A 57,671-nucleotide genomic window follows, 5' to 3' on the forward strand; every position below is an offset into this window, starting at 1 on the left:
TTTAAAGATAGCTTGTTTTTTGTGTATGCTTGGCAAGATGGTTTCTTGTCATCACAAATAGCAAAGGCTACTTCAAAGCGTATTAGAGCAATGTCAAAGACAAGTATAGTCTCTATTAATAATAAAATAACTTGGTAAATGGAGCCGTTATTAATTCGCAATTATGTCAAAATATTAAAGATGTATGCAATGCACACGGAATAGAAATGCCATGCTTACTAAATGCTTTGTGAGCTTGCCCCTAAGTAGTTTACCGGAAGATTATTCTAACCCCAATATTAATATGAAAATTAAAAAGTATAAGGGGTGGATTCGTTATCTGATGAGTTCGTTGATTTTTTCATAAACCAAGTGAGTTTCCCATCCTCTATATAAAAGATAATCAGCCAGTTTCTTTTTACGTTTTAGAAAGTTTGTTTCTTTTATTTGAAGGTTGCGCTTTTCTGCTAATTCATGAAAGGAGCTTAAATACTCATGCTCAGGAATTTCTTTTAAAGCTACTTTTATTAGAAAGGGTGATATGTCACGTTGTTTTAATTCTAGAGTAATACGTTTTTTACCCCATTTTTTGTATCTAAATTTTCCCCTTGCGAAGCTTTTGGCAAAACGTTCTTCATTGAGGAATTTATCTTCAATTAAGGCTCCTATAATATGGTCAATTGCCTCGGGTATCATATACATGCCCTTTAGTTTCTCATGAACTTCTTTATGACATCTATCTTGATAAGCACAGTAGCGTTGCATTTTTGTCAAAGCTTCAGTAACAGTATAGGTTTTCTTAGGATCCATAATTGCATAATTACTAAAACTAATTAGGATTTCACTTAATAATGCATACAAAATTAAACGCCCTTAAATCTAAGGGCGTTTATATGCTAGTTTTATGCTCTTTAATTATTTGTTGGAGGTACCGATGCAGCTAGGAATATTAAGTTTTTCCTCATCGGCCATTTTCTCCCATGTTCTATGTTTTTAGAATCTGTTCTACAAATTAGAATACAATATTTAAAAAAAATCCGTGAATTTTAAAGCTCACGGATTCTGATTGTTATTTAGATAACTCTGTAAAATATTTATAGAAGTAAGGAATAGTTTCGATTCCTTTTAAATAATTCCAAATACCAAAATGCTCGTTAGGAGAGTGGATGGCATCAGAATCTAATCCGAATCCCATTAAAATTGTTTTGCTTTCTAATTCTTTTTCGAATAGAGCAACGATAGGAATACTACCTCCACTACGTTGAGGTATTGGAGTTTTACTAAACGTTTTTTCATAGGCCTTTGACGCAGCTTGGTATCCAATACTTTCAATTGGAGTAACATAGGCCTGCCCTCCATGATGAGGAGTTACTTTTACTGTTACGGCTTCTGGAGCAAGACTTTCGAAGTGTTTCTTAAATAAAGTTGTTATTTCTTTCCAATCTTGATCAGGAACCAAACGCATTGATATTTTTGCATGTGCTTTGCTGGCAATAACGGTTTTAGCACCTTCCCCTATATATCCTCCCCAAATTCCGTTTACATCAAGGGTGGGTCTAATCGAGTTTCTTTCGTTTGTACTATATCCTTTCTCACCGTATACATCTTTAATATTTAAGGCATTTTTATATGCGTCTAAAGAGAACGGAGCTTCTGCCATAGCCGCTCTTTCCTCTATGGATAATTCTTCTACTTTGTCATAAAAACCTGGTATAGTAATATGATTGTTTTCATCATGTAATGAAGCAATCATTTTAGTAAGAATATTAATAGGGTTAGCTACAGCACCACCATACAATCCACTATGTAAATCTCTGTTAGGTCCGGTTACTTCAACTTCTACATAACTTAAACCTCTTAGTCCTGTAGTAATAGAAGGAGTGTCATTAGCAATCATTCCAGTATCAGAAATAAGTATTACATCATTTTTTAGTTTGTCGTGATTTCTTTCTACAAACCATCCTAAATTAGCACTACCTACTTCTTCTTCACCTTCAATCATGAATTTTACATTACACGGTAAACAGTTGTTTTTTATCATAAACTCAACTGCTTTCACGTGCATGTACATTTGTCCTTTATCATCACAAGCACCTCTTGCAAAGATGGCGCCTTCAGGGTGTAATTCGGTTTTTTTAATGATGGGTTCAAACGGATCAGAAGTCCATAAGCTTACAGGGTCTGGTGGTTGTACATCGTAATGTCCATAAACTAAAACAGTTGGTAATTCAGGGTCAATTATTTTTTCGGCATACACAACAGGGTACCCTGGTGTTTCGCAAATTTCAACTAAATCGCATCCTGCTTCTTGAAGCTTTACTTCTATAGCTTTAGCAGTGTTCCAAACATCCTGTGAGTAGGCAGAATCGGCACTAACAGATGGTATTTTTAATAAGTCAATTAATTCATCAATAAATCTTGATTTGTGTTCCTTAATGTAGGAAGCTATGTTTTCCATTATGTATATTTTATTATATAAATTCAAAGTTACAAAAAAAGAGAAGTTTTTTGGGTTACTTGTTTGTATATTCAAAAAATGGCTTATATTTGCACCCACAATTACCAAAGCACGCGGGTGTGGTGAAATTGGTAGACACGCCAGACTTAGGATCTGGTGCCGAAAGGTGTGAAGGTTCGAGTCCTTTCACCCGCACAATAAAAAAGGGATGTTCATTTGAACATCCCTTTTTTATTTCTTGATTTTGTCTCGTTCTTAAAAGGGGTAAATAAGAGGAATAATAAAAGTTGAGATGGCCCAGAATAAGATGTTTAGAAGAGTCCCTACCTTAAGGAAATCTGTAAATTTATATTGCCCGGCACTATATACCATTGTATTTGTTTGGTATCCTATAGGAGTCATAAAACTAGCTGAAGCGGCAAATGTAATAGCCATTAAAAATGGGGCATAGTTTAAGCCAAGGGTTTGCGCAGTTGCAATAGCTATTGGGGCAAGTAGTGCTGCTGCTGCGTTGTTAGACATGATTTCTGTTAATATAGAGGTGGTTAAATATAGACCCGATATAACGGCGATAGGCCCCCATTTACCTAGGTGATTAGCAAGTAGGTCTGCAATATTTTTGTCGAGTCCTGTATTTTGCATTGCGGTGCCTAAACTAAGTGCTCCTGCCAAAAGAAAGACTACCTTCCAGTTGATAGATTCGTAGGCTTCTTTCATGTTTATGATGCCTAGTAATACCATGCAAATAACTCCGCCTATAGCTCCTACCATAATGTCTAAAATATTAAGAGTAGCTAATAGTATGATGGTAGACACTATGCTCACAACTGCATAGAACTTTTTACGATTGAAATCGGTCATTGCATCTTCAGATAAAACAACAAAAGGAGTGTCTTGTTCGCTTTCTTGTCTTTTTAATTCTTTTATGAAGTGGTTTTTAACTTCCACAAGCATTACATCACCAGCTTTTAGTTTGGCGCTATAGAGGTTGTCATGTTTTACCTCTTCTCGGTGCTTTATGGCAAGAGGGATTGCTCTAAACCTTCTTCTGAAGTCGATTTCTTTTAAAGTTTTACCGTCAAATTCAGAGTTGGAGGTAATCACCATTTCTACAAGTGTTGAATTTTTTCCTTGTAGATTGTCGTCGCCAATTTTAAAGCTTGAGTTAACCAGAACTTTAGCTCTGTCTTTTAATGATTTTATCTTTTGCATGTTGCACCTTACCTTCAAGATGTCGTGCTTGTGCAAAACAAAGTCTCCTGGAGGGAGGGTGAATTTGTTTCCGTTTCTTCGAATCTCTATAATATCCATTTCAAGTTCCTTTACCAAGGAAGATTCCATGATGGTTTTGTTTATAGCTTCAGGATTTTCGGTTAGCTCTATTTCTGTAATATAGTCTCTAATGCCAAACTTGTCTTGTAGGTTCTCATCATCTTTTCTGTCTGGTAGTATTTTGGTTCCAATGAATACCATGTATAAAATCCCTATAATGACAAAAACAAATCCCATGGGGGTCATTTGAAACATAGAGATAGCTTCTAAACCTTGTTTTTCAGCAATTCCGCTTACAAGAATGTTAGTGGATGTGCCTATTAGGGTACATGTTCCTCCGAATATGGATGCGAATGATAAAGGGATTAACATTTTTGAAGGGCTTTGCCCAGAGGAGTGCGCAATTTGTATAATAACAGGGATGAAAACAGCAACCACAGGGGTGTTGTTTATAAAAGCTGATATGGTAGCAATTAAAATCATCATTAGGATGATTCCTAGTTTAAAGTTGTATCTAAAAATATTAGATAATTTGTGTGCTACATATTGCATGGCTCCGGTTTTGAGAATTGCGGCGCTCAATACAAACATAAACGTTACAGTTATAGTAGCTTTATTGCTAAAACCATCTGCGCCTTGTTGAGGAGTTATAACGCCTGTTACTATAAGGGAGGTCATTATAATTAAAGCAACAAGGTCTATAGATACTACTTCGGTGACAAATAGTATAAGTGCCATAATGATAACGCAAATGGTTATAATAGCAGGTAGCGTCATAGGGTTCTTTTGTGTTTAAACTGTGGTTAAGTATTGACTAAAGCTATGAGTATAGTATATTAGTGAACCAAATGTATGGAAATGTTTTTTTTTGTGGAAATAATATTTATTGTCGAAAGAGTTATGTGTGTGTTTTTATGGTGTTTAAAATGGTTTAATTCAAGGATTATAGATTTGCTTAACTATTAAATAATGTTTTGAATATGTATAAATTAATAAATCATATTTAAAAATGTTAGATTTGTAAAAAAAAAGCGAAATTGGTAATAGAGGTTGAAATTTTCGACTTTTCAAGGTTTAATAGTTGGAAATACAATTTTTTTATCGGTATATTTGAACAAAATAAATATAGAGTTATAGCAAAATACTGTTTGGTTAAGAGCTTTCGGAGATTAGAAAAAATGAGTGTTGATGTTCTTCTTTATTTGTTTTTGTTGAAATAGCTTTCTTCTCTTATTTGGTGTGGTAAATGTCGAGATTGATTAAGAGTGTTTTAAAAATTGACAACTAGCATTTGATATATAAATAAATGTTTATGGAGCATATTATTCCGCATGATTATATAGTTACCAGAAAAGATAGGAATGGACGAAATGATCATTCTTCATTTGTGCTATGGTTTACAGGTTTATCAGGAAGTGGTAAGTCAACTATTGCGAATTTAGTAGAGAAGGAGTTGTTTTTTAAAGGTATTCAGGTCTTTTCTTTGGATGGAGATAATATTAGAGCGGGTATTAATAAAGGATTGACCTTTAGTGAGGGAGATCGTTATGAAAATTTGAGACGTATTGCCGAGATAGCAAAACTTTTTGTGGATTCGGGAGTAGTTGTTATAGCTGCATTTGTTTCTCCTTTGAAAAAAGATAGAGAGATGATTGAAGCAATTGTGGGTTCAGATGATTTTGTTGAGGTTTTTGTAGATACTTCTTTAGAAGAGTGTGAGCGTAGAGATGTAAAAGGTTTATATAAGAAAGCTAGGGCTGGAGAAATTAAAAATTTTACCGGTATATCTGCACCATACGAAGCGCCCGAAAATCCATTTTTAGAAATAAAAACAGAGGAAATGTCTGTCGAAGAGGCAGTTGAAAAAGTATTGGTTGATATTAATCAAAAATTAGCATTGAAGTAAAATGAGTAAGTATTATTTAAATTATTTAGATGAGTTAGAGTCTGAGGCTATTTACGTTCTTAGAGAGGTTTGGGCTCAGTTTCAAAATCCTGTAATTTTATTTTCAGGGGGTAAAGATTCTATCGTGGTAACACATTTGGCGAGAAAGGCTTTTTATCCTTCCAAAATTCCTTTTTCTTTAATGCATGTTGATACAGGACATAACTTTCCTGAAACTATTAAGTTTAGAGACGACTTAGTGAAAGAGCTTGGTGCTAATTTGTTGGTTGGTTCTGTTCAGGAGTCTATAGACCAGGGGAGAGTAGCGGAAGAGAAAGGGAAGAATGCTACCCGAAATGCGCTGCAGATTACAACGCTGTTAGATGCAATAGAGTCTCATAAAGTGGATTGTGCTATTGGTGGGGGAAGAAGAGATGAGGAAAAGGCAAGAGCTAAAGAGCGTTTCTTTTCACATAGAGATGAGTTTGGACAATGGGATCCAAAAAATCAACGTCCAGAATTATGGAATATATTTAATGGTAAATATTTTCAAGGAGAGCATTTTAGAGCATTTCCTATTAGTAACTGGACAGAGATGGATGTTTGGAATTATATAAGGAGAGAAAATATAGCTATACCTTCTCTGTATGTAGCACATGAGAGAGAGGTTGTTTGGAGAAGTGGAGCTTGGATACCAAATTCTGAGTTTTTGGTTCTTGAGCCTCATGAAGAAGTTGTTACTAAAAAAATTAGATTTAGGACTTTAGGAGATATTACAATTACTGGTGGTATTGAGTCTGATGCTGATACGTTGGATAAGATTGTTGATGAGGTTTCTACAATGCGTCAAACAGAACGTGGAAACAGAAGTGATGATAAGCGTTCAGAGTCAGCAATGGAAGATAGAAAGCGTCAAGGGTACTTCTAAACTAACAACTAATTAATAATTTAAAACTAGAGTTCATAAGCTATGATAGATAATAATCAATTACTTCGTTTTACAACTGCAGGTAGTGTTGATGATGGTAAAAGTACATTAATAGGAAGGTTGCTTTATGATTCAAAATCAATTTTTGAAGATCAATTAGAGTCAATTGAAAATACAAGTAAGCAAAAAGGACATGAAGGTGTAGATCTTGCTTTGTTTACAGATGGGTTGAGAGATGAGAGAGAGCAGGGGATAACCATAGATGTTGCGTATAGGTATTTTACAACGCCTAAGCGTAAATTTATTATTGCTGATACTCCTGGGCATATTCAGTATACTAGAAATATGGTTACAGGAGCTTCTACTGCTAATGCAGCTATTATTTTAGTGGATGCAAGACATGGGGTTATAGAGCAAACACGTCGCCATGCGTTTATTGCTTCATTACTTCAAATTCCTCATATTATTGTATGTATTAATAAAATGGATTTGGTTGACTTTAGTGAAGAAGCATATCAGAATGTGATTTCTCAGTTTGAGGATTTTTCTGCTAAATTGTTAGTGAAAGATGTTCGTTTTATTCCAATTAGTGCGTTATTAGGAGATAATGTTGTGAACAGGTCAGAAAATATGGCTTGGTATCAAGGAGCTCCTTTGCTTCATACATTGGAAACTATGCATATTAGTAGTGACTTAAATAAGGTTGATGCGCGTTTTCCTGTGCAAACAGTTTTAAGGCCTCAGAGAGAAGGGTATATTGATTATAGAGGATATGCAGGGCGTGTTGCTAGTGGTGTTTTTAGAGCAGGTGATGAAATAACTGTTTTACCTTCAGGATTTACTTCTAAAATTGCTTTCATAGATACTTATGGTGGAAAGGTTGAAGAGGCGTTTGCACCAATGTCGGTATCTATTACCTTAGAAGATGATATAGATATTAGTCGAGGAGATATGTTGGTGAGGTCTAATAATAAGACAGAGGTTTCTCAAGATGTAGAGGTGATGTTGTGTTGGTTAAATAATCAGCCGGCAAAAGATCGTGCTAAGTATACAATACGTCATACTTCAAATGATCAGAAAGCGATGATTAAAGAAGTTATTTATAAAATTGATATAAATACATTAGAGCGTAATAAAGATGACAAGCAGTTAGCTATGAATGATATCTGTAAAGTTAAATTACGTACTACAAAGCCGTTATGTGTAGATTCTTATAGAGATAACCGAGTAACAGGAAGTCTTATATTAGTTGATGATGCTACCAATGAAACGGTTGCGGCTGGTATGATTGTTTAATTTTTAAGTGTTAAGAATGCTAACATCGTTATTATTACAGGCTATTAAGGCAAGTATTGTTGCGGGAGAAAAAATTATGTATATCTATGATAATGAAGATTTTGAAGTAGATTTTAAATCAGATGATTCTCCTTTGACGAAAGCTGATATAGCATCGCATAAAGAAATTGTGAAAATTTTAGAGAATACTAATATTCCTGTTTTGTCAGAAGAGGGTAAAAGTATTCCTTATGAAGATAGAAAGGGTTGGGATCAATTATGGATTGTAGACCCGATTGATGGTACAAAAGAGTTTATAAAGAGAAATGGTGAGTTTACTGTTAATATTGCTTTGATAGAAAAGCAGAAGCCTGTTCTTGGTGTTATTTATGTGCCTGCGCTTAAAGAGTTGTACTTTTCTACTGTAGAAATGGGAGCTTATAAGTGCTATGATGTAGAATCTTTTGATAAAGAAGAGCTTACAGAATGGGTGGAGTCAAGTGTTAAACTTCCTGTTAACTCTGGTAGAACTGTATATACGGTAGTAGCTAGCAGATCTCATTTGTCTTTTGAAACAGAAGAATTTATTGATGGATTGAAAAAGCAATACGGTTCGATTCAATCAATATCTAAAGGGAGTTCATTAAAACTATGTATGGTGGCTGAAGGTCAAGCGGACTGTTATCCTAGGTTTGCGCCAACAATGGAGTGGGATACAGCTGCAGGACAGGCAATTTGTGAGCATGCAGGGTTTAAAGTAATGGACTATAAGACTAAAGAGCCAATGTTATACAATAGGGAAAATTTATTGAATAACTGGTTTTTAGTTAACTAATAATGATTAATCTTAATTTAATAAGATGGTAAATAAAATCTGTTGTATAGGAGCAGGCTATGTAGGGGGGCCTACAATGGCTGTTATTGCGCAAAAATGTCCCGATATAAAAGTTACCGTTGTAGATATAAATGAACAGCGTATTGCTGCATGGAATGATGAAGATGTAACTAAGATACCAGTATATGAACCAGGGCTTGATGCTGTAGTTGCAGAGGCTAGGGGAAGAAATTTGTTTTTTTCTACAGAAGTTGATAAAGCTATAGATGAGGCAGATATGATTTTTATATCTGTAAATACACCAACCAAAACGTATGGTGTAGGTAAGGGTATGGCTGCTGATTTGAAGTATATAGAATTATGTGCCCGTCAAATAGCAAGAGTGGCTACGTCTGATAAAATAGTAGTAGAAAAATCTACGTTACCTGTAAGAACTGCTAGTGCTTTAAAAGATATCTTAGATAATACAGGAAACGGAGTGAAGTTTGATATTCTATCGAATCCTGAGTTTTTGGCTGAGGGTACAGCAGTAGAAGATTTACATAGCCCAGATAGGGTTTTAATAGGAGGTGATGAGTCTACAGAAGAAGGGGCGGCAGCTCTTAAGGCTTTGGTAGATGTTTATGCACATTGGGTGCCTAGAGAATGTATTTTAACTACTAATGTATGGTCTTCTGAATTGTCAAAGTTAACAGCAAATGCAGTGTTGGCTCAGCGTGTTTCTTCTATTAATTCGTTATCTGAATTATGTGAGGTTACTGAGGCAGATGTGAATGAGGTTGCTAGAGCTATTGGAATGGACTCAAGAATTGGGTCAAAATTTTTAAAAGCGTCAGTTGGTTTTGGAGGGTCTTGTTTTCAAAAAGATATCCTGAACTTGGTTTATATAGCCAAATCTTATGGTTTAAATGAAGTTGCTGATTATTGGGAGCAGGTGATTATTATGAATGATCATCAGAAAGGAAGATTTGCAAGAAATATCATTTCTACATTATATAATACCGTTTCAGGTAAAAAGATTGCCTTTTTAGGTTGGGCATTTAAGAAAGATACTAATGATACGAGAGAATCTGCAGCAATATATGTGGCGGATATTTTGTTGTCTGAACAGGCTAAAGTTTCTGTATATGATCCTAAAGTAGAAGAATATCAAGTGTATTCTGATGTGGATTATTTAGGAACAAGAAGTTCAGAGGAGAATACAGAGAATTTAACTGTGTTTAATGATCCGTATGAAGCTTGTAAAGGTGCGCATGCTATAGCAGTTTTGACAGAGTGGGATGAATTTAAGAGCTATGATTGGCAAAAGATTTATGATGGGATGTTAAAACCTGCTTTTGTTTTTGACGGAAGAAGATTATTAGATGAAAAACAATTGAAATCTATAGGGTTTCAATATCAGACAATTGGAAGGTAATTTTAAGCTTTAAGAGAGGCCTCTGTAGGCTACTTGCTTTATAGGCGGAAAGATTGGAAGTTATTATTCAGTTAGAGATTTGTGTCTATGCTACAAGGTATTATCGTTTTGAAGTAAATTACTTTTGAAATATTTTTTAGAAAGTTGATAAAATTTAAAAAATGAAAATTTTAGTTACCGGAGCTGCTGGATTTATTGGGTTTCATTTGTCAAAAAAGCTTCTTGAAAAAGGGCATGATGTAATTGGTTTAGATAATATAAACGATTATTATGATGTTAATCTAAAGTATGCGAGATTAAATGAGCTTGGCGTTTCAAAAGAAGATGCAGAGAAATGGAGTGTTAAAGCTGAATCAGAGGTCTATCAGTCTAAATTTTATTTTGTTAGAATGAATTTAGAGGATAGGGAAAACCTGCCTCAGTTATTCAAAGATGAAGAGTTTGATGTAGTTTGCAATCTAGGTGCTCAAGCAGGAGTTAGGTATAGTATAGAAAATCCGGAAACATATATAGATAGCAATGTTGTTGGTTTTTTGAATATCCTTGAAGGATGTAGACATAATAAAGTAAAACACTTGTTATATGCAAGTAGTTCTAGTGTGTATGGAGAAAGTAAAGAAGAGATTTTTTCTGTTACAGATACTGTAGATCATCCTATTAGTTTATATGCTGCAACCAAAAAGAGTAACGAATTAATGGCGTTTACGTATAGTCATTTATACGGATTTGCTACCACAGGACTTCGATTTTTTACCGTTTATGGTCCGTGGGGAAGGCCAGATATGGCATTGTTTTTATTTACTAAAGCAATTACAGAGAATAGGTCTATAAAGGTGTTTAATAATGGAGATATGAGTAGAGATTTTACTTATATTGATGATATTATTAACGGGATAGAAATAGTACTTGATAACCCTCCTGTAGGTAATGTACCTTATCGTTTAACAAATATTGGAAACGGAGAACCAGAATCTTTATTAGATTTTATTAATGCTATAGAGGGTTCTTTGAGAATGGAAGGAAAGAAGGAGTTTTTACCTATGCAACCTGGAGACGTACCTAGAACATCTGCAGATACTAGTGAACTTGAAAAGTTAGGCTATAAAAGTAGTACAGGTATAAAAACGGGAGTTAAGCATTTTATAGATTGGTATAAAGAATTTTATAAAGTTTAAGTATATAAACAGCTAACTAATTAATTGAAATCAAATGAAAGGTATTGTATTAGCCGGAGGTTCTGGAACTCGACTTTATCCTATAACAAAAGGTACATCTAAACAACTATTAGCGATATATGATAAGCCAATGGTTTATTACCCGATATCGGTATTAATGCTGTCTGGTATTAAAGAGATTTTAGTGATTTCTACTCCTCATGATTTACCTAATTTTAAGAAATTATTAGGCGACGGTTCTGATATAGGTTTGGAAATTTCATATGCTGAACAACCTAGTCCTGATGGTTTAGCACAGGCCTTTATTATTGGAGAAGAATTTATTGGTGATGATGATGTATGCTTAGTCTTGGGAGATAACATTTTTTATGGGCATGGCTTAACAGAATTATTAAATAACTCTGTTAGAAATGTTGAAGAAGAAGGGAAAGCAACTATTTTTGGTTATTATGTTAACGATCCGGAAAGATATGGGGTTGCCGAGTTTGATGATGAAGGTAACGTGTTAACGTTAGAAGAAAAGCCAAAAGAGCCTAAAAGTAATTATGCTGTTGTAGGACTTTATTTTTATCCAAATTCTGTTATCGAAGTAGCCAAGTTAATTAAACCTAGTGATAGAGGAGAGCTTGAAATTACTTCTGTAAATCAGGTTTATTTAGATCAATCAAATGTAAAAGTTGAATTAATGGGAAGAGGATATGCGTGGTTAGATACTGGCACGCATGAATCTATGATGGAAGCTTCTAATTACATTCATACAATAGAAAAAAGACAAGGATTGAAAGTGGCATGTTTAGAAGAAATAGCATTTGATAATGGCTACATTAGTAAAGAAGAGCTATTAAAACTTGCAGAGCCACTTAAAAAGAATGAATACGGAAAATACCTGATAAATAAAGCAAACAGAACCAAAAAAATATGAAATTTACAAGAACATCAATTCCTGATGTAGTTATTTGTGAACCTAAAGTCTTTGGGGATCACAGAGGATATTTTTCAGAAACCTTTAGGGAAGATTTACTTTTTGATTTTTTAGGATTTAAAATCAAATTTTGTCAAGATAATGAATCGATGTCATCAAAAGGGGTGCTTAGAGGATTACATTATCAGTTAGCGCCATTTGCGCAAACTAAATTAGTTAGAGCAATGCAAGGGGCTGTTTTAGATGTAGCTGTAGATATACGTAAAGGTTCTCCAACATTTGGTAAGCATGTAGCTGTTGAGTTGTCTGCAGAAAATAAGAGACAATTATTGGTGCCTAGAGGTTTTGCTCATGGTTTTGTAGTTTTAAGTGATACGGCCATTTTTGCTTACAAAGTAGATAACTATTATAGCCCAGAGAATGACAGGGGGCTTTTATTTAATGACCCTACTTTAGGTATTGACTGGATGCTAGAAAAAGATATTTTTCAACTTTCAGATAAAGATACAAAACAACCTCTATTAGAGAACGCAGATTTATTTGATTATAACCAATCACTTTATGAGTAATACTATTTTAGTAACTGGAGGAGCCGGGCAATTGGGTTCTGAAATACGGGTGTTAAGTAAAGAGTTGTCAGATACTTTTTATTTCACAGATAGAAATGAATTAGATATTACTGATAGAGATGCCGTATTTAATTTTTTTAAAGACAATGCTATAGATGTTGTTCTTAATTGCGCAGCGTATACAGCTGTAGATAAAGCAGAAACCGAAAAAGAAAATGCTGATGCTGTAAATCATATAGCTGTTAAAATTTTGGCAGAGGCTGCCAAAATGTACAATGCGAAGTTGTTACATGTTTCTACAGATTATGTTTTTAACGGAGAGGGATTTAAGCCATACGGGAGTAATGATAAAGTATCACCTGTTAATGAATATGGATCTACTAAATTAAGAGGTGAAGAAGCTATTAAAGAAGTAAGTCCTAAGAATTCGGTGATTATTAGAACATCATGGGTGTATTCATCTTTTGGTAATAATTTTGTTAAAACAATGTTGCGTCTTGGGGCAGAAAAAGATTCGCTAAATGTGATAAGTGATCAGGTAGGGAGTCCAACATATGCGAGAGATTTAGCTGAAGCGATGTTAAAAATATATCCTTTGTTAACTAACGAGGAAGTTATGGTGTATCAGTATACAAATGAAGGAGTTTGTAGTTGGTATGATTTTGCAGATGCTATTATGGAAATAGAAAATTTAGATTGTGAGGTTCATCCAATTCCAACTGAACAGTATCCTACTCCTGCCAAGAGACCTCATTATTCTGTTATGAATAAAACGGAGATCAAGAATGATTTTAATATAAGTATTCCGCATTGGAGAAATTCATTAAAATCTTGTTTATCAATTTTAACTCATTAATAATATATTATTTTGAAAGCAATACTAGTAACTGGATGTGCCGGATTTATAGGTTCAAATTTTGTGCCTTATTTTATAGAGAAATATTCTGATTATACAATTGTAAATTTAGATTTATTGACCTATGCAGGAGATTTAGCTAATCTTACAGAGGTAGAAGATAATAGTCGCTACCATTTTGTAAAAGGAGATATTCGTGACCGAGCACTAGTGGAAAAATTATTTAATGAGTTTGATTTTAAAGGTGTTATACATTTTGCTGCAGAATCACATGTTGATAACTCAATCAAAAATCCAGGTGTTTTTGTAGAAACAAATGTAAACGGAACTTTTGTTTTGTTAGATGTAGCGTTTAAACATTGGATGGAAAAACCAAATGTTTATAAAGAAGGATATTCGGATTGCAGATTCCACCATATATCAACAGATGAAGTTTATGGAACTTTAGGAGAAACAGGACTTTTTATGGAGACAACACCATATGCCCCTAATTCACCTTACAGTGCTAGTAAAGCATCTTCAGATATGTTGGTAAGAAGTTATCATCATACATATGGTATGAATACAGTTATTACTAACTGTTCAAATAATTATGGTCCAAAACAGCACGATGAAAAGTTAATACCAACAGTAATACGTAAGGCACTTAATGGAGAAGAAATTCCTATTTATGGAGATGGAAAAAATATAAGAGATTGGTTATATGTTTTAGACCATTGTACAGGAATTGATTTAGTGTATCATACAGGACGTTTTGGTGAGGTTTATAATGTAGGAGGAAGAAATGAGCGTAATAACAATTATATAGCAAGGACTATATGTGAGTTGTTGGATGAAATGAAACCAAAGGTAGAGGGATCGTATAAAGATCAGATAACTTATGTTGAAGATCGTGCAGGGCATGATCGTAGATATGCTATTGATGCTACAAAATTAGAAACAGAACTTGGATGGAAAGCTGCCGAAAATTTTGAAAGTGGTATTAAGAAAACGATCCAATGGTATTTAAATAAATATTAAGTTTATTCTTTATTAATGAAATTAATTAATAATATATACTCTAAACTATCACTTTCAACTAATAAGAAGAAAGTTGTAAAAAATATTTATTGGGCTGTTTTAGGTAAAGTTGTCAATATTGTTAGTGGTCTTTTAGTTGGTATTTTTATAGCAAGGTATCTTGGACCCGATCAATATGGTATTATGAATTATGTAGTCAGTTTTGTGACATTATTTAATGTATTGGCTACGTTTGGTTTTGATAATATAGAAATTAGAGAATTATCAAGGAAAGAATTTTCTGTTGAAAAGATTTTAGGTACAGCAATAGTCTTAAGGCTTTTTTTTGCAACAACTACTTTTTTATTGGTGGTAATAACTGCCAGTATATTTGAGACTGATAGTTTTACTTTTTGGATGATAATAATATATGCGTTATCACTTATATTCCAAACATTAAATATAATTAGAAATTATTTCACTTCTATTGTATTAAATGAATATGTTGTTAAGTCAGAGATAGCTAGAACTGTTTTTGGAGGTGTGATTAAGGTGATATTATTACTGCTTCATGCTCCTTTAAAGTATTTTATTATAGCACTTACGTTTGACTTTTTTATAATTTGTTTGGGGTATATTATATCTTACAAGAAGAAAAAAGGGAGTTTTCATGAATGGTCATTTGATAAAAAATTAGCTTTTTATCAAATTAAGGAGTCGTTTCCTTTATTGTTTTCAGGAGCAGCCATAATCATATATCAAAAGATTGATCAAGTTATGATTAAAAACATGATTGACGAGTCATCAGTAGGACAATATGCTGTGGGAGCAAAACTAGCAGAGTTTCTAATGTTCATTCCTATGGTTATTTCTCAGACCATTTCACCTTTGTTAGTAAGGGCAAGAGAGAGGAGTCAGGAGGAGTATGAGAAAAAGCGTCAGAGTTTTTTGGATATAATTTTCTGGTCAACTTTTGTTTTTAGCTTAATACTTTCTTTGTTAGCAAAACCAGTAATTCTAATGTTGTATGGAAGTGCTTATGCAGATGCAATACCTGTTTTACAAATAATGTCATGGAAAGCCGTTTTTTCAGCTATGTTTTCAAGCTCAGGGCAGATAATTATTATTCAGAGAATTCAAAAACTTGCTGTTTTTCGTAATTTAATTGGATGTGCTTTCAGTGTACTAATGAATCTTTTTTTAATTCCAATTTATGGAATATTAGGTTCTGCTGCTATTTCAATAATAACTTTATTTTTGACAGGATTCCTATCGCATTTAATTATTAAACCCTATAGAGAAATATTTTTTGTTCAATCTAATTCTATTTTTTCTGGTTTTTTTAGAATTAAAAATTTAATGTTTCAAACCCTTAAAAAGTTAAAATAAAATGCTTGAGAAAGTTTTACAAAACAACATGTGTGCAGGTTGTGGTTTATGTGAAAGTGCTTTTGGTTCTGACAAGTTAAAAGTAGAAATGAACGAAGAAGGCTTTTTTAGACCAAACTTGACTCAAAATTTAACTACAGAAGAGACAGAAGCATTTTTAAAGTTTTGTCCGGGAACTACAGTGAAGAAAGAAATTTTACCTACGCCAAATTATGATGGTATATGGGGAGAAATTTATTCTTCATATATAGGAGCCTCTTCAGATGAAAAAATTAGGAGTGAAGCTTCATCAGGAGGAGGGATCTCAACTATATTAGTGTACCTTTTAGAGAAAAAAATTGTAGATGCAGTAATACATGTAGGAGCAAGTTCTGAAGACCCTTTTATGAATATTGTTAAGCTAAGTACAACAAAAGAGCAAGTTGTTAGTAATGCTAATTCACGATATTCTCCATCGGCACCACTAAAAAATATAAATGAAATAGTAGAAAATTTAGATTTCAATTCTTATGCTTTCGTTGGTAAACCATGTGATGTAGCTGCACTTAGACAGTATTCAGAAATTAACCCCGTAGTTAAAGAGAAAGTTAAATACATGATTTCCTTCTTTTGTGCAGGCGTACCTAGTATCAAGGCTACTAAGGATACAGTAGAAGCACTAGCTGTAGATCCTAATGAGGTTAAAAAGGTAGATTATAGAAAAGAGGGATGGCCTGGGTTTTTTAGAGTAATAGATAAAAAAGACAGGAAATATAAGTTGACGTATGCATTAACTTGGATGCGTTTACTAGGTCCAAGAGTACAGTTCAGATGTAAAGTATGTCCAGATGGTATTGGTCATTTTTCCGATATTGTTTGTGCAGATGGATGGGATAATTTTGATAATAAAGGATTTCCAACATTTAAAAATTCCCCAGGAAAGAGTCTTATCATAAGTAGAACGCTTAAAGGAGAAGAGTTACTTCAAGATGCCATTAGTGATGATTATCTTTTAAAGTTAAATGAAATTAAAGATATCAGGTTGATTGATAAAATGCAGCCAGGTCAAATGTATAAGAAACAGTATCACCTTGTTAGAAGGGTAGCTTTGTTTTTAAAAACACGTCATATTTTAAAAACAAACAAAGAGTTTTATCTTACGGCAACTTTTACTAAAGGGCCTATGGCTCAGCTGAAGAATTTTATTGGAACTTTTAAAAGGATCAAGAAAGCTTAATATATTTTTATCGAAATACTTGTTAGTGCAAGTTTTAATACAAAACCATAATGAAGAAAACTATTTTTATTTCAGGACTATCCTTGATAACGAATAACAGAGGTACCCAAGCATTAGGGTATGGGTCACTTTCCTTTTTAAAGGAAAAACATGGTATTGGAGAGGATGTTCAGATAATTACTCCAGATGTTTATAAAAATCCGCTAAAGCAATGGAAAAATAGAATTAGAAAAGAGACCATAGAGTTAAATGGAGATGTCTTTAATATCTTATATAGAAAATATTGGCTTTATGATATTAAGTTTACAAATTTTATTTATAGATATTTAGGTATAATTATTGGTTTTACTCCATTTTCTAAAGCCGTTAAAAGAATGTTGTTTACTGCTGCCATTTGCGGTGGAGATGGGTTTGCAGATATATATTCAGATAAAACAATGAGATATCATGTTAGATGGATTTTAGAGGCTAAGAAGTATAATAAAAATTATATTTTTCTCCCTCAAACCTTGGGGCCATTTAATAAAAAATATAATTATGAGTATGCCGCTAAATTACTTTCCGAAGCAAAACAAGTGTATGTTAGAGATACTGCTTTTGTAGAAGATCTTAATAAGATTGGAGTAAAGTATGAAATATGTGATGATTTATCATATTATATGCATGCAATGCCTTGGGATATTAATGTAGAGCCAAATGCTGTCGGAATTAATATTAGCGGTTTGTGTTATTACAATGCATTCGAAAATTTAGCTGGTAGATTTGAAAACTATAAATTATTTCTACATGAAATAGTTAAATATTATCAAAGTATTTCTACTCCCGTGTATTTGGTAGCTCATTCATTTAATTATTACTCACCTGAAGTTAATGCAGATGATTTACAGGCTTCAAGAGATTTTTATAATGAGCTAGTTAATAAGGAGAACGTGATTTTAATAGATAAAGATTTAAAGTCACCTGAGATTAAATATATAATTTCTAAGACTTCTTTTTTTATAGGGTCTCGTATGCATTCATGTTTTGCTTCTATTTATACAAAGACTCCAGTATTTGGTTTAGGTTATAGTTATAAGTATGAGCATAATTTTAAAAGATATGGATTAGAGGATAGTTATATTTCTGTTGTAGATTTGAAAAAAGAAGATATTCCTTCTGTGATAGAAAAAATTAAAGATATCCAAGCTAAAAAGTTGGTTGGGCATATAAAGAAGTAAAAGATAACTTTATTTTAAAGAAGAAATTTTAGTTTATGTTAGGGAGTATATTTTCAGTTTATTTATCAATCACAGCTTTGTTGTGTTTTGTGAAAATACGATGGGGTATTGCGATGTTTCTACTCTACGTTATACTTGTGCCTTACATAAGCTTTTTTTCTTTTGGACAAAACTTATTTTCATTAATCGTTTTTGTTTCAGTATTTTTCAAATATAACATTAAGAGTATCATAATAAAGCCGCTTTATCCATTTATTCTCTTGTATGTTGTTCAACTTTTTATGATTCCATTTCATGACAAGGTTCCTTATGGCTTCCAGTTTAATATTTGGAGGTCACAGTTTATGACAATTTTGTTATTGCCTTTTGCTGCTATAAATGTTTTAGATAAAGATCCTAAGGCATTACGTTTATTTACTAGGGTCCTTATAATAGCAATTGCCGTGGCTATTGGATATTCATTTTTTTTGACGAAAATGAGAGGGTTTAATCCGTACATTATGGCAATTTTTTCAATGAGTGGACGAGAATTTGACCAAGAGTACTTTATGGCAGAAGGAGGAGGAAGAGTTTTTGGTCGTATTAGTGGTGTTTTTGATCATCCTATGACCAATGGGTTATTCTTATCGTTTTCTTTACTATTTTTAATGACCAAAGTTAACTTTAATAAGTTGTTCAAAAATAAGCTTTTGATCTTTTTTATACTTGTAAATTTTATTTGTATAGTGATAATCGGGGTTAGATCAGCAATTGTTGGTTTGGGATTTGGATTAGTCATGTTCTTATTAAAAGAACGAAAATTTAATGTGATGTTTGCAGGATTATTTGGGTTAGTTTTAGTATTAATTATATTATCGCAGATACCAGGTATGGAAGATTTTACAAAATCTATTGTAGATCCAGAATCTTCAAATGTAAAAGGATCATCACTTGATATGAGAACAGTCCAGTTTGAAGGATGCATTGATGAAATCCAAAATAATTTTTTATTTGGTAACGGTTTTGCGTGGACTAGTTATTATAGGCTAAATTTTGGCACGCACCCCACAATGCTTGCTTTTGAAAGTTTAATTATAATGGTGCTGTGTAATAGTGGATTTATCGGTTTAGTTTTGTGGGGCGTTATGATTTTTAAGTATTTAAAACTTGTTAATAGAAAGATTCGTTTGGCTTCTCATAAAAGTGTTTTATATGCATTTATGGCTAGTTATATTGGATATTCAACTATAACCGGTGAATACGGATATTTAAAGTATTTTTTAATTTTCTATTCACTTATATACATGCAAAATATTAAAAATATTAGTAAGATATAAAAAAAGTAAACTATGAGTACAAAAGCTAGGGTAATAGCATTTTATCTTCCTCAATTTCATCCCATTCCTGAAAATGATAAGTTTTGGGGAAAAGGATTTACAGAGTGGACTAATGTTGGTAAAGCTAAACCTTTATTTAAAGGGCATTACCAGCCTCGTGTACCGGCAGATTTAGGGTATTATGATTTGAGAATGCCCGAAGCTAGAGAGGCACAAGCAGAAATGGCTAAGGAAGCAGGTGTTGAAGGTTTTATGTATTGGCATTATTGGTTTGGTAATGGTAAGCGCTTGTTAGAAAAACCATTTAATGAGGTTTTGGCTTCAGGGAAGCCAGATTTTCCTTTTTGTTTAGGTTGGGCTAATCATTCGTGGTCTACACATTCTTGGAATAGCGAAACACAATGGCAGAAAGATCAAAATATTGTTGAACAACTGTATCCTGGTAAGGAAGATTATATTAATCATTTTAATACAGTATTACCGGCGTTTAAAGATAAGCGATATATAACTGTAGATGATAAGCCTTTGTTTTTAATCTATGCGGCTAAAGATATACCTGATCCAAAAGAATTTATTGATTTATGGAGAGAGTTAGCTTTAAAAAATGGATTGAAAGGAATTCATTTTGTAGCCATGCATGGAGGTTGGATGAATGATATTCAGGAATATTATGATTGGGGTTTTGATGCTGTTAACTCTAGAGCTTTATGGCACGCAGAAGCAAAAGCCAAAGGTAAATACCAAAAACTTGTAGAGCATAAGTTGCGTAAGAAATTTGGAGGGGTAACATTAGATAAATATGATTATGAAAAGGTGATGAAACATTATTTTACAGAATTTGATAAAAAAGATAATGTTTATCCTACAGTAATTCCTCAATGGGATAGATCTGCTAGATCTGGAAGGCGAGCTGTTATTTATCATGGGAGTACTCCAGAGTTATTTAAAAAACATTTGGAAGAAGGGCTTGAAATAATTAAAGATAAGCCTGAAGAAAATAAAATATTATTTCTTAAATCTTGGAATGAATGGGCAGAAGGAAATTATATGGAACCTGATCTAAAGTTTGGGCATGGTTATCTAGATGCTTTAAAATCATGTGTTAAATAGAGTTAGTGATCTATGAAAATACTTTTTTTATCAGATAGTTTAAAGGGTGGAGGTAAAGAACGCCGCATGATTGAACTTATAAAAGGCTTAGATAAGTCTAAAGATTATGAAATTAGTCTGTTAGCACTTGATGATGATGTGTTTTATAAAGATATTTTTGAGACAAATTGTGAATTGAAGACACTTAAAAGAAGTAAAGGGTATGAATTAAAAATACAGAAGCTGGTTTTAGGTTATATAAAAGAGATTAAGCCTGATGTAATTCATTTTTGGGGTGAATTATGTATGATATATTTAACACCGCTATTTATTACAAATAGAAAGATAGTTTTTTTTAGTAGTATTATTGCGGATACATCTCCTAAGAAAGGCTTTGTACGAAATATGATTAGGAGATATAGTTTTAAAAAATCAACTTTGATTTTATCGAACACATTTGCTGGGCTTAGAGCTTATGGTGCTTCTGAGAATAAGAGTAAGGTTATATATAACGGATTTGATTTCAACCGAATTTCTGATTTAAAGGATAAAGTTAATATTAGAACCAAGTATCAAATTAAGTCTGATTTTGTATTAATGATGGTTGGAGTGTATAACGATAGAAAAGATTATCCAACGTTTTTAAAAGCAACTGAATTACTTCTTCAGAAAGGATATAAAATATCTGTAATAACTGCGGGAGATGGAGATTATTCTGAGTATAAGAATATGATTCGTTCTGAAAATTTAGATTTCTATCATTTCTTAAATTTTCAAAATGACATAGAGTCTATTATGAATATTGCAAGTATAGGTGTATTGTGTTCAAATAGTACAAAACATGGCGAAGGCATTTCTAATGCTTTGCTTGAATTTATGGCTCTTGGTAAGCCTGTTATTGGTACCAATGATGGTGGAAATGTAGAGTTAATAGAAGACGGGATATCTGGATACCTTACTAATATTAATGACCACGTGGATTTATGTTCAAAGCTGATGAGTATACTTGATAATGAAAAATTAAATAAGGATATGGGAGATAGGTCATTAGAAATAGTTAAGAATAAGTTTTCATACTCTAATATGATAGCTCAATTTCTGTCAGAATATGATAAAATAAATCGAAATTTGATAAAATAAATATATATGTCCTTTTTAACGCAAGATTTCGAATTTAACAAAAATAATACAAAAGGGAAAATTATAGCTTTTGGTTTTCGATTGGCTAATTTGAGTTGTAAAAGTAAATTTTATAAGATAATTTTAACTCCATATCGTATTTTTTATAAGTTTTGTTTTGATTGGATTCTTGGTTTTGAGGTGCCATACAATACAGTTATAAAGAAAGGGTTTAAAGTATATCATCATCAATCTATAGTTATTAATAAGAGAACTAAAATTGGTGAGAATTTTATCTTAAGACAAAGTGTAACAATAGGTAACACTAAAAGTGGTTCTAACTGTCCAGTTATTGGAAATAATGTTGAATTAGGAGCTAATGTAATTATTATTGGAGATATTAACATAGGTAATAATGTTGTTATAGGGGCAGGCTCTGTTGTAGTTAAAGATATACCTGATAACAGTGTAGTGGTAGGTAATCCTGCTAGAGTAATAAAATCTTTATAAATTAATTAAATAAAAGTAAATAATGATTTTTATAATAGGAGCTCCAAGATCAGGAACTAAATTATTAAGACAAATATTAAATAATCATAGTCAGATTTATATACCTGAAGCAGAAACAATGTTTCTTTACAAGCTTTATTTGTCTTGGGATCAGTTCAAAGATTTATCAGATAGGAATAATTTTGACGAATTGGTTCAGTATATTCTCGAAACACCCTTTTATTCCTATTTGAAGGAGGAGCACTCAGAAAAAATCATAGATTTTGATAAATGGTATAGCAGTTGTTCTGAGTGGAGTTATAGTCATGTAATGATGAAGTTTTTTGAAATTTGTGCATTTCATTATGGTAAATCGATGTTTGGAGATAAAACGCCTTCTTATTTGTATCCTATAGATTTTATTAGAAATCAATTTAAAGAGGTGAGAATAATCCATATTGTTAGAGATCCACGAGATTATGTGTTGTCAGTGAATAAAGCATGGGGGAAAAATATTTTTAGATCAGCACAAAGATGGAATGATTGGTTAAATCTAGTTAATAAGGATTTAGGATTAAAGGAAGATAATATACTAGTTACTTATGAGAATTTGCTTTCTAATTCTGAAAAAGAGACGGAAAGGATTCTATCTTTTTTAAAAATAAGTTATGAACCTAATTTATTTGTTTTTAATGGTCAAATTGAACCTGTTGGAGATGCTAAAAATGAAGGGAAAATTAAGAAGGATAATTTTGGGAAGTGGAAACGAGAATTAAGTTCTAATAAGCTAAGAATAATAGAAGAATTATGTTATCAAAACCTGAAGGATTTAGGATATAAAATTGAATTAGGTAAGAAACAAAAGAAACTTAGTAATATAAAGTTTATATATTATAAGGGTTTGGATTCATTGAGTTTATTAATTTATGCCTATAAACGAAAAGGGTATCTAGGTTTAAAAAGACAATTAAAACTAATGATTTTTTCTAAATAAAGTTGAAAATGATACAAATTAATAAAAGTATTACTTCAAAAGTTCTAACTATTGGTCTTCAGTATAAGAATCATAGAGGAGGTATAGGAGGTGTTATAGATACGTATTCTAAATATTTTGAAAGTTTTAATTTTATATGTACTTATGGTATAACTTCTAGTAAGATTAAGATATTATTTAACTATATAAAATCATTGTTTAACACTTTTTTCTTTTTATTATTAAATAGAGAAGTAAAGATTGTACATATACATGGCGCTGCTAAAGGTAGTGTTTTTAGAAAGTACATTGTTTTCAATATTAGTAAACGTATTTTTAGAAAAAAAGTAATATTTCATAGTCATGCTTCAGAAATGGAGAACTTCTATCATAAGGGCAATTACCTAGTAAAAAAGGTCTGTACAGATTTTTTTAATAGTGTGGATTTAATTATTTGTCTGTCATTGTCATGGGATAAATTCTATAACTCTAATTTCAACCCTAAGTCTACAATAGTACTAGAAAATATTGTTGATCAACAAACAGATATAGAGGCTAAACAATACAATAATAGTTGTCCAATTAGTTTTTTATTTTTGGGGGCAATAGGAGATAGAAAAGGAATATTTGATTTGCTTGAAGTAATTAGTTTGAATAAAGATTATTATAAGGGTAAAATAAAATTAATTGTTGGTGGTAATGGGGAAGTAGATAAGTTAAGAAAAACTATATTAGATAACTCATTAGAAGAAATAGTTATATTTAAAGGATGGGTGTCAGGAGAAGAAAAAAGAAACTTGCTTGAGACAACAGATGTATATATTTTACCTTCTTATAATGAGGGGTTGCCTTTATCTATTCTAGAGGCAATGAGTTATGGCATGCCTATAATTTCAACAAATGTAGGTGGGATTTCTGAAATAATTCATAACAATATAAATGGATGTTTAATTGAACCAGGAGATTTTAATGGAATACAGACTTCACTTAATTCATTTGTTGAGAGTCCAATTTTATTGAGAAGTTATGGGTTAAAATCATTAGATTTAGTTAAACCTTATTACTCAGAGAGTGTAATTCCTAAATTGAATAAAATATATCTAAAGTTACTCGAATAGATTATATAAAATAAAACAATAATTATGAACATAAGTATTTTCGGACTTGGTTATGTAGGGTGTGTTAGTCTTGGCTGCCTTGCTAAAAACGGACATAATGTAATAGGGGTTGATGTAAATCAAAATAAAATTGATTTAATAAATAGTGGTAAACCCACCATAATTGAAGCAGAGATAGATACTATTATAAAAGAGGAACACGAAGCAGGCAGAGTTTCGGCGACTACAGATGCTTTAAAAGCGGTTCTAGAATCGGAAGTTAGTATTATAGCAGTAGGTACACCAAGTTCTGAAAAAGGACATTTGAATCTAAAGTATATCTTTACTGTTGCAGAGAATATTGGTAGAGCAATTAAAGAAAAGGATAGTTTTCATGTTATAGCATTACGTTCTACTGTGATGCCTGGAACTTGTGATAAGATTGCAGATATAATTGAGAAGAGCTCTGGTAAAAAGCGTAATGAAGCATTTGCAGTAGTAGATAACCCTGAGTTTTTGAGAGAGGGTACGGCTGTTAAAGATTATTACAATCCACCTTTAACATTAATTGGTTCTGATAATAAAGAAGCGGCAGAAAAACTCTCTTTGTTGTACAAAGATCTTCCTGGAGAAATTATTATTTCAGATCTTAAGGTTGCCGAAATCATGAAGTATGTTAATAATACTTATCATGCTCTAAAAATTTCTTTTGCAAATGAAGTTGGTAATGTTTGTAGTGAAATGGGAATAGATTCTCATGAAGTAATGAATATTTTCTGTAAAGATAAACAGTTGAATATTTCTCCGTATTATTTTAAACCAGGCTTTGCTTATGGAGGGTCTTGTTTACCTAAAGATTTGAAAGGTTTGCAAACCTTGGCTCATGATTTATATGTGGATGCCCCGGTAATTGATAGTATTGATAAAACAAATGAAAATCAAATAGCTAGAGCAACCAAAATGATTTACAAGTATTGGAACAAGAAGCTTGGTTTTTTAGGACTTAGTTTCAAGGAAGGTACAGACGATTTAAGAAATAGCCCTGCTGTAAGAGTTATAGAGTCATTATTGGGAAAAGGAGCAGATGTTACTATTTACGATAGAAATGTGAATACAACTATGTTGACTGGTACTAATAAGGATTATGTAGACGCAAGAATACCTCATTTATCAAAACTTTTAACCGCAAATTTGGATGAAGTTATTTCAAACTCAGATGTGTTAATTGTAAATACCAAAGAAAAAGAGTTTGTAGAAAAACTTAAGGGTATTGAAGGTAAAATTATTATCGATTTCGTGAGATTAGGCGATGAGTTTTTAGGTAAGAAAAATTACACAGGAATAAACTGGGGGACTAATTTGGATACCGGAGCCTACATTTCAGGTGAAGATACTGTAATATAAAATTCGTATAATGAGTTTAGAGGGAAAACATATATTAATAATAGTAGAAAATTTACCAGTTCCTTTTGATAGAAGGGTTTGGCAAGAGGCAACAACACTTAAAGCTCATGGAGCAGAAGTTTCTATTATTTGTCCGCAGATGAAAGGATATACAGAGCCTTTTGAAATTCTCGATGGGATCGACATTTACCGACATCCATTACCATTAGAAGCTAGAGGCGCTTTGGGGTATCTTGTAGAATACGGAAGTGCTATTTATTGGGAAATTAAACTGGCTAAAAAAATATATAAGAGGAAACCTTTTCATGTAATTCATGGCTGTAACCCACCAGATCTTATATATCTTACAGCAAAAAGATTTAAGAGTAAAGGGGTTAAATATGTGTTTGATCATCACGACATAAATCCAGAATTATACATTGCTAAATATGATAAGAAAGACTTTTTTTATAAGTTAATGTTGTATTTTGAAAAGCAAACGTTTAAACATGCAGTAGCTTCAATTTCTACCAATGAGTCCTATAAAGAAATTGCAGTTAGAAGGGGAGGAATGAGCCCTGATAAAGTACAAATTGTAAGGAGCGGACCAAAGTTAGATCGCCTGAAATTACAGGAGCCTAAAAATGAATTTAAGAAAGGAAGAAAGTACTTAATAGGTTATTTAGGGGTTATAGGAGAGCAAGAAGGCATCGACTTATTGTTGGAGAGTATCAAACAAATTGTAGCTAAAAGAGACGATGTTCAGGTGGCAATTGTTGGAGGAGGATCTGATTTGGATATTCTTAAAAAACTTTCTGCAGATATGGGATTAGCAGATTATGTTGATTTTCATGGTAGAGTATCAGATCAATTGTTAGTTGATATACTAAACACTGCAGACGTGTGTGTTAATCCAGATAAACCTACCGAGATGAACAATCTTTCAACAATGAATAAGATTATGGAGTATATGGCCTTAAAAAAGCCTATTGTTCAGTTTGATTTAAAAGAGGGTAAGTTTTCTGCGCAAAAGGCTTCTTTATATGCAACAGATATTACAGATTTTGCAAGTAAGATAGAGTATCTTCTAGATAACGATGAAGTACGTGTTGAAATGGGAGAATACGGCTATAATCGTGTAGTTAATGAACTTTCATGGGAGCATGAATCGGGAAAATTAATAGATTTTTACACAAAGATTTTGCAATAAAAATACAAAGCTAATTACTATAGCTTATATAAGAATTAAATATTTATATTTGTTTTCAATAATAAAAACGCATGAAAAAATTATCTTACGGTTTAATCTTAATTTCCCTTTTTTTAGGCTCTTGTGCTTCTAAAAAGGATGTGCTTTACTTTCAGAACGCAAAAGTTAACGTGCCAAAAGATGTTGAAATTCCTCAAATTAAAATTCAGGTTAATGATATTCTAAGTGTTAAAATTGGAGCGGAGAATCCTGAGGTTGCTGCGCCATATAATCTGAACTTAAGTTCAGGATCTGTTAATAACAATATTGAAGTTTTAAAACTTCAAGGATATTTAGTTAGCAATGAAGGAACTATTTTTTTGCCTGTCATTGGTTCTGTAGATGTGCTTGGTAAAACCATACCTGAAGCGAAGGATTATATTGCTGGAATTTTGAAAGAACAAGGACGTTTAGATAATCCAGATGTGAATATAAGAATTATAAACTCTAAAGTATCGGTAATGGGGGAAGTAAAAGCTCCGGGAACCTATACCTATGCAGAGCAACAGATTACTTTGTTACAAGCTCTAGGATATGCTGGAGATTTAACGATTAACGGAAATAGAGATGATGTAATGTTGATTAGAGAAGAAGGAGGTGAAAGAACTATAGTACATATAGATTTAACCAAAACTGATTGGTTTGATTCACCTTATTTTTTTATGAAACAAAACGATGTTATTTATGTAGGTCCTAACAATGCCAAAGTAAAAAGTTCGGGTGTTATTGGTAATGCAAGCACATTGCTTACTGCGGCATCTGTTATTTTGAGTGCTATAGTATTGATAACTAAGTAATTAAGGATATGGGAAATTTGGATAAAAATAGTAAGCAAAGGTTCGAGGATGATAATAATGGGGTTGATCTGGTAGAACTTTTTTTGAAATATTTACAATATTGGTCTTGGTTTGCACTTTGCGGTTTTTTGAGTTTAGTTGTTGCGTTTTTCTATATTAAATCGGCTAACAAAATTTATCAAACTACTGCGAAGATTGAGATAATTGATGAGTCTCAGGAATTAGGAATGACACTTGACTTTGAGTCTTTGTTAAGTGGAGGAACTAAAATTAATCTAGATAATGAGATTGCTGTATTAACATCGTATAGGTTGTTAGGGCAGGTGGTAGATACCTTAGGCTTGGATGTTGACTGTACATGGGAGTCAAGTTTCATGGAAAATGAAGTAAAAGGTGTGCCATTTGTGGTGGGAAAAGATATACCTGAAGAGGAAATCAGTGAAACATTGGTGTATTTAATAACCTTAAAAGAAACATATTATAATATTGTGGATCCTGATGGGGACGTAACTAAGTTGCCATTAACGGATAGTAGCGCCAATAAACTGCCTTTTAATATTAAATTAGTGGATGCTATTGAGAATTTGAAAGAGTATCTTGGAGTTGAATATGAAGTTAGAATAGCGTCTAAGAAGTCGGCAGTAATGTCATTGCAAAAAAGATTGGTAGTTGAGCCAACAAGTACTGAAAGTGAAATACTTTTTCTTTCTTTAGAAGGTTTAAGACCTAAAATAACAGAGGTTGTTTTAAATACTATAATTGATAAATTCAATCAGGATGGTATTGCCGATAGACAATTGGTAAGTGAAAGAACTGTAAAATTTATTGATGAGAGATTTTCTTTTCTAACTAAGGATTTAGATTCAATCGAATTAAAAAAGGAAAAGTTTAAGAAGGATAATGGATTGGCTAATATTCAAGCTGATGCTAGTGCGACCTTGTCTAAAAAAGAGTTCACCGAGGGAGAAGTTTTTAATATTGAAACTCAGATTTCGTTGGTTGGATTTTTAAAGGAGGAATTAACTAAGGAATCTAAAGATAACCTACTTCCTTCTAATATAGGTATAGAAAGCGGTGCTATTAATGGTTTAGTAGATGAATATAACAAGGCTGTGTTAAAGAGAAATGAACTTTTAACTACTGGTGCTGGAGAGAACAATTCGGCAATTAAAGTTTTGGATTCTCAAATAGAAAATGGTCATCGTAACATTTTGTCTAGTGTAAAAGTATATCAAGAGCAATTAGAGAATAATCAAAAACAGTTAAGAGCTCTTGAGAATAAGGTAAGTGGTATATATGGGTTGTTTCCAGAGAAGGAACGTATGTTAAGGGAGATTGAAAGACAGCAGACTTTAAAAGAATCCTTGTATCTTCTGTTATTACAGAAGCGAGAAGAAGCAGCTATTAATTATGCTGTAACTGCACCATCTATTAAGGTTGTTGATTATGCTATAACAAATGATGTTCCGGTAGCACCTAAGAAAATAATTATTGTTATGTTGGCACTGATTGTTGGCATGGCAATTCCATTTGTTATAATTTACGTTATTTTCTTTTTAGATACCAAAATACATGATAGAACGGATGTTGAAAAGCTTAACCCTGAGATTCCTGTACTTGCTGAAATTCCGTTTGTAGAAGGAGATAAAATGTTTAATACAGTGGATGACCGTTCTGTATTAGCAGAGTCATTTAGAATACTTTCTACTAACGTAGATTATATGTTGGGTCTTAAAAAGAAAGATGATGTTGGTAAAGTTGTTTTTGTTACTTCTACTATAAAAGGAGAAGGAAAGACATTTGTGGCTATAAATACGGCATTAGCCTTTGCGAGTGTTAATAAGAAAGTTTTATTGGTAGGTGCCGATTTAAGGAATCCTCAACTTCATAAGTACTTTAAAGTAAATAAAGACTTAAATAAAGGACTTAGTGCATTTTTACATGATGATAGTATGAAGTTAGAGGATTGTTTGTCTAAACAATTGGGAATAAGCGATTATTTAGATGTTTGTTTTAGTGGAGTAGTTCCTCCTAATGCACCTCAATTACTTACTGGCGAACGATTTAATGAATTTGTAAATGTGGCAAAATCTAAGTATGATTATATCATTTTTGACTTGGCTCCAACATTATTGGTTACAGATACGTTAATTGTGTCTCGTTATGCTGATGAAACGGTATATTTAGTAAGAGCTGGTCATACAGACAAAAACTTACTAAGTTTCTCTAAAGATCTCAATGCTAAAGGGAAACTACAAAATTTAGCCTATATTGTTAATAATGTAGGAGAGAAGCATTCATATAGATATGGTTACGGATATAGTTATAATTATAGTTATAGTTACAATTACGGCTATGGCTATGGCTATGGTAGCGATGCTGGTAAATCTAAAAAGCCTTGGTATAAAAAAATCTTTGGTAAAAGATAAAATTAAATTCTAATAAAAATTAGTATATTTAAGTTCTATGGCATAAATTATCGAAACTTAGGTTTTGATAATTTATGTTTGTTTGTCGCTTATTACTTAACTATAACAATTTTAAAAATGAGAGTATTAGTTACCGGAGGAGTTGGTTTTATTGGATCGCACTTATGTGAAAGACTTTTGAATCAGGGGCATGAGGTTTTGTGTCTAGATAATTATTTTACGGGGTCTAAACGTAATGTAGTACATTTGTTAGATCATCCGTATTTTGAGTTGATTAGACATGATGTTACTACGCCGTATTATGCGGAGGTAGATCAAATTTACAATCTGGCATGTCCTGCTAGTCCAATACATTATCAACATAATGCGATTAAAACGGTTAAGACCTCCGTTATTGGAGCTATTAATATGTTAGGGTTGGCCAAGCGTGTTGGGGCAAGAATTTTGCAGGCAAGTACGAGTGAGGTGTATGGAGATCCTTTAATTAATCCACAGGTTGAAACGTATTGGGGAAATGTTAATCCTATAGGTTCTAGATCTTGCTATGACGAGGGTAAACGTTGTGCAGAAACTTTGTTTATGAATTACTATGAGCAAAATAATGTGGATGTTAGAATCATTAGAATTTTTAATACTTATGGGCCTAAAATGAGTGTTAATGATGGTAGAGTGGTATCTAATTTTATTATTCAGGCATTACGAAACGAACCTATAACTATTTTTGGAGAAGGTACACAGACCAGATCTTTTCAGTACGTAGACGATTTGCTAGACGGAACCATGGCTATGATGAATAATGATGGTTTTATTGGCCCTGTAAATCTTGGTAATCCGGGTGAGTTTACCATGTTGGAATTGGCTCAAGAAGTGATAGATTTAATAGGCTCGTCATCAAAATTAACTTTCTTGCCTTTACCTCAGGATGATCCAAAACAGCGTAAGCCAGATATTACTTTGGCTAAGGAAAAACTAAATTGGGAGCCCAAGGTTAAGCTTAAAGATGGATTGGTTAAGACCATCTCGTATTTTGAAGATATATTGTCTGAGGGATAGAAATCTACTGTACATGACTTTGGTTCTTTTATGGGCTTGAACTTATTTTTTTAAGTATAAATATATGTTGTTTTTTAAAAAGAAGCCGATTTTAAAGGAATTGGTATCGTCTGGTTATGTAGATATTCACTCTCATGTGTTACCTGGTATAGACGATGGTTCTAAGGATGTAGAAACGTCTGAGGTACTGTTAAATGAAATGGGGAATATTGGTTTTTCTAAAGTGATTACTACACCACATACTTTACCTGGGGTTTGGGATAATAGTAGGGGTGATATTGAAAACGCCTTTACCGAATTGAACTCTGTAAAAGGAGCACTTTGTTCAAAGTATGAATTACGTGTAGCTTCAGAATATTTTTTAGACAATGTTTTTCTGACTAAAATTTTAGATAAAGGGAATTTATTAACTCTTAAGGATAATTATTTACTTGTAGAGCTTTCGTATTTAAATCCGCCTATTGGGTTAAAGGATATTATTTTTGCTGTACAGATGGGAGGGTATCAGCCTGTTTTAGCGCATCCTGAGAGGTATTTGTACTATCATAGAGATAAAGGAATGTACGATGAGTTAAAGGCGGCTGGATGTATGTTTCAGTTGAATTTACTGTCTAGTGTTGGGTATTATGGAAAAGGAGTGTCTGAAATTGCTGATTATCTTTTGGAGTCTGATATGATTGATTATACAGGTTCAGATATTCACCATATAAGACATGTGAAATCTTTTGGCTCTAAAGTTGTAATTAAATCTATTAAACCACTTCAGGAAGCTATGGAGCGAAACAGTTTTTTTGGTAGTTAATAAAAGATATAAATAAAAATGGATACAAAAAAAGTGCTTATCATTGATAAGCACTTTTTTGTATTATAATAATCTATTAGATTACATCATACCTGGCATGCCACCACCCATAGGAGGTGCTGCTGGTGTGTCTTCTTTAATGTCTGTTAAAGAACATTCGGTAGTTAAAATCATACCTGAAACTGATGCTGCATTTTCTAAAGCAACGCGAGTTACTTTTTTAGGGTCTATAATACCTGCTGCAAGCATGCTTACATATTCACTTGATTTTGCATCGTATCCAAAGTCTTTTGTGCCTTCAAGTACTTTTGAAATAACAACGGAGCCTTCTCCACCTGCATTTTCAACAATGGTTCTTAATGGAGACTCAATAGCCTTGTTTACAATTTGAATACCTGTTGTTTCGTCGGCATTAGCGCCTGCTACAGTTTCTAATACAGCTTTAGCTCTAACTAGAGCAACACCACCACCGGCAACAATGCCTTCTTCTACAGCAGCTCTTGTTGCGTGTAAAGCATCGTCTACACGATCTTTTTTCTCTTTCATTTCAACTTCAGATGGAGCACCTACGTAAAGTACTGCTACACCACCGGCTAATTTTGCTAAACGCTCTTGAAGTTTTTCTTTATCATACTCAGAAGTTGTGGTTTCTATCTGAGATTTAATTTGGTTTACGCGTGCTTTGATATTCTCGGCATCACCGCTACCATTAACAATCGTAGTGTTATCTTTGTCTATAGTAACTGTTTCAGCAGTGCCAAGCATATCTAAAGATGCATTCTCTAATGAGAAGCCTCTTTCTTCTGCAATAACAGTACCTCCTGTAAGAATAGCGATGTCTTCTAACATAGCTTTTCTTCTGTCTCCAAATCCTGGAGCTTTAACAGCAGCAATTTTTAAACCACCTCTAAGTTTGTTTACTACAAGGGTAGCTAATGCTTGCCCGTCTACATCTTCTGCAATGATTAATAGAGGTCTTCCAGACTGCGCAACTGGTTCTAAAATTGGAAGAATTTCCTGTAGATTAGATATTTTTTTGTCAAATAATAAAATATAAGGATTTTCGAGCTCAGCAATCATCTTGTCCGTATCAGTTACAAAGTACGGAGAAAGGTATCCTCTATCAAATTGCATACCTTCAACAACATCTACATAAGTGTCTGTTCCTTTAGCTTCTTCAACAGTAATAACTCCTTCTTTACCTACTTTACCAAAAGCAGTTGCAATTAATTTACCAATAGTTTCGTCGTTATTAGCAGATATTGCAGCTACTTGTTTTATTTTTTCAGAGCTATCTCCAACTTCTTCAGCTTGCTTTTGTAAGTCGCTAACAATAGCTTCTACGGCTTTATCAATTCCTCTTTTAAGATCCATTGGGTTAGCACCTGCAGCCACGTTTTTCAAACCTTCTTTAACAATAGCCTGAGCTAAAACAGTAGCCGTAGTGGTACCATCACCAGCAAGATCATTGGTTTTAGAAGCTACTTCTTTAACCATTTGCGCTCCCATGTTTTCAAGAGCATCTTCTAACTCAATTTCTTTAGCAACAGAAACCCCATCTTTAGTTACTTGAGGGGCGCCAAAAGATTTTCCAATAATAACATTACGTCCTTTAGGTCCTAAAGTAACTTTCACTGCATTTGCTAAAGCATCTACACCACGTTTAAGGCCGTCTCTTGCTTCGATATCAAATTTAATGTCTTTTGCCATTTTTAAATTTTTCTTTTAATTAATTAAATAATTGCTAAAATGTCACTTTCTCGCATGATAAGATAATCGGTACCTTCAAGCTTTAATTCGGTACCAGCATACTTCCCGTATAAAACCGTGTCACCAACTTTAACAGTCATAGGTTCGTCTACTTTACCAGAGCCTACTGCTACTACGGTACCTTTTTGAGGTTTTTCCTTTGCAGTGTCAGGGATAATAATACCTGAAGCGGTTGTTGTTTCTGCAGCAGCTGGTTCTACCAAAACTCTATCTGCAAGCGGTTTAATATGTACGTTAGCCATTTTTATGATTTTATTTAATTTTTTGTTTCTACTGCTCTCTATGAGGCAGAAATTATGCCAATGGTTGGTTTTCTGTCAAGGAGCAAAAAAAAATGCCAGCTTGTCATAAAGCTGGCATTTTCTAAAATATTTTATGGAGTATATTACTCTGCTGTGTCAGTATCATTAGTAGGAGTTGTTGGGGTAGCTGGATTATCAGGTGCTAAATTACCTTCAATCTGTTCAGAACCCTGTAATACTTTAGCGTCAGTTGATGTTCCGCTAATTGTAGAGTTTGCTAATAATATTAAAGCTACCATTATTGCGGATAAAACCCAAGTACTTTTCTCAAGAAAATCTCCTGTTTTTTTAACACCACCAATTTGGTTTGCTCCTCCTCCAAATGTAGAGGATAATCCTCCTCCTTTTGGGTTTTGTACCATTACAACTAAAATTAGCAAAAAGCTAACTATAATTATACCTGCTAAATATATCGCGTATGCACTCATTGTTAAATGAATTTATAATTTTATTTTAATTTTTTGATTTCCTCAATTTGGTTTGCAAATAAACTACTTTTTTCTGGATATTTCAAAATTAATATTTCATAAGCTTTTATAGCTTTTTTATATTTTTTTTGTTCCACGTATATTTTTGCCAAAGTTTCGGTCATCAGATGTGTTTTTTCCGATGTTGCATCTTTAGCCAAGTTTATGCTGTTCTGCGGATTTCTGACGGGTACAATTTTAGGAGCAGTTTCTAAAAATTTATCAATTAGCTCAAATTTTCCTTTTTGGGCATCGTTAATTTGGTCTTCTATTCCATCTTGTGATTCCTCTCCTGTAATAATATGTGCAGCGACTTCGTTACTTCTATCTATTATTTTTATATTGGTAAGCTTAAGCCATTCTGCAAAGGAGTGAGTCTCGTTCTGAGTTTTTACAGTACTCTCCTTTATAGATTCATCCTGTTTACTTACCAAACTGCTTTCCGTTTCTTTTGGGTGAAAGACATCAGGATTCATTACGTCTTTCAAATCTTTGTAATCATCTTCATTAGAGAAATTGTTTTTAACTCTAATTTCTTCTCCTTGTACGTTTATTTTTTTTATCTCATTTGAAGGTTTCTGGTTAGATATCTCCTTTGAAATTGTATGTTGATTGAATTCGGGTGAATTTATAAATTCAAAAAGTATTTGTCTGTCTGTGGTATGAGCAGCGGTAACTTTTAAATTTTTAGTGTAATAAAAACTATTTTGTTTATGAAATCCGTACAACTGCAGAGCACGCGCCGCCTGAAAGTAGGGGTGCTCTAAAATAAAACTATTAAGCTTTTTAGATTGCTCACTAGTAATATCATTAGGTGATTTAAGCAGGTATGTAAAGTTGTTAATATTCATAAGTGGTTTTACCAATCAGCTAAAGATGCGTTAACAATGTCTTGAGTGATTCTTTCAAAGATTTCATCAAATGCAGCAGACTTAATAGAGTTTACTTGGGTGTCTGCATCAAAGTCATAATAGAATGAGAACTTTTTTTCAAAGTCTTTTTCGGCATCTAACGTATTTGTGAAACGTACATTTACCCCTATAGTTAATCGGTTTTGAGAAGCAGTTTGAGAAGCTGTAGCACTCATTGGAGTAACGCTGTATTCAACAATTTCACCTTCATAAATAAGTTCTGCATTATCATTCTTTAGCTCCAAACTGGTTTGATTTACAATGAGATCCTGTAAGGCAACGGTAAAGTTTCTGTCAAGCCCTGGTTCAATAATAGGAGCTACGTTTTGGAAAAAGTTTACCTGAAAACTTTTGGCATTTGTGCTAATACCCGTAAAACTGTAGATGCCACACCCAACTGTTGATAACAGAAGTACGCATACAGTTATTAAAACACTTAATTTTTTCATATATAGTATAACTATAAATTGTATTGTTTTATTTTTCTGTATAATGTTCTTTCTGAGATTCCAAGCTCAGAAGCTGCATTTTTTCTTTTTCCTTTATTACGTTCTAGAGCTTTCTTAATCAACTCTAATTCTTTGTCTTGTAAAGAAAGTGTTTCTTCTTCTTGAATTTCTTCTGCAAAGTGATATTTATCTTCAACAATTGGGGGGGGTATTTGTTGGTGAGACGGCAGTTGCACATACTCTATATTTTCCTCCGTATTGTTATTGCCTGTCTCAAAATCTACATCCGATTCCGATCCGTAAATTTTATTGATAAGTGATTGGTTGTCTTCCTGAACCTTTTCGTTATTACCATGTTCCATGAGTTCCATGGTTAACTTTTTAAGGTCGTTCAAATCACTTTTCATGTCAAATAGCACTTTATAAAGAATTTCTCTTTCATTGCTAAAATCGCTTTCTGATTTTTTACTTCCTACTACAGCAGGTAAATTACTTGTTGCATCCGGAAGATAAGAACGTAGTGTCTTAGCAGAAATAGTTCTTTCTTGTTCTAATACCGATATTTGTTCTGCGATATTTCTTAATTGACGAATATTTCCGTTCCATCTATACTTTAGCAATAACTGTACCGCATCTGGATTTAACCTAATAGTAGGCATTTTGTATTTTTGAGCAAAGTCTGCTGCAAATTTTCTAAAAAGTAAATGAATGTCTTCAGCACGATCACGTAATGGAGAAAGATGAATTTCAACAGTGCTTAAACGATAATACAAGTCTTCTCTGAATTTACCTTTTTCAATAGCTTGTACCATTTTTACATTGGTAGCGGCTACAATACGTACATTCGTTTTTAGAACTTTTGAAGAACCTACTTTAATAAACTCTCCATTTTCTAATACTCTTAAAAGGCGTACTTGTGTGGTTAAAGGTAATTCACCTACTTCATCAAGGAAAATAGTTCCTTCATTGGCTTCTTCAAAATATCCACTACGTGTTTGCGTAGCTCCTGTAAAGGCTCCTTTTTCATGTCCAAATAATTCAGAATCAATGGTTCCTTCAGGGATGGCACCACAGTTTACAGCAATAAATTTACCGTGTTTACGGTGTGAAAGTGAATGTATAATTTTAGGAATAGATTCTTTACCAACACCACTTTCTCCGGTTACTAGTACTGAAATGTCTGTTGGAGCTACCTGAATTGCTTTTTCAAGAGCCCGATTTAATTTAAAATCGTTACCAATAATTCCGAAACGTTGTTTTATAGCTTGAACTGATTCCATTTTTCTTTTCTTCTGCTAGTTTAAAGATCTAGTTGCATTTTTCTTATCTGTTTAAGTCTAGTTCTTCTGAGATTTTATCTTTGGTAGGTCTTTTATTTATTTAATTGTTGTCTGAATATCCGACCGCTTCACCAATTAAGGTGGCGGCTGTACAATCGTTTATTTTAACGTTAACAAAATCACCTATTTTATACACGTCTTTAGGAAACACTACTACCGTGTTTTGGGTGTTTCTTCCCATCCAGTGATCCTCAGATTTTTTTGAGGTACCTTCAATAAGTACTTCTTCTACTTTACCAACATGCTCTTGGGTACGGTATAAACTGTGCTTTTGTTGCACGTTAATGATTTCTGTTAAACGGCGTTTTTTTATATCGCCGGGAATATCATCTTCCATTTTTCTTTCAGCCAACGTACCTGGTCTTTCAGAGTAAGCAAACATAAAACCGAAATCATATTTTACATACTCCATTAAAGAAAGAGTGTCTTGATGATCTTCTTCTGTTTCGGTAGGGAAACCAGCAATCATATCTTGAGATATGGCGCATTCAGGTATAATACGCTTAATATTGTCTATGAGTTCAAAGTATTCTTCACGAGTATGTAAGCGGTTCATTTCTTTTAATATTCTGTTGCTTCCGCTTTGTACAGGTAAGTGAATGTATTTACATATATTATTATGTTTTGCCATAGACTCTATTACATCAAGTGTCATATCTTGAGGGTTAGAGGTAGAAAATCGTATACGTAATTTAGGATAGGTAGTTGCAACCATATCTAATAGCGCTGCAAAATTAACAGCAGTAGCCTTTTGCATATCGCTAGCTTTTTCAAAATCTTTTTTCAATCCACCGCCATACCATAAATAACTATCTACATTTTGACCAAGAAGTGTTATTTCCTTGAACCCTTTGCCTACCAATTCTTTTATTTCTTCTAGTATGGATTGTGGATCGCGGCTACGCTCACGTCCTCTGGTGAACGGTACTACACAAAATGTACACATGTTGTCGCATCCTCTGGTAATAGATACAAAAGCGGTAACTCCGTTACTGTTTAGTCTTACAGGAGCAATATCTCCGTACGTTTCTTCTTTAGATAGTATTACGTTTACAGCATTTCTTCCGTCGTCTATATCTTGAATAAGGTTAGGGAGGTCTTTGTAAGCATCCGGACCAACAACCATATCTACAATTTTTTCTTCTTCAAGAAATTTGCTTTTTAGTCGTTCGGCCATACATCCTAATACTCCAACCTTCATATTAGGGTTAATGCGTTTAACGGCATTAAATTTTTCTAAACGCTTACGTACTGTTTGTTCAGCTTTCTCTCTAATAGAACACGTGTTTACCAAAACAAGATCTGCCTCTTCAAGGTTTTGAGTGGTATTGAAGCCTTCGTTGGTAAGTATAGAGGCTACAATTTCACTATCTGAAAAGTTCATTTGACATCCGTAACTTTCTATGTAAAGTTTACGACTGTTTTCGTTTTTCTGATCTAGTATGATACTGTTTCCTTGTTTGTTTTCGTCAATTATCTTCTCCATATATATACGTGCAAAATAAAGTGCAAATATAGGTTTAAATTTGGGTTATGACAAGGTGTCAGTTATGGATGCGGCTTTTATTTTGGTATCTTTACTAGACAGTATAGATTAAATGCTTGGAGATTTGTCTTGAAACAGAGGGTTTATTCTTGTAAATTCGTTATGATTACAATAGGTATTTAATTATTATTGGTTGTACAGGTTGGTGTGTTTGTGCTAAAGTAGATTGTTGTTGTTATGGTTTTCAGGGTTATTATAGTATTACTTCTTTTTTCGTATAACATAATAAATGCACAAGAAGTACGGTGTGTAGATTGCATTCAGTTTCAAATTGACAATGATTATTTTGCTCCAGATGATAGAGATAATTACTATACTTCCGGTTTATTCGTTAGTTATAGCTATAGTCCAAATGAATTCTTCTGTTTTAAAAAGCAAGGCGGAGAGGTTTTGCTCGTGTCTTATTCACTAGCGCAACAGATGTTTGTGCCTAGATATCCTAATAGTTGGTATATAGGGAATTATGATAGGCCATTTGCTGGGTGGTTAGGGGTGCAAGCGGAGGTTTCTAAGGTTAAGGAAAACAGTGTTTTATTATACGGGATAACGTTAGGTGTTACGGGTAATGCGTCTTTTTCGAGACAATTGCAGCAGAGGTATCATGATTTGGTTGGTATTGAAGAGGATCCGTTGTGGTTGTGGCAAATTCCATCTGAGTTCATGGGGAATGTGAAAATTGGTTATGGTTATTTTATAGTGCCTAAAATGATTTTGATTTCGGAGATGGTTTTTGGAACTAGAGATGATTATTTAAAGATGGGGTTAAAATATACTATTAATGTAAAGGCTAAAGAATTATATAGTATTCCTGATAGAAAGTTATATGGTGTAGCAAGTGTTGCGTATAAGAGAGTTTTTTATGATGCGCTAATTCAGGGAAGTGTTTGGAATAATGATGCACCATTTACGGTTGGTATAGAAAGTAATATGGTAACGTGTACAGTAGGTTTAGGTGTGAGACTTGGTAGATTTGGGGTTGTATTCAGTGAAAATTTTTACTCAAAAAAAACGTCACTAATGGAAGGTCATATGTATGGTACTTTTCAATTAAATTATTTTTATTAGAAATATATATTACATTTGGCACTGATGATAATTGATTTTATGTGCAAACTATAAAATTTTAAAAAGTATATATATAATAAGGAGTAGTTTTAATTATGAATGTAATTAAAAAACGGTAAATGTTAACAGGGATATAATGCCGGTGAAAAAGCTATTTAAAAAAAACTACTACTTTTGCATTTACTAAAAAAATACTATGGCTAAAAATTTAGTGATCGTTGAGTCACCTGCAAAAGCAAAGACGATAGAGAAGTTTCTGGGGAAAGATTTTAAGGTAGAGTCTAGTTTTGGACATATTGCAGATTTACCTTCTAAAGAGTTAGGGGTAGATGTTGAAGGAAATTTTTCTGCCAAATATGTAGTAGGTAGTGATAAAAAAACCTTAGTTAAAAAATTAAAAGATTTAGCTAAAAAAGCAGAAACTGTTTGGTTAGCAAGTGATGAAGATCGGGAGGGAGAGGCTATAGCTTGGCACTTAGCGGAAACGCTTAAATTGGAGAAAGAGAAGACTAAGCGTATTGTTTTTAATTCGATTACCAAAAATGCTATTTTAAAGGCTATAGAGAATCCAAGAACAATTGATTATAATTTAGTGAATGCGCAACAGGCAAGACGTGTATTAGACAGGTTGGTTGGGTATGAGCTTTCTCCTGTACTATGGAAAAAGGTAAAAGGAGGGCTTTCTGCTGGAAGAGTACAGTCGGTTTCTGTACGTCTTATTGTAGAGCGAGAAAGAGAAATTCAAGAGTTTAAGACGGAAGCTTCGTATAGAGTATCCGCAATATTTACTACAGCACAAGGGACTCAGGTAAAGGCTAAATTGCCAAAAACATTTAAAAGCCATAAGGAAGCTAAGATATTCTTAGAGAAAAATACCGATGCGATTTTTAAAGTTGCTGAGTTAGATAAAAAACCAGCTAAAAAATCACCTTCGCCACCTTTTACTACTTCTACTTTACAGCAAGAGGCTTCCAGAAAGTTATATTTTTCTGTTTCTAAGACAATGAATTTGGCGCAACGTTTGTATGAAGCCGGATTGATAACCTATATGAGAACAGATAGTGTAAATTTATCGGGTGAAGCAATTAATGCAGCTCAGAAAGAGATTGAAGGGTATTATGGTAAGGAATTTAGTCAGCCTAGAAAGTTTACAGGGAAAGCTAAAGGAGCGCAAGAAGCTCACGAGGCTATCCGTCCTACAGATATGTCAATTCATTCTGTAGATATAGAGAGAGATCAAGCGCGTTTATATGATTTAATTTGGAAACGTACACTGGCTTCGCAAATGAGTGATGCACAATTAGAACGTACGCAGGTGAAGATTGAAGCGAATACGCATGATGAAAAATTTTCTGCAAATGGTGAAGTAATTAAGTTTGAAGGGTTTTTGAAAGTGTATCTAGAGGGTACTGATGATGAAGAGGAAGAACAAGAAGGTATGCTGCCTAAGTTACAGGTAGGTGAGACTCTTGGTAATAAAGTAATGGATGCTACAGAGCGTTTTACGCGTGCACCATATAGGTATACTGAAGCGTCTTTGGTTAAGAAACTTGAAGAGTTAGGTATTGGACGTCCGTCTACTTATGCGCCAACAATTTCTACTATTCAGAATAGAGGGTATGTAGAGCGTGGTACAGTAGAGGGGGTAGTACGTAAATATCATAAGCTTACTTTGCAGGGGGTGGCAATTAAAGAAGAAGAGCTTACTGAAACTGTAGGGTCTGATAAAGGAAAGTTAGTGCCTACTGATATTGGAATGATTGTGAATGATTTTCTTGTAAATCATTTTGAAAATATTTTGGATTACAACTTTACGGCAAAAGTTGAGGAGGATTTTGATAGCATTGCTGAAGGTGAAGAGGATTGGCAGGCTATGATGAAGAGTTTTTACAAGGATTTTCATCCGCATGTAAAAGAAGTAGAGGAAAATGCAGGAAGAGAAACAGGGGAGCGTATTTTAGGAGAAGATCCGGAGAGTGGTAAGCCTGTAAGTGTACGTTTGGGGCGTTTTGGTCCTATGGTGCAAATTGGTTCTGCAGATGATGAAGAAAAACCGAAGTTTGCAAGTTTATTGCCAGAGCAATCTATAGAAACCATAACTTTTGAGGAGGCTATGGATTTATTTAAGTTGCCAAAGCTTGTTGGGGAATATAATGGAGAAGAGTTGTTGGTGAATGTAGGTAGATTTGGCCCGTATGTAAAATATGGTAGCAAGTATATTTCTTTAGAAAAAGGAGAGGATGTAATGAGTGTTACCAAAGAGAGGGCTATAGAGTTAGTGAAGGCAAAAGAAAAGGCGGATGCTCCTATTGCTTCTTATAAAGGTAAGGAGGTTACGAAAGGAAAAGGTAGATTTGGACCATTTATTAAATGGGACGGAATCTTTATAAATGTAAATAAGAAGTTTGACTTTGATAATCTTTCTAAGGAAGATATTGAGTTTCTTATTGAAGATAAGCTAAAGAAGGAAGCTGAAAAGTTAATTAACGAATGGTCAGAAGAAGGGATTAGAGTAGAGAAGGCAAGATGGGGGCGTTCGGTGATTAAGAAAGGGACTAAAAAGGTAGAGCTTACCAAAGATGTAGATGCTGCTGCATTGAGTTTAGATGAGGTAAAGGCATTGATAGAGCAGAAGTATCCTAGTAAAAAAAGTGCTTCAAAAGCAAAATCTAAAACAAAGACTAAGGCAAAATAATCCATGGGATTTGAATTTTTATCTCCGGTAAAAGAGAGTTTAGTACAATATGTTGAAACGTTAAACGTTTTTACGCTGGGTGCTAAACTTACCATATATACTGAAGAGAGTGAGTTTCCTGATTTAAATGGAGTTTCTATAGCTTTATTGGGAGTGCCTGAATGTAGAGGAGATAGAAGAAATTCCAATACACTTCTTAATCTTAGTGAGTTTAGAAAGCAATTGTATCAATTGTTTCCTGGTAATTGGGCTGTGTCTATTGCAGATTTGGGAGATATAAATCCTGGGGCTGAAGTTAATGATACCTATTACGCACTTAAAGAAATAGTAGCTGAACTTATAAAAAAGCAAATTACTCCTATTATAATAGGAGGGAGTCAAGATTTAACCTATGCAGCTTACCGTGCATATGATAAGTTAGATCAGATGGTAAATTTGGTTTCGGTGGATAACAGCTTTGACTTGAAGTTTGATGATGAAGGATTGCATGCAGAGTCATTTTTAAATTCAGTGATTCAGGAAATGCCACCTAACTTAAGTGATTATGCTAATATAGGATATCAGGTATATTACAATTCGCAAGAGGGATTAGATTTAATGGAGAAGTTGTTTTTTGAGTCATTTAGATTAGGTGAAGTGGTAAACGATTTGGGAGCTATGGAACCGGTTTTTAGAAATGCTGATTTGGTTTCTTTTGATATGAGCGCTGTACAGGGGAGTGATTTAGGGCATACAGAAGGTTCTTTTCCAAACGGATTTAATGCTCGCGAAATATGCGGATTGGCAAGGTATGCAGGGATAAGTGATAGGGTTTCTTGCTTTGGGTTGTTTAATGTTCCGTTATCAGAAAGAGCATTTCAGTTATCGGCACAGTTGGTTTGGTACTTTATAGAGGGGTATAATTATAGGTATAATGAGTATCCTTTTGGTTCAAAAGAGAATTTTTTTAAGTACATAGTGCCGGTAGATGATACCGAGATTATATTTTATAAAAGTGATAAATCTGGACGCTGGTGGATGGAGGTTTCAATTTTTGAAAAAGAGTATAATAATTTTGTTAAAGAGACGTTAATACCATGTACGGAGCAAGATTATCTAAATGCTACCCGCCAAATTACACCGGAACGTTGGTGGCGTATATATCAAAAAAGTGTAAATTAATTAAAATTTACCTTTGTTAGTATAAAGTTATTTAAAACTCAACAATAAAACGTTTTTAAGATTGTTATTTATAGAATTTTCAATAAAAAATTGTTTTTTTAAAATTAATTAGATAGGTTTACGACCTTAAAATTTACAACAAATTTAACCTCAAGTTTATGAAAAAACTATTGCTGTTAGCAGTTGCAATTACCTTCTTAAGTAGCTGCGGGAAAAATGACCGTGGTGAGCTTGTCGGGGACAAAGGGAAGAGATGGTTTTCTGAGAAGCCTTATGGAATGGCTTTAATCCCTGGTGGCTCATTTATAATGGGTAAGTCAGATGATGATTTGGCAAATACGATGAATGCCCCAACCAAAACTGTAACTGTTCCTTCTTTCTATATGGATGAAACAGAAATCACTAATAGCGAATACCGTCAAATGGTAAATTGGGTTAGAGATTCTGTTGTTAGAGTTAAGTTAGCGGAATTCGCTGATTTAAATTCTTTAACTCCTGAAGAGGGTGGTATTGGAGATTATTCATTTAAAGATGTAGATACTACAGATTTAAATGAGTATCAAAAATACATTCTAGAGAAATCAATGTTAAGTTCTGGGTATTCAGGAAGACGTCTTAATTGGGATGTTGATCTTATTTGGGATCATAATGATTACCCTGATGAGTATTATACTGAAATTATGGTGGATAGCGTGTATATTCCTGTAGAGGAAGCATACAATGGTCAGCCTACTGTGAAAACAGATATCCTTAACTTTAGATATACGTGGATGGATATTGAAGCTGCGGCTAAAAACAAAAATCCTGAGAAGACAAGAAAAGATTTTATTAGAACAGATACGGTGCCGGTTTATCCTGATACTACTGTTTGGGTGAAAGATTTTGAATATGCTTACAATGAACCAATGCACAATGAATATTTCTGGCATTCTGCTTATGATGAGTATCCGGTTGTTGGGGTTGACTGGAAACAAGCTAGAGCTTTTTGTGAGTGGAGGTTCTTATATAAAAATATATACAATACTTCTAATGGAATGCAGCCTGTTAATAAATTCAGATTACCAACTGAAGCAGAATGGGAATATGCAGCTAGAGGTGGTATTGAGTCTGGTACATATCCATGGGGAGGTCCTTACATGATGAACAGTACTGGGTGTTTCTTAGCAAACTTTAAGCCATTAAGAGGTGATTATGCTGCTGATCAGGCGTTGTACACTGTAGAAGCAGAAACTTTTGAGGCAAACGATTTTGGGTTATATAATATGTCTGGAAACGTAGCAGAGTGGACCAACTCTACTTACGATCCTGAATCTTATCAGTATGAATCTACAATGAGTCCTAACGTAATCGATAGTATGAATCGTAAGAAAGTAATTAGAGGTGGATCTTGGAAAGATGTTGCCTATATGTTACAGGTGAGTACTAGAGATTGGGAATATCAGGATTCTGCGAGAAGCTATATTGGTTTCAGAACTGTACAAGATTATATGGGAACAGACGTAGTCTTCAATTAATAACCACAACAAAAAAACAACTATTACTTAAACTAAATTATTTTTATTATTATGGCAAAGTCGAAAACAGGAAAGAAAGTTATGAATATGGTCTACGGACTAGGAGCTTCAGTTGTAATTATTGGTGCATTATTTAAGTTAACGCACTGGGAATTTGGGTTCTTAAATGGTACAGTAATGTTAGCTGCTGGATTAATTACAGAAGCTGGAATTTTCGCTATTGCTGCATTTGAGCCTGTAGAAGAAGAATTGGACTGGACAAAAGTTTATCCTGAATTAGCTGGCGGACCAGGTGCTCCAAAAAAAGGTAAGTCTACTGAAGTTGAGGTAGCAGAAGCTCAAGGAGCTTTATCTAAGAAATTAGATGAAATGTTAAAAGATGCTAAGATTGATGCACAGTTAATGCAAAGCTTAGGTGCTAGCATTAAAAACTTTGAGGGTGCTGCTAAAAATATCGCTCCAACTGTTGATGCTGTTGCTTCTACTAAGAAATATGGTGAAGAAATGCAATTGGCTGCTAACCAATTAGAGTCTTTAAATAGCCTATATAAAGTACAATTAGAAAGTGCTTCTAAAAATGCTGCTATAAACGAGGAGGTTGCTGCTAACGCTGGTGAGTTAAAAACTCAAATGGCTAGTTTAACGTCTAACTTGGCTTCATTGAATGGTGTTTATGGTGGAATGCTTTCTGCAATGAACAGAAACTAATTAGTAGTTATTACTAATAAGTAAATGTTAATTCAATTAATTTTAAAATTTAATTAGAAGAAAATGGCAGGAGGAAAATTATCTCCGCGTCAGAGGATGATTAACTTGATGTATCTTGTTTTCATCGCTATGTTGGCGCTAAATATGAGTAAAGAAGTGTTATCAGCTTTTGGTCTGATGACAGAAAAATTAGAGGCTTCTAATGCAGATGCAGCTGTTAGAAACACTGCATTTATGGCTAACCTAGAAGTAAAAAGTAAGGAAGAGCCGGCTAAGTATGAGCCGTTGGTTGCTAAAGCGAACGTGATTAAAGCAAAAGGGGATGATTTATATAGTTTTATAGAGTCTTTAAAAGATGAGATGAATAAAACAGTAGACGACCCTAAAGAATACGAAGTAAAGGATAAACCTGATTTCTTAGATGAGAAATTTTTTAACGCTGGCGGTTTAAAACCAGATGGTAAGAAGTTCTTAAGTATGATTGAGGATTATAGAAATACTGTAGTAAAAACAATTGAGGGTGATTACCCAAGTATTGCAGAAGGTGTTGATCATAAGTTTAGCACCGACAAAGTAGTAAACAAAGATGGTGTTAAGGTTGATTGGATGAATTATAATTATGAAGGATATCCAATGGTGGCTTCTGAAACTAAGTTGACACAATTACAGGCAGATATTAAATCTACAGAATCTGAGGTTTTATCTGCTATGTTACAAGGTCAGTTAAAGATGGAGGCTAACATGAATAACTTTACTACTATTATGGAAACACCAAAACCAGCTTATTTCGCTTCTGATAAGTTTGATGGTTCTATTGTATTAGGTAAAACAGATGCTAAGACAAAACCGAATAAAGTAACGCTTACGTTAGATGGTAGACCACTTACCAAAGGAGATTACGAAATTATTGACGGTAAAGTTAAATTAAATATAGCTGCTGGTAATACTGGGGATCACAAAATTGAAGGTGAATTATTATTTAAACGTGATGGTGAAGATCAAATAGTAAAAGTAGATCAAGGTTATACTGTAATACCAATGCCTAACTCTGCTACTATTGCTGCAGATAAGATGAACGTTGTGTACCGTGGTGTTGCTAACCCAATGACAGTTTCTTTTGCTGGTGTTGACGAAAATAAAGTGAGTGCTTCTGCTGCAGGACATAGCTTTACTAAATCTGGTAATGGTTATATCTTAAAGCCAGGTGCTGGTAAAGAAGTTACCATTAAAGTAAATGGTACGTTGCCTAATGGCACTTCTGTTTCAGACTCTAAGAAATTCAGAATTAAGGATTTACCTAAGCCTGTAGGTTCTATGTTTAAAATGGTTGACGATGTAATAGAGTTACCAAAGGGTAGTATTACTGCTGGTGCTGTTGAAGCACAGTTTGGTGATGATTTTGATTTCAACCTACCACTTGTAGTAAAATCATTTGTTATTGCAGTTCCTGGTCAGGCTCCGATACCTGTTAATGGTAGTAAAATGTCTGGTCCTGCTAAGAATGCAATTAGTAAAGCAAAAAGAGGTGATGTAATACGTATTATTGAAATTAAAGCATCAGCTCCATCTGCTCCAGGTGTTAAAATCCAAAAAGTGGCTCCTATTTCTATAGAAGTGCAATAAATAAACTCAAAACGAAACGTATAGTATGAATTGGAAGAAAGTATTATTAGTAGTTGCCTTAACCTTTGTAGTAGGATCTGAATTAGTTTCTGCTCAGGTTAATATTCTTACTGCAAAGAAGCCTGAGGAAATTGGTACCCCTTCTAAAGAGGATTCAATTTCTCCTAGTAAACCAATCCCTTACGGGTATGTTAGCGATAGAGATATTCTTTGGAAAAGAGAAGTTTGGGAATTTGTCGATTTAGATGAAAGAGTAAACTTTCCTTTATATTACCCAACTGAAGAGTTGTCTGCTAGAAAATCATTATTTATGGTTTTAAAGGAGGGTCTTATGGCTGATAAATTAGATGTTTATAGAGATTCTTATTTTAGTGAGAAAGTGGAGGGTTACGATCAAATCGAGTATGTGTTATCTCGTATGGATACGTTGCCAGCAGCTTACAACTTTATGAATGCTAATCCGGGTGAGCCATTACCAGAAGGGTATGTAAATAAAATTGAAATTTTACCTCAGGATATTCAAGGATATAAAATTAGAGGTGTATGGTATTTTGACAAACGTCAGGGAGAACTTAAATACAGATTAATTGGTATTGCGCCAGTTTCTAAGAGTGTTTATGATCTTAAGAATGATGAGATTACTGATTATATCGATTTATTCTGGGTTTGGTATCCTAGTGCCAGAGAGTTAATGTATGAAGCTAAAGCTTTCAATGAACGTAACTCTGCTACCCCTATATCATTTGATCATTTATTGAACTCCAGAAGATTTAGTGCTACTATTTACAAAGTAGAGAACGTTTATGGAGATCGTGATATAGATGATTATATTCAAGATAATGCATTGTTCCAATTATTAGAGTCTGATCGTATTAAAGAACAGATTAGAGATATGGAACAAGATATGTGGACATACTAGTTTTTAAATCCAATTCATAACAGTATAAAAAAATGCGTCTTTTATAAGACGCATTTTTTATTTTTGGTATATGGTAGACTACTTAATTATAGGTTCGGGGTTGGCTGGGGTTTCTTTTGCTAAAGAGTTGTTAGCAAATGATAAGTCGTTTTGCGTTATTTCTGATGATTCTCAGCAATCATCTCAAGTTGCTGGAGCACTTTATAACCCCGTTATCTTAAAACGTTTTACACCTGTTTGGAAAGCGGATGAACAATTGTTGAAGCTACATGAAACCTTTGGCTATTATGAGAAGTTCTTCGGTGCGTCTTTATTAGAAGATTTACCTGTGTATAGAAGGTTTGCTAGTGTAGAGGAGCAAAATGGGTGGTTTGAGGCTTCGGATAATCCGAAACTTAATAGGTATTTAAATACTGATTTAAAATCGAATACTTTTATAAGTATTGATGCCGATTTTAGGTTTGGGAAAGTAAATGATACGGGTAGATTGGCTATTAGTAAATTGATTAGCTTGTTTAAGACTCATTTTCAAAAGAAGAATTTATTTATATCGGATACTTTTGACTATAGGTTGCTAAAAATAGAGCTTGGTGGGTTTGTTTATAAGGATGTTATAGCTAAAAACGTTATTTTTTGTGATGGTTATGGATTAATGAAAAATCCATACTTTAATTATTTACCACTTAGAGGGACCAAAGGGGAATTGCTGGTTATTAAAGCTCCGGAGTTAAAAGTTGATGTGGTAATTAAGTCGGCCGGATTTATTATTCCATTAGGAAATGATTTGTATAAGATTGGAGCTACGTATAATCACGATGATAAAAATAATATTCCGTCTAAAAAAGGAAGGCAAGAGTTGTTAGATAAAATTGCTGGTTTAATCAAGTGTGATTTTGAAATAGTGAACCAATTAGCAGGAGTTAGACCTACAGTTGCCGATAGACGTCCGTTAGTAGGAGAACATCCTGCTCATAAAAATATGTATATACTTAATGGTCTGGGTACACGCGGAGTAATGATAGGTCCGTATGCTGCAGATATATTATATAAACATATCTATAATGCTGCAGATATTCCTTCAGAAATGAATGTTATTAGATTTAAAAAGCGTTGGTTAAAGGCTAATGCTTAGAAGCTGCATATTTTTGTACAGCTTCAGGATTATATTTAATAAATATGTTCACCCAGATATTTCTAGATACTCTTAAAATAATAGGGTAAAACGCTATTAAAACTACACCAATAGCAATAAAGGCTGTTAATAAATCTGATCCTAAAAAGAAGTAGCTTATGATAAAGGCGGCTACAGAGAATGCGATACTTACCGCATAACTTACATACATAGCACCATAGAAAAAGGAAGGCTCAATTTTGTATATTTGACCACAATGTGAACATTGGTCATGCATTTCTAAGGTTTTAGATAATTGGTAAGGATTTTTACTTGTATACATAGATTCTTCCTGACATCTTGGACAAGTACCTTTAAAAATGCTATTTAATTTTGTTCCTTTGCTAAACATGCTTAATTGTTTTTACAAAATTAAGAAAAGAGTAGTAAGTTGTTTGTAACTATAGTCACAAAATAATGTTGAATATACATAATTTATCAGTATCCTTTGGGGGAGTTTATTTATTTGAAGAAGTCTCGTTTAGACTTAATGCAGGTGACCGTGTAGGGTTGGTTGGTAAAAATGGTGCCGGAAAGTCTACCATGCTAAAATTACTGTCTAAAGATATGGAGCCCGATACCGGTGTTATTGCCTCTGATAAAGATGTACAGATAGGGTTTTTGAAACAAGATATTGATTTTGTTTTAGGGAGAACTGTACTAGAGGAAGCCTATCAGGCCTTTGAAGAGATCAAGGCATTGGAATTGGCAATGGATCAGGTAAATCATGAGTTGGCTAATCGTACCGATTACGAAAGTGAGGGGTACCATGAGTTAATGGTAAAATTGAATGATGTATCCCACAGATACGAAATTTTAGGAGGATACAATTATCAGGGAGATACCGAAAAGATATTGTTAGGGCTTGGTTTTAAACGCGAAGATTTTGAAAAAATTACAGATACCTTTTCAGGAGGGTGGCGTATGCGTATAGAGTTGGCAAAGCTATTGTTACAAAATAATGACGTGTTGCTGTTAGATGAGCCTACTAACCATTTAGATATAGAATCGATTATTTGGTTGGAGCAATTTCTTAAAGGGTATTCGGGAGTTGTGGTAATTGTATCTCACGATAAAATGTTTTTAGATAATGTAACCAATCGTACTATTGAAATCTCTTTAGGCCAGATTTATGATTATAACAAGCCGTATTCAGAATATTTAGTAACCCGAGAAGAGTTGCGTACACAACAACTGGCGGCACAGAAAAATCAAGAGAAGCAAATACAGCAAACGGAGAAGTTAATTGAAAAGTTTAGAGCAAAAGCTTCTAAGGCTTCTATGGCGCAATCATTAATTAAAAAATTAGATAGAATAGATCGTATAGAGGTTGATGAAGATGATAATGCGGTAATGCATATTCAGTTTCCGGTATCGGTACAACCGGGTAAGGTGGTACTAGAAATTGATAAAGCTTCTAAAAGCTATGGCGATAAGCAAATACTAAAAGAACTAGATTTATTAGTAGAGCGTGGTAGCAAAATAGCCTTTGTAGGGCAGAATGGTCAGGGGAAAACAACCTTGGCTAAAATGATTGTTACTGAAATTAATTACACCGGAAATATAAAATTAGGACATAATGTGCAATTGGGATATTTTGCACAAAATCAGGCAGAATATTTAGATGGAGAAATTACCATATTAGATACTATGTTGAGCGCAGCAAATGATGGTAATCGTACAAAGGTTCGTGATATATTAGGTTCGTTTTTATTTAGAGGAGATGATGTAGATAAGAAAGTAAAAGTACTTTCGGGGGGAGAGCGTAACCGTTTGGCGTTAGCTAAAATGCTATTACAACCCTTTAACGTGTTGGTAATGGATGAGCCTACCAACCACTTAGATATAAAATCTAAAAACGTTTTAAAGCAGGCACTGCAAAGCTTTGAAGGAACCTTATTATTGGTGTCTCACGATAGAGATTTTTTACAGCAGCTAACAGATAAGGTATATGAGTTTAAAGACAAAAAGATTAAGGAATATCTAGGAGACATAAACGATTACTTAGAGCAGCGTAATGCAGATAATTTTAGAGCTATTGAAAAGAAGGATGAAGTAAAAGAAAATAAGCCAACGGAGAACAAAGCGATATCTTATGAAGCTCAGAAGAAAATAAAATCCTTAAAAAATAGATTGAGTAAGGTTGAAAGTACTATTGCTGATTTAGAAAAACAAATAGCTGAGATTGACGTTGAGCTAGCTATTAATTATGATGAAATGGTAGCTAAACCCAATTTTTTTGATATTTATCAAAAGAAAAAAGATACTTTGGAAAGTTTAATGGAGGATTGGGAGAAAATTCATGAAGAAATTGAAGTGGCTTCTATGTAACTCATTCAAAATTACTTAGTATTTTAGCAGGAGTGTTTATAAGATTTTTAGGTTAATAGAATAAATGAATCCAAAGAAGATAGTCCTTTACATAGTAGCAGTACTTGTGGTAATGCTTGGTGTTACCGCTTTAAGTACAAAGGTGATGAGTGATGGTGAAGAAACGGAAGGGTTTCAGTTGATGGGGGTAACGGTAAAGTATCCTACTACCAAGAGTTTCTTCAAGGAAAAGCCTAAAAAGAAAAAAAACAACAAACAAATAGATAGTATTGTTAACTCAATTGAGACTATAGTAGCTGATATAGAAGGAGATACCTCTGATGTTGATGAAGAAGAAGTAATAGATACTACAGTACAGAAAGTAAAAGTACCTGACTTTACGAAAATTGATACGTCAAAAATACAGCGTATAGCCTATCCTGAGAACAAAGCAGAGTTTATAGCGAAGTTGCGTGAGCAAATTAAAAAGCCGCATTCCAGAATTATACATTATGGAGACTCTCAGCTAGAAGGCGATCGTATTTCTGCCTACATCCGTAATCGTTTACAAGGTATTTATGGAGGCGGTGGTCCTGGTTTTATTCCTATTAAACAGGTGTATCATCAATTAAGTGCAAATGTTACGTGTAGTGATAACTGGTTGCGCTATGCAGCATTTGATCCTACCCAGAAAAGGTTCAATCACAAAAAATATGGAGTGTATACTTCACTATCTCGATTCACAGTACCGTTACAGGTTCCTATAGATAGTGTAGATATCGATACTTTTCCTATAGTTGATGCAACCATTAATGTAGGGTATTCAAAACGAGCCTATGCTAATTTTAGAAAATTTAATACCGTTACATTGCACTATGGCCGTAACTTAACACCTACCAGTTTAAAGGTGTTTAATAATGATAGCCTTATTAAGCAAGACTCTCTAAAACTAGATACCTTATATCATGCATATACGGTTAAGTTAAAAGAGGCACCTACCAATTTAAGATTTGAATTTGGTTCTAAAATAAGTCCTGATTTTTACGGTTTAACTTTAGATGCGCCAACAGGTGTTACACTCGATAATGTAGCAATGCGGGGTGCATCGGGTACAGTGTTCAAAAAATTGTCTGATACCAACTTTGGTAGCATGGTGAAACAATTGAGTCCTGATGTATTCATATTTCAATATGGAGGAAATACGGTACCCTACCTAAAAGATTCATTGGGAGTAAATAATTATTCTAGGTATGTGCTAAGTAACGTAAATTGGGTAAGGCGTAAGGCACCGGAAGCAACTATATTGTTTATAGGACCTTCTGATATGACAACTTCGAAGGATGGGATTTTCTATACATATGAATTGCTACCTTACCTAAATGCGAAATTAAAAGCTACGTGCTTACAGAATAATATAGCCTATTGGGATATGTTTGGTGCTATGGGAGGTGATAACTCAATGGAGCATTGGGTAGATCAAGGACTAGCAGGTACTGATTATACACATTTTACGCCTAAAGGGACTAAGATTATATCAGAGTTATTTTTTATAGCTTTGTATCTAGACCTATCGGAGAAACCTGTACAGACTGACGAAATGAAAGTGCAATCAAATGAACAAGAGACGTTTTAGATGAAGAAGATTTTAGTAGCGATGTTTTTAATGGTGTCTGCATTTACTCAGGCACAACACTATGTTTTGGATAGTATTGAAAAAGCGGATTCGAAACTTATAGATTTTGGAGAAAATGTATTGAAATATGCAGATGATTCTCCCTATTTTTCTTATTTCTTTAGTCAGCTAGATAGTTTATACAATGGCGATAAGAAAAAGCTTCATATATTTCATATTGGAGGTTCGCATATCCAGGCAGATATTTACTCAAACAAGCTGCGTACCTATCTACAAAACATGAATGATGTAAGTATTAGTCAAAGAGGATTTGTTTTTCCATATCATTTGGCACATACCAATAACCCAACCAATTATCGTATTGAAGCAAATAATGAAAAATGGAAAGGTTACAGGTGTTCAAGACGTGATAGCGTAGTTTGGGGATTAGCCGGTATTACCGCGGAGTTTAAGGATGAAATAGATACCATTTATGTAAAGTCAAACTACAAGAATTATACAGATAAGGATTATTGCTATAACAAACTACGTGTATTTTATAATACATGGGATAAAGATTATGAGCTTAGAGTATTAGAGAAAGAACTTGTAGATGAAATTATAGTAGATTCTGTATACGCCTATCGTCAGTTTAATTTTAAAACAGATATAGATTCGGTAGCGGTAGAAATAAAATTAAAATCTGAGGTGGTTGGTAAAAATCATGCCAGTTTTTATTTAATGGGTATGGAGTTAATGAATGATGAGCCTGGAATTGAGTATACCAGTATTGGAGTTAATGGGGCGAGCTTTAAATCGTATAATAAGTGTGCGTATTTTGAGCAACAACTAAAGCTGTATGAACCTGATTTGTTTATCATCTCTATTGGTACAAACGATGCCTATACCTATCATTTTGATGAAGAAAAATTTAGAGAGAACTACGATAACTTTATTCAAATGATACAACGGGTAAATCCGCAATGTGCCATTTTGTTAACCGTACCTAACGATTCGTATTTCAAAAGAAAATATGCCAATAAGAATACACAAAAAGAACAACGTATTATTCTTGAATTAGCTCAAAAACGGCAAATGGCAGTATGGGATTTTTACGCTGTTATGGGAGGTTTAGGATCTTCTCAAAAGTGGTATAGAAACCACTTGATGCCAAGAGACCGCATACATTTTACGCATTTAGGCTATAGCATTAAAGCCGACCTATTATTAAGTGCTTTGGTTCGCCAATGGGAACGCACGACCAACCGACCTGAAGAAAGTTTACTAACTCATTTTAAATCCTTAGATGAATAGAGTACTTGAAATTTTTAAGATGAATCGAATACTTGAAGTTTTTAAGTTTTCTGAGGAATCTCCGTTAATATTTACACAGGCAGACTTCTGGATATTTTTTGCTGTTGCATATCTGATATTTGCTCTTATTTATAAGAAAGTATCGCTTAGAAATGCTTATCTATTTATTATTTCTCTATTCTTCTATTATAAAACAAGCGGATTATTTATCGGGATTTTGATATTTAGTACCCTTGTAGATTTCTTTATTGGCCGTACAATATACAACAGTAATAGTAAGGTAAAACGAAAGGTACTGGTAACTATAAGTGTTTGTGTGAACTTATTGGTGTTGTGTTATTTCAAGTATGCGTATTTCTTTACAGATTCTTTCAATTATTTATTTCATACCAATATAGAAGTGTTTAACTGGTTGTCATATTGGGGAAATTCATTTTCAGATCAGGGTTATTTTACTGTAGATAAAATTATTTTACCCGTTGGTATATCATTCTATACTTTCCAAACAATTAGTTATAGTGTAGATATTTATAGAGGAAATTTAAAGCCGTTAAAATCTATTGTAGATTTTGGTTTTTTTGTAAGCTTCTTTCCTCAACTGGTTGCTGGCCCTATTGTTAGAGCAGAGAGTTTTGTTCCGCAAATTAGAAAGGCTACACAAATTTCGGTATCCGACTTTAATAGAGGAACCTTCATGATCTTAAAAGGGTTAATCAAAAAAATGATTTTTGCCGACTTTATAGCCATGCATTTCCTAGATAGGGTTTTTGATGCTCCCGAGATGTTTTCTGGTTTTGCTAATGTAATGGCTATGATAGGGTATTCATTGCAGATTTATGGTGATTTCTCTGGGTATACAGATATAGCTATTGGATTAGCCTTATTAATGGGATTTAAGTTGCCAAATAACTTCGATTCGCCCTACAAAGCAGATAGTGCGGGTAATTTCTGGAAACGTTGGCACATTTCATTATCTACATGGTTACGAGACTATTTGTACATTCCGTTAGGAGGTAACCGAAAAGGTTCTACAGCATCGTATATTATTTTAGGTATTATTTTAGGAGGTGTAATGTTAGCTTTTGGTAATATTTACATGTATATTATGATACCTTTTCTAGTAGTTACAGCAGTGCTAGGAGCACGTTTTTCTGACACCATTAAAAACCATATAAATACGAATATCAACATAATGTTAACCATGCTTATAGGTGGTTTATGGCATGGAGCCTCCTGGAAGTTTGTTATTTGGGGTGGACTTAATGGGGTAGGGATTGTAACCTATAAGTTCTGGCGCAAAATTAGTCCGTATGAGAAAAGCACGCATTTGTTGGCACATGTTTGGAAAGTGTTTTTTACTTTTCTGTTTATCACCTTTACCCGTATCTACTTTAGGGGCAATAGTATGGCACATATTCAACGGTGGTACCATCAGGTAGCTCATAATATGGATTGGGCACATGCCTGGGATATATTGGTACATTACCAAATGGTTTTTTGGGTAATGTTATTAGGGTATGTTACGCATTGGCTCCCTTATAGTCTAAAAGATAAAATAGAAGATCTTTATGGTAAGAGTCCGGCACCGGTTAAAATAGGCTTGGCAGTGGTGGTTGGAATCATATGTTATCAAGCGTTTTCTACCGATTTTCAGCCCTTTATTTATTTTCAGTTTTAGTGTTCTAGTGTTAAGTCAATTTTTATTACCTTTTCTCAAAAAGAAATGGAGGAACACTTTTTTCAATGTCCGTATTGTTGGGAAGAAATTTCTATGTTACTTGACGCCTCAGTACGTCATCAGACCTATGTAGAAGATTGTGAGGTGTGTTGTAATCCTATAGAAATTACCGTTTATTATGAGGAAGGTGTACTAACTGAGTTTTCTGCGCAAGAGTTGGGTCAGTAGAGTAGTTTGTTATATTGATAAATGTTTTATATGGGTAAGCGTTATAATTATTCTTATTTTTGATTTATAAATAGAATCGTAAAATATTATGAAAAATAGATATGTTGATTTTATAAAAGATGAGCATTTCATTAAATGCATAGAAACCTTATACTATTCTTATGTTAAGGCAAAAGAGCAAATAACAAAAAAGAAGTTTTATAACAATAAAATAGATGCTATTAAACTAACTTTTGATTCAAAGTTTAATAAGCTTGATGAAGAAAGTATTATTGAAGCTGAAATATTAAGACAGATAGATAAATCTATAAATAACTCTATTGGAACTTTTCATGAGCAAATACTAGGTGGTATTGAAGGCTATGAAATGGGAAATTTAAGTGGTTTTGATATTAAGGCAAAGGATAACACGCTGTTTGCCGACATAAAGAATAAGCATAATACCATGAATAGTAGTTCGGCTGAAGCTTTATTTCAAAAACTGGCAAGATACGCAGATGATTACAAGAGAGCTAAATGCTATTGGGTGCAGATTTTAGCAAAAAATAGTTTTAATGAGTCTTGGGTTGGAGATATAAATGGAAAGGAATATAGTCATAGTAGAGTTTTTAAAATTTCGGGGGATAGGTTTTATGCTTTACTTACAGGGAGTGAAACCGCTTTTTATGATCTCTATAAAGCTCTACCTAAAGCAATAGAT

50 protein-coding genes and 1 tRNA gene (1 of these 51 cut by a window edge) are annotated in these 57,671 nt (G+C 33.5%); 40 read left to right on the forward strand and 11 right to left on the reverse strand.

Translation table 11 applies throughout. The annotated features are described in order from the left end of the window. Positions 1-315: 315 nt before the first annotated feature. Positions 316-789 carry a regulatory protein RecX gene (locus NBRC110019_RS02885; protein ID WP_281752164.1) on the reverse strand — a complete coding sequence of 158 codons (474 nt, stop codon included), beginning with the start codon at positions 787-789 and terminating at the stop codon, positions 316-318. Between the two features lie 259 nt (positions 790-1,048). Beyond that, positions 1,049-2,437 carry a dipeptidase gene (locus NBRC110019_RS02890; RefSeq protein WP_281752166.1) on the reverse strand — a complete coding sequence of 463 codons (1,389 nt, stop codon included), beginning with the start codon at positions 2,435-2,437 and terminating at the stop codon, positions 1,049-1,051. Between the two features lie 113 nt (positions 2,438-2,550). Between NBRC110019_RS02890 and NBRC110019_RS02895 the strand changes: the two genes are divergently transcribed. Then, positions 2,551-2,632 (forward strand) — tRNA-Leu (locus tag NBRC110019_RS02895). A 60-nt stretch (positions 2,633-2,692) separates the two neighbouring features. On the opposite strand, the gene NBRC110019_RS02900 is transcribed toward NBRC110019_RS02895, so the two are convergent. Next, positions 2,693-4,447 (reverse strand): SLC13 family permease, encoded by a 1,755-nt coding sequence (locus tag NBRC110019_RS02900; protein WP_281752169.1) that lies wholly within the window; start codon positions 4,445-4,447, stop codon positions 2,693-2,695. A gap of 574 nt (positions 4,448-5,021) precedes the next feature. On the opposite strand from NBRC110019_RS02900, the gene cysC reads away from it, so the two are divergent. The 25 genes from cysC (at position 5,022) to NBRC110019_RS03025 (ending at position 32,188) form a co-directional block, all read left to right on the forward strand. After that, a complete protein-coding gene (gene cysC, locus NBRC110019_RS02905) occupies positions 5,022-5,615 on the forward strand; it encodes an adenylyl-sulfate kinase (protein WP_281752170.1) in 594 nt (197 codons plus the stop codon). A gap of 1 nt (position 5,616) precedes the next feature. Beyond that, positions 5,617-6,522 carry a sulfate adenylyltransferase subunit CysD gene (cysD, locus tag NBRC110019_RS02910; RefSeq protein WP_281752172.1) on the forward strand — a complete coding sequence of 302 codons (906 nt, stop codon included), beginning with the start codon at positions 5,617-5,619 and terminating at the stop codon, positions 6,520-6,522. A gap of 42 nt (positions 6,523-6,564) precedes the next feature. Then, a complete protein-coding gene (locus tag NBRC110019_RS02915; RefSeq protein ID WP_281752174.1) occupies positions 6,565-7,818 on the forward strand; it encodes a sulfate adenylyltransferase subunit 1 in 1,254 nt (417 codons plus the stop codon). A 16-nt stretch (positions 7,819-7,834) separates the two neighbouring features. After that, positions 7,835-8,632: a 3'(2'),5'-bisphosphate nucleotidase CysQ gene (gene cysQ, locus NBRC110019_RS02920; RefSeq protein ID WP_281752176.1), complete on the forward strand. Its 798-nt coding sequence runs from the start codon at positions 7,835-7,837 to the stop codon at positions 8,630-8,632. A 25-nt stretch (positions 8,633-8,657) separates the two neighbouring features. After that, positions 8,658-10,049 carry a UDP-glucose 6-dehydrogenase gene (locus NBRC110019_RS02925; protein WP_281752178.1) on the forward strand — a complete coding sequence of 464 codons (1,392 nt, stop codon included), beginning with the start codon at positions 8,658-8,660 and terminating at the stop codon, positions 10,047-10,049. A gap of 161 nt (positions 10,050-10,210) precedes the next feature. Continuing rightward, positions 10,211-11,224, forward strand: a complete 1,014-nt coding sequence (locus tag NBRC110019_RS02930; protein WP_281752180.1) for an NAD-dependent epimerase — start codon at positions 10,211-10,213, stop codon at positions 11,222-11,224. Between the two features lie 34 nt (positions 11,225-11,258). After that, the gene (gene rfbA, locus NBRC110019_RS02935) at positions 11,259-12,146 is read left to right on the forward strand and encodes a glucose-1-phosphate thymidylyltransferase RfbA (RefSeq protein ID WP_281752183.1); all 888 of its coding nucleotides are present in this window, start codon (positions 11,259-11,261) and stop codon (positions 12,144-12,146) included. Beyond that, positions 12,143-12,715 carry a dTDP-4-dehydrorhamnose 3,5-epimerase gene (gene rfbC / locus NBRC110019_RS02940; RefSeq protein ID WP_281752185.1) on the forward strand — a complete coding sequence of 191 codons (573 nt, stop codon included), beginning with the start codon at positions 12,143-12,145 and terminating at the stop codon, positions 12,713-12,715. Before rfbA ends, rfbC begins: the two co-directional genes overlap by 4 nt. Next, complete coding sequence (gene rfbD, locus NBRC110019_RS02945; RefSeq protein WP_281752187.1) at positions 12,708-13,571, forward strand: dTDP-4-dehydrorhamnose reductase; 864 nt, start codon at positions 12,708-12,710, stop codon at positions 13,569-13,571. Before rfbC ends, rfbD begins: the two co-directional genes overlap by 8 nt. A gap of 12 nt (positions 13,572-13,583) precedes the next feature. Further along, positions 13,584-14,591, forward strand: a complete 1,008-nt coding sequence (gene rfbB, locus NBRC110019_RS02950) for a dTDP-glucose 4,6-dehydratase (protein ID WP_281752190.1) — start codon at positions 13,584-13,586, stop codon at positions 14,589-14,591. 15 nt (positions 14,592-14,606) lie between these two features. Beyond that, positions 14,607-15,959 (forward strand): flippase, encoded by a 1,353-nt coding sequence (locus NBRC110019_RS02955; RefSeq protein WP_281752192.1) that lies wholly within the window; start codon positions 14,607-14,609, stop codon positions 15,957-15,959. A 1-nt stretch (position 15,960) separates the two neighbouring features. Further along, a complete protein-coding gene (locus NBRC110019_RS02960; protein ID WP_281752194.1) occupies positions 15,961-17,175 on the forward strand; it encodes a Coenzyme F420 hydrogenase/dehydrogenase, beta subunit C-terminal domain in 1,215 nt (404 codons plus the stop codon). A gap of 50 nt (positions 17,176-17,225) precedes the next feature. Then, the gene (locus NBRC110019_RS02965; protein WP_281752197.1) at positions 17,226-18,392 is read left to right on the forward strand and encodes a polysaccharide pyruvyl transferase family protein; all 1,167 of its coding nucleotides are present in this window, start codon (positions 17,226-17,228) and stop codon (positions 18,390-18,392) included. Positions 18,393-18,673: 281 nt separating this feature from the next. Next, positions 18,674-19,708: an O-antigen ligase family protein gene (locus NBRC110019_RS02970; protein ID WP_281752200.1), complete on the forward strand. Its 1,035-nt coding sequence runs from the start codon at positions 18,674-18,676 to the stop codon at positions 19,706-19,708. Positions 19,709-19,720: 12 nt separating this feature from the next. Further along, positions 19,721-20,818 (forward strand): glycosyltransferase WbsX family protein, encoded by a 1,098-nt coding sequence (locus tag NBRC110019_RS02975; protein ID WP_281752203.1) that lies wholly within the window; start codon positions 19,721-19,723, stop codon positions 20,816-20,818. 12 nt (positions 20,819-20,830) lie between these two features. Continuing rightward, the gene (locus NBRC110019_RS02980) at positions 20,831-21,937 is read left to right on the forward strand and encodes a glycosyltransferase family 4 protein (protein ID WP_281752205.1); all 1,107 of its coding nucleotides are present in this window, start codon (positions 20,831-20,833) and stop codon (positions 21,935-21,937) included. Positions 21,938-21,943: 6 nt separating this feature from the next. Continuing rightward, a complete protein-coding gene (locus NBRC110019_RS02985; protein WP_281752207.1) occupies positions 21,944-22,426 on the forward strand; it encodes an LbetaH domain-containing protein in 483 nt (160 codons plus the stop codon). Between the two features lie 22 nt (positions 22,427-22,448). Then, on the forward strand, positions 22,449-23,399 hold the full coding sequence (locus NBRC110019_RS02990) for a sulfotransferase family protein (protein ID WP_281752210.1): 951 nt from the start codon (positions 22,449-22,451) through the stop codon (positions 23,397-23,399). Positions 23,400-23,407: 8 nt separating this feature from the next. Next, positions 23,408-24,496, forward strand: a complete 1,089-nt coding sequence (locus NBRC110019_RS02995) for a glycosyltransferase family 4 protein (protein ID WP_281752212.1) — start codon at positions 23,408-23,410, stop codon at positions 24,494-24,496. Between the two features lie 24 nt (positions 24,497-24,520). Further along, positions 24,521-25,879 carry a nucleotide sugar dehydrogenase gene (locus NBRC110019_RS03000; RefSeq protein WP_281752214.1) on the forward strand — a complete coding sequence of 453 codons (1,359 nt, stop codon included), beginning with the start codon at positions 24,521-24,523 and terminating at the stop codon, positions 25,877-25,879. 10 nt (positions 25,880-25,889) lie between these two features. Then, positions 25,890-27,068, forward strand: a complete 1,179-nt coding sequence (locus NBRC110019_RS03005; protein ID WP_281752216.1) for a glycosyltransferase family 4 protein — start codon at positions 25,890-25,892, stop codon at positions 27,066-27,068. Positions 27,069-27,139: 71 nt separating this feature from the next. Further along, positions 27,140-27,904, forward strand: coding sequence for a polysaccharide biosynthesis/export family protein (locus NBRC110019_RS03010; protein ID WP_281752218.1), 765 nt, complete (start codon positions 27,140-27,142; stop codon positions 27,902-27,904). An 8-nt stretch (positions 27,905-27,912) separates the two neighbouring features. Then, the gene (locus tag NBRC110019_RS03015) at positions 27,913-30,333 is read left to right on the forward strand and encodes a GumC family protein (RefSeq protein ID WP_281752220.1); all 2,421 of its coding nucleotides are present in this window, start codon (positions 27,913-27,915) and stop codon (positions 30,331-30,333) included. 117 nt (positions 30,334-30,450) lie between these two features. Further along, entirely contained in the window at positions 30,451-31,386 is a 936-nt protein-coding gene (locus tag NBRC110019_RS03020; RefSeq protein ID WP_281752222.1) for a UDP-glucuronic acid decarboxylase family protein, read from the forward strand. Between the two features lie 64 nt (positions 31,387-31,450). Beyond that, positions 31,451-32,188 carry a tyrosine-protein phosphatase gene (locus tag NBRC110019_RS03025; protein ID WP_281752224.1) on the forward strand — a complete coding sequence of 246 codons (738 nt, stop codon included), beginning with the start codon at positions 31,451-31,453 and terminating at the stop codon, positions 32,186-32,188. 81 nt (positions 32,189-32,269) lie between these two features. Here the strand turns inward: NBRC110019_RS03025 and groL are convergent, their stop codons facing one another. The 7 genes from groL to miaB all read right to left on the reverse strand — a co-directional run bounded on the left by groL (position 32,270) and on the right by miaB (position 38,913). Beyond that, the gene (gene groL / locus NBRC110019_RS03030; protein ID WP_281752226.1) at positions 32,270-33,898 is read right to left on the reverse strand and encodes a chaperonin GroEL; all 1,629 of its coding nucleotides are present in this window, start codon (positions 33,896-33,898) and stop codon (positions 32,270-32,272) included. 23 nt (positions 33,899-33,921) lie between these two features. After that, on the reverse strand, positions 33,922-34,200 hold the full coding sequence (locus NBRC110019_RS03035) for a co-chaperone GroES (protein WP_281752228.1): 279 nt from the start codon (positions 34,198-34,200) through the stop codon (positions 33,922-33,924). A gap of 143 nt (positions 34,201-34,343) precedes the next feature. Beyond that, positions 34,344-34,688: a preprotein translocase subunit SecG gene (gene secG, locus NBRC110019_RS03040; protein ID WP_281752231.1), complete on the reverse strand. Its 345-nt coding sequence runs from the start codon at positions 34,686-34,688 to the stop codon at positions 34,344-34,346. A 20-nt stretch (positions 34,689-34,708) separates the two neighbouring features. Beyond that, complete coding sequence (locus NBRC110019_RS03045; protein WP_281752233.1) at positions 34,709-35,578, reverse strand: DUF8458 domain-containing protein; 870 nt, start codon at positions 35,576-35,578, stop codon at positions 34,709-34,711. An 8-nt stretch (positions 35,579-35,586) separates the two neighbouring features. After that, positions 35,587-36,087, reverse strand: coding sequence for an LptE family protein (locus NBRC110019_RS03050; protein ID WP_281752235.1), 501 nt, complete (start codon positions 36,085-36,087; stop codon positions 35,587-35,589). A gap of 11 nt (positions 36,088-36,098) precedes the next feature. Then, the gene (locus NBRC110019_RS03055) at positions 36,099-37,367 is read right to left on the reverse strand and encodes a sigma-54 interaction domain-containing protein (protein ID WP_281752237.1); all 1,269 of its coding nucleotides are present in this window, start codon (positions 37,365-37,367) and stop codon (positions 36,099-36,101) included. Positions 37,368-37,467: 100 nt separating this feature from the next. Then, positions 37,468-38,913, reverse strand: coding sequence for a tRNA (N6-isopentenyl adenosine(37)-C2)-methylthiotransferase MiaB (gene miaB / locus NBRC110019_RS03060; protein WP_281752239.1), 1,446 nt, complete (start codon positions 38,911-38,913; stop codon positions 37,468-37,470). Between the two features lie 237 nt (positions 38,914-39,150). On the opposite strand from miaB, the gene NBRC110019_RS03065 reads away from it, so the two are divergent. The 8 genes from NBRC110019_RS03065 (at position 39,151) to NBRC110019_RS03100 (ending at position 49,790) form a co-directional block, all read left to right on the forward strand. Beyond that, entirely contained in the window at positions 39,151-40,038 is an 888-nt protein-coding gene (locus NBRC110019_RS03065; RefSeq protein ID WP_281752241.1) for a lipid A-modifier LpxR family protein, read from the forward strand. A 196-nt stretch (positions 40,039-40,234) separates the two neighbouring features. Beyond that, positions 40,235-42,733, forward strand: a complete 2,499-nt coding sequence (topA, locus tag NBRC110019_RS03070) for a type I DNA topoisomerase (RefSeq protein WP_281752243.1) — start codon at positions 40,235-40,237, stop codon at positions 42,731-42,733. Between the two features lie 3 nt (positions 42,734-42,736). Next, positions 42,737-43,894: a formimidoylglutamase gene (locus NBRC110019_RS03075; RefSeq protein ID WP_281752245.1), complete on the forward strand. Its 1,158-nt coding sequence runs from the start codon at positions 42,737-42,739 to the stop codon at positions 43,892-43,894. 158 nt (positions 43,895-44,052) lie between these two features. Then, positions 44,053-45,408, forward strand: coding sequence for a T9SS ring complex lipoprotein PorK/GldK (gene porK, locus NBRC110019_RS03080; protein ID WP_281752247.1), 1,356 nt, complete (start codon positions 44,053-44,055; stop codon positions 45,406-45,408). 51 nt (positions 45,409-45,459) lie between these two features. Then, the gene (porL, locus tag NBRC110019_RS03085; RefSeq protein ID WP_281752250.1) at positions 45,460-46,116 is read left to right on the forward strand and encodes a type IX secretion system motor protein PorL/GldL; all 657 of its coding nucleotides are present in this window, start codon (positions 45,460-45,462) and stop codon (positions 46,114-46,116) included. Positions 46,117-46,179: 63 nt separating this feature from the next. Then, positions 46,180-47,739, forward strand: a complete 1,560-nt coding sequence (porM, locus tag NBRC110019_RS03090; protein WP_281752252.1) for a type IX secretion system motor protein PorM/GldM — start codon at positions 46,180-46,182, stop codon at positions 47,737-47,739. A gap of 25 nt (positions 47,740-47,764) precedes the next feature. Beyond that, the gene (gene porN / locus NBRC110019_RS03095) at positions 47,765-48,658 is read left to right on the forward strand and encodes a type IX secretion system ring subunit PorN/GldN (protein ID WP_281752255.1); all 894 of its coding nucleotides are present in this window, start codon (positions 47,765-47,767) and stop codon (positions 48,656-48,658) included. Between the two features lie 70 nt (positions 48,659-48,728). Then, on the forward strand, positions 48,729-49,790 hold the full coding sequence (locus NBRC110019_RS03100; protein ID WP_281752257.1) for an NAD(P)/FAD-dependent oxidoreductase: 1,062 nt from the start codon (positions 48,729-48,731) through the stop codon (positions 49,788-49,790). On the opposite strand, the gene NBRC110019_RS03105 is transcribed toward NBRC110019_RS03100, so the two are convergent. Next, a complete protein-coding gene (locus NBRC110019_RS03105; protein WP_281752259.1) occupies positions 49,780-50,181 on the reverse strand; it encodes a DUF983 domain-containing protein in 402 nt (133 codons plus the stop codon). The two genes, NBRC110019_RS03100 and NBRC110019_RS03105, sit on opposite strands and share 11 nt — an antisense overlap. Before the next feature lie 65 nt (positions 50,182-50,246). Here NBRC110019_RS03105 and abc-f point away from each other — a divergent pair, with 65 nt between their 5' ends. The 6 genes from abc-f to NBRC110019_RS03135 form a co-directional block, all read left to right on the forward strand. Then, on the forward strand, positions 50,247-52,160 hold the full coding sequence (abc-f, locus tag NBRC110019_RS03110; RefSeq protein ID WP_281752261.1) for a ribosomal protection-like ABC-F family protein: 1,914 nt from the start codon (positions 50,247-50,249) through the stop codon (positions 52,158-52,160). A gap of 64 nt (positions 52,161-52,224) precedes the next feature. Next, complete coding sequence (locus NBRC110019_RS03115; RefSeq protein ID WP_281752263.1) at positions 52,225-53,772, forward strand: GDSL-type esterase/lipase family protein; 1,548 nt, start codon at positions 52,225-52,227, stop codon at positions 53,770-53,772. Next, positions 53,773-55,065 carry a GDSL-type esterase/lipase family protein gene (locus tag NBRC110019_RS03120; RefSeq protein WP_281752265.1) on the forward strand — a complete coding sequence of 431 codons (1,293 nt, stop codon included), beginning with the start codon at positions 53,773-53,775 and terminating at the stop codon, positions 55,063-55,065. A 19-nt stretch (positions 55,066-55,084) separates the two neighbouring features. Continuing rightward, complete coding sequence (locus NBRC110019_RS03125; RefSeq protein WP_281752267.1) at positions 55,085-56,743, forward strand: MBOAT family O-acyltransferase; 1,659 nt, start codon at positions 55,085-55,087, stop codon at positions 56,741-56,743. 45 nt (positions 56,744-56,788) lie between these two features. Next, positions 56,789-56,971 carry a CPXCG motif-containing cysteine-rich protein gene (locus NBRC110019_RS03130; RefSeq protein WP_281752269.1) on the forward strand — a complete coding sequence of 61 codons (183 nt, stop codon included), beginning with the start codon at positions 56,789-56,791 and terminating at the stop codon, positions 56,969-56,971. An 88-nt stretch (positions 56,972-57,059) separates the two neighbouring features. Then, positions 57,060-57,671, forward strand: the 5' portion of a protein-coding gene (locus NBRC110019_RS03135) for an Eco47II family restriction endonuclease (RefSeq protein WP_281752271.1). It continues 153 nt past the right edge of the window; 612 of the gene's 765 nt are visible here — the first part of the coding sequence; it begins with the start codon at positions 57,060-57,062; the stop codon falls past the right edge of the window.

The organism is Neptunitalea chrysea (genome assembly GCF_027924145.1).
Lineage (GTDB): Bacteria > Bacteroidota > Bacteroidia > Flavobacteriales > Flavobacteriaceae > Neptunitalea > Neptunitalea chrysea.

What these genes read in the sequence shown, in the direction of transcription:
- NBRC110019_RS02885 (WP_281752164.1), bottom strand. Translation starts at nt 789, where the DNA reads ATGGATCCTAAGAAAACCTATACTGTTACTGAAGCTTTGACAAAAATG.
- NBRC110019_RS02890 (WP_281752166.1), bottom strand. Translation starts at nt 2,437, where the DNA reads ATGGAAAACATAGCTTCCTACATTAAGGAACACAAATCAAGATTTATT.
- NBRC110019_RS02900 (WP_281752169.1), bottom strand. Translation starts at nt 4,447, where the DNA reads ATGGCACTTATACTATTTGTCACCGAAGTAGTATCTATAGACCTTGTT.
- cysC (WP_281752170.1), top strand. Translation starts at nt 5,022, where the DNA reads ATGGAGCATATTATTCCGCATGATTATATAGTTACCAGAAAAGATAGG.
- cysD (WP_281752172.1), top strand. Translation starts at nt 5,617, where the DNA reads ATGAGTAAGTATTATTTAAATTATTTAGATGAGTTAGAGTCTGAGGCT.
- NBRC110019_RS02915 (WP_281752174.1), top strand. Translation starts at nt 6,565, where the DNA reads ATGATAGATAATAATCAATTACTTCGTTTTACAACTGCAGGTAGTGTT.
- cysQ (WP_281752176.1), top strand. Translation starts at nt 7,835, where the DNA reads ATGCTAACATCGTTATTATTACAGGCTATTAAGGCAAGTATTGTTGCG.
- NBRC110019_RS02925 (WP_281752178.1), top strand. Translation starts at nt 8,658, where the DNA reads ATGGTAAATAAAATCTGTTGTATAGGAGCAGGCTATGTAGGGGGGCCT.
- NBRC110019_RS02930 (WP_281752180.1), top strand. Translation starts at nt 10,211, where the DNA reads ATGAAAATTTTAGTTACCGGAGCTGCTGGATTTATTGGGTTTCATTTG.
- rfbA (WP_281752183.1), top strand. Translation starts at nt 11,259, where the DNA reads ATGAAAGGTATTGTATTAGCCGGAGGTTCTGGAACTCGACTTTATCCT.
- rfbC (WP_281752185.1), top strand. Translation starts at nt 12,143, where the DNA reads ATGAAATTTACAAGAACATCAATTCCTGATGTAGTTATTTGTGAACCT.
- rfbD (WP_281752187.1), top strand. Translation starts at nt 12,708, where the DNA reads ATGAGTAATACTATTTTAGTAACTGGAGGAGCCGGGCAATTGGGTTCT.
- NBRC110019_RS02955 (WP_281752192.1), top strand. Translation starts at nt 14,607, where the DNA reads ATGAAATTAATTAATAATATATACTCTAAACTATCACTTTCAACTAAT.
- NBRC110019_RS02960 (WP_281752194.1), top strand. Translation starts at nt 15,961, where the DNA reads ATGCTTGAGAAAGTTTTACAAAACAACATGTGTGCAGGTTGTGGTTTA.
- NBRC110019_RS02965 (WP_281752197.1), top strand. Translation starts at nt 17,226, where the DNA reads ATGAAGAAAACTATTTTTATTTCAGGACTATCCTTGATAACGAATAAC.
- NBRC110019_RS02970 (WP_281752200.1), top strand. Translation starts at nt 18,674, where the DNA reads ATGATTCCATTTCATGACAAGGTTCCTTATGGCTTCCAGTTTAATATT.
- NBRC110019_RS02975 (WP_281752203.1), top strand. Translation starts at nt 19,721, where the DNA reads ATGAGTACAAAAGCTAGGGTAATAGCATTTTATCTTCCTCAATTTCAT.
- NBRC110019_RS02980 (WP_281752205.1), top strand. Translation starts at nt 20,831, where the DNA reads ATGAAAATACTTTTTTTATCAGATAGTTTAAAGGGTGGAGGTAAAGAA.
- NBRC110019_RS02985 (WP_281752207.1), top strand. Translation starts at nt 21,944, where the DNA reads ATGTCCTTTTTAACGCAAGATTTCGAATTTAACAAAAATAATACAAAA.
- NBRC110019_RS02990 (WP_281752210.1), top strand. Translation starts at nt 22,449, where the DNA reads ATGATTTTTATAATAGGAGCTCCAAGATCAGGAACTAAATTATTAAGA.
- NBRC110019_RS02995 (WP_281752212.1), top strand. Translation starts at nt 23,408, where the DNA reads ATGATACAAATTAATAAAAGTATTACTTCAAAAGTTCTAACTATTGGT.
- NBRC110019_RS03000 (WP_281752214.1), top strand. Translation starts at nt 24,521, where the DNA reads ATGAACATAAGTATTTTCGGACTTGGTTATGTAGGGTGTGTTAGTCTT.
- NBRC110019_RS03005 (WP_281752216.1), top strand. Translation starts at nt 25,890, where the DNA reads ATGAGTTTAGAGGGAAAACATATATTAATAATAGTAGAAAATTTACCA.
- NBRC110019_RS03010 (WP_281752218.1), top strand. Translation starts at nt 27,140, where the DNA reads ATGAAAAAATTATCTTACGGTTTAATCTTAATTTCCCTTTTTTTAGGC.
- NBRC110019_RS03015 (WP_281752220.1), top strand. Translation starts at nt 27,913, where the DNA reads ATGGGAAATTTGGATAAAAATAGTAAGCAAAGGTTCGAGGATGATAAT.
- NBRC110019_RS03020 (WP_281752222.1), top strand. Translation starts at nt 30,451, where the DNA reads ATGAGAGTATTAGTTACCGGAGGAGTTGGTTTTATTGGATCGCACTTA.
- NBRC110019_RS03025 (WP_281752224.1), top strand. Translation starts at nt 31,451, where the DNA reads ATGTTGTTTTTTAAAAAGAAGCCGATTTTAAAGGAATTGGTATCGTCT.
- groL (WP_281752226.1), bottom strand. Translation starts at nt 33,898, where the DNA reads ATGGCAAAAGACATTAAATTTGATATCGAAGCAAGAGACGGCCTTAAA.
- NBRC110019_RS03035 (WP_281752228.1), bottom strand. Translation starts at nt 34,200, where the DNA reads ATGGCTAACGTACATATTAAACCGCTTGCAGATAGAGTTTTGGTAGAA.
- secG (WP_281752231.1), bottom strand. Translation starts at nt 34,688, where the DNA reads ATGAGTGCATACGCGATATATTTAGCAGGTATAATTATAGTTAGCTTT.
- NBRC110019_RS03045 (WP_281752233.1), bottom strand. Translation starts at nt 35,578, where the DNA reads ATGAATATTAACAACTTTACATACCTGCTTAAATCACCTAATGATATT.
- NBRC110019_RS03050 (WP_281752235.1), bottom strand. Translation starts at nt 36,087, where the DNA reads ATGAAAAAATTAAGTGTTTTAATAACTGTATGCGTACTTCTGTTATCA.
- NBRC110019_RS03055 (WP_281752237.1), bottom strand. Translation starts at nt 37,367, where the DNA reads ATGGAATCAGTTCAAGCTATAAAACAACGTTTCGGAATTATTGGTAAC.
- miaB (WP_281752239.1), bottom strand. Translation starts at nt 38,913, where the DNA reads ATGGAGAAGATAATTGACGAAAACAAACAAGGAAACAGTATCATACTA.
- NBRC110019_RS03065 (WP_281752241.1), top strand. Translation starts at nt 39,151, where the DNA reads ATGGTTTTCAGGGTTATTATAGTATTACTTCTTTTTTCGTATAACATA.
- topA (WP_281752243.1), top strand. Translation starts at nt 40,235, where the DNA reads ATGGCTAAAAATTTAGTGATCGTTGAGTCACCTGCAAAAGCAAAGACG.
- NBRC110019_RS03075 (WP_281752245.1), top strand. Translation starts at nt 42,737, where the DNA reads ATGGGATTTGAATTTTTATCTCCGGTAAAAGAGAGTTTAGTACAATAT.
- porK (WP_281752247.1), top strand. Translation starts at nt 44,053, where the DNA reads ATGAAAAAACTATTGCTGTTAGCAGTTGCAATTACCTTCTTAAGTAGC.
- porL (WP_281752250.1), top strand. Translation starts at nt 45,460, where the DNA reads ATGGCAAAGTCGAAAACAGGAAAGAAAGTTATGAATATGGTCTACGGA.
- porM (WP_281752252.1), top strand. Translation starts at nt 46,180, where the DNA reads ATGGCAGGAGGAAAATTATCTCCGCGTCAGAGGATGATTAACTTGATG.
- porN (WP_281752255.1), top strand. Translation starts at nt 47,765, where the DNA reads ATGAATTGGAAGAAAGTATTATTAGTAGTTGCCTTAACCTTTGTAGTA.
- NBRC110019_RS03100 (WP_281752257.1), top strand. Translation starts at nt 48,729, where the DNA reads ATGGTAGACTACTTAATTATAGGTTCGGGGTTGGCTGGGGTTTCTTTT.
- NBRC110019_RS03105 (WP_281752259.1), bottom strand. Translation starts at nt 50,181, where the DNA reads ATGTTTAGCAAAGGAACAAAATTAAATAGCATTTTTAAAGGTACTTGT.
- abc-f (WP_281752261.1), top strand. Translation starts at nt 50,247, where the DNA reads ATGTTGAATATACATAATTTATCAGTATCCTTTGGGGGAGTTTATTTA.
- NBRC110019_RS03115 (WP_281752263.1), top strand. Translation starts at nt 52,225, where the DNA reads ATGAATCCAAAGAAGATAGTCCTTTACATAGTAGCAGTACTTGTGGTA.
- NBRC110019_RS03120 (WP_281752265.1), top strand. Translation starts at nt 53,773, where the DNA reads ATGAAGAAGATTTTAGTAGCGATGTTTTTAATGGTGTCTGCATTTACT.
- NBRC110019_RS03125 (WP_281752267.1), top strand. Translation starts at nt 55,085, where the DNA reads ATGAATCGAATACTTGAAGTTTTTAAGTTTTCTGAGGAATCTCCGTTA.
- NBRC110019_RS03130 (WP_281752269.1), top strand. Translation starts at nt 56,789, where the DNA reads ATGGAGGAACACTTTTTTCAATGTCCGTATTGTTGGGAAGAAATTTCT.